The sequence below is a fragment of the Rothia koreensis genome (genome assembly GCF_004136575.1).
GTDB classification, from domain to species: Bacteria; Actinomycetota; Actinomycetes; order Actinomycetales; family Micrococcaceae; genus Rothia; species Rothia koreensis.
This window is the reverse complement of record NZ_NOIQ01000002.1, coordinates 171,038-214,255: the sequence shown is the minus strand read 5'-3', so window position 1 is coordinate 214,255 and position 43,218 is coordinate 171,038. Positions and strand designations below refer to the sequence as shown.

Here is a 43,218-nt window from a genome sequence, read left to right as displayed (position 1 = left end):
CCCCAACTTGGGGGCCGCGGAAACACGCTCTGGTCCATCTGCACCTCGCCCACTCCATGGAACGACGGGCACCGAGGCCGCCGACGTGCCATAAACTGGGGACCGGTTTCACGTTCCTCAATGACAAGGAGTCCACCATGGCCAGCGAGTCCTCGTTCGACGTCGTCAGCAAGGTCGACAAGCAAGAAGTGTCCAATGCCCTCAACCAGGCCGCCAAGGAGATCTCGCAGCGCTATGACTTCCGAGGGGTGGGAGCCTCGATCGACTTTTCGGGCGAGAAGATCCTCGTCAAGGCCAACTCGGAAGAGCGAGCCAAGGCTGCCTTGGACGTCTTCGAGTCCAAGCTCGTCAAAAGAGGCATCTCCCTCAAGTCCTTGGACGCCGGCGAACCGTACGCCTCCGGCAAGGAATACAGGATCGAGTCCTCCATCAAGGAGGGCATTGCTCAGGACCAGGCCAAGAAGATCACGAAGCTGATTCGTGACGAGGGCCCGAAAGGCGTCAAAGCAACCATCCAGGGCGACGAATTGCGCGTCTCGTCGAAGTCCAGGGACGACCTCCAGGACGTCATCACCCTGCTCAAGGGATCTGACCTGGACGTCGATCTGCAGTTCGTGAACTACCGCTGACTTCCTCCGATCCGCGCCGCGGACCCGGCGAAAGTCCCGGCCGAATGAACGAGTCCCCGTGTTCCGCGGAACACGGGGACTCGTTCATTCGGCCGATCAATCGCCCTGGTCGGCTGTGGCGTCAGTTGTACCGCGGCGAGTTGCCGCCGTAGCCGGCCATGTTCTCCAAGCGGGCGATCCTCTTGTCCATCGGCGGATGCGTGGAGAACAGATTCTGCATCTGGGCCATGCGGAACGGGTTGGCGATCATCATGTGGGCCGTGTTGACGGTCCGCTGATTCTCGGGATCCATCGGGGCCTGCTGAGTCCCCTGCTGCAGCTTGCGAAGGGCCGACGCCAGCGCCAACGGATCATCGGTCAGGCGGGCTCCGTCCTCGTCGGCGTCGTATTCCCGCGTACGGCTCACGGCCAACTGAATCACGGTCGCGGCCAGGGGTGCGAGCAGCGCCATCAGGATCGCGGCGATGGGATTGCCACCACGCTCCCGGCCCCCGAGCGCACCGCCGAAGAACACCATGATCTGCGCGACCGAGGTGATGACGCCCGCGATCGCGGAAGAGATCGACGAGGTGAGGATGTCTCGGTTGTACACGTGCATCAGTTCGTGCCCCAGAACGCCTCGCAGTTCCCTCTCGTTGAGCAACTGAAGAATCCCCTCGGTGCAGCAGACGGCCGCATGCTGAGGATTGCGCCCCGTGGCGAAGGCATTGGGCGACATGGTCGGAGCGATGAAGAGACGTGGCATGGGCTGGTTGGCCTTGGACGAGAGCTCCTCGACGATCCGGTACATACCGGGCGCCTCATCACGGGACACCGGCCGCGCCTGCATCGAGGCGATGGCGATCTTGTCGCTGTTCCAGTAGCTGACGGCCGTTGCGACAAGCCCGCCGATCGCGAAGACCCAGATGAAGATGCTGCGGCCGCTGCCTGCAGAGAGAACGGCGCCGACCGCGAGCAGGATGCCGAACATCCCGCCCATGAGCAGGACCGTCTTCAGTCCGTTGAAATGATTGTGCATTGTTCCGCGCATCTCCTTGCGTGGCCGTGGGTTCTGGCGCGCTGAGTCCCGGGCAACGATCGCCGCTCGGGACTCGAGATGGTTCAACTGTAAAGCACTTCTCGCCCCGAAACGACCGCGCCCCGGAGCGCCGGCCGTACTATTCTGACAACCGCCGCTTGACCAGTCCTGACGTAGCCCTGGGAGTTTCCACAGGTTCGTCTTATTGTGAGCGACTCAGAATAACGGTACAGTGGTGTGCATGACATCAGTTCATCAGCACCCCGGCCACGCCCTCGAGGGACCGTCCCTCGATGATCTGCGTGCCCAATGGTCCGATGAACTGCGCTCTCGCGGACGGAGGGTGACCAAGCAGCGTATCGCGGTCCTGACTGCCGTGCATCGGCACCAGCATTCGCCGGCCGAAAATATCGTCACCTACGTACGGGACGAACTGCCGAATATAACAGTCCAGTCCGTCTACGTGGTCCTTGCGGACCTGACCGACATCGAGTTGCTCCGCAAGTTCCAGCCGCCGAACACACCCGCCCTCTACGAGACGCGCGCATCGGACAATCATCACCACGCCTTGTGCGTCGTCTGCGGTCGTATCGAAGACGTCGATTGTGCCATCGGTGAAGCACCCTGTCTCACCCCTTCGGAGACCCACGGCATGTCGATCATTGCCGCGGACGTCGTCTACCGGGGAATCTGCCAGTCGTGCCGCTCCTCCGAGGAGGGCACGGGTTCACCGGATCCCCACGCCGCACACGCGGCCCCCACATCGTCCGGGCTCACGGCTCACTGAGTCCGGCCATCACACCATCAACACACACAAGAAGAAGGAGATCATCGATGACTGAGTTCGTCTCGAACCAGAGCACCACTGATCCTACGAAGCCCTCGACCACCGAGTCGGGCGCACCCAGGGAGTCGGACGCCAATTCCCTGTCCGTCGGCCCCAACGGCCCGCTGATGCTGCACGACGTCGCCCTGGTCGAGAAGCTCGCACGCTTCGACCGGGAGCGCGTCCCCGAGCGCAGCCCGCACGCCAAGGGCTCGGGCGCGTTCGGCGAGTTCGAGGTCACCGAGGATGTCAGCAAGTACACCAAGGCCAAGTTCCTCCAGAAGGGCACCAAGACCCCGATGCTGGCTCGCTTCTCGACCGTTGCCGGTGAGCTCGGTTCGCCGGATACGTGGCGGGACGTCCGCGGCTTCGCCCTGAAGTTCTACACCGAGGACGGCAACTTCGACATGGTGGGCAACAACACCCCCGTGTTCTTCGTGCGCGATCCCATGAAGTTCCCGGACTTCATCCACTCCCAGAAGCGGACCCCCGATTCCGGTCTGCGCGATGCCAACATGCAGTGGGATTTCTGGAGCCTGTCGCCCGAGTCTGCCCACCAGGTCGCGTACCTCATGGGCGACCGCGGCCTGCCGCGCAATTGGCGCCACATGAACGGCTACTCCTCCCACACCTACATGTGGGTCAACGAGGATGGCGAGCGGTTCTGGGTCAAGTACCACTTCCTCACCGAGCAGGGCGTGGAGAACATGACCAACGAGGAAGCCGAGCAGCTGGCCGGTTCCGATGGTGACTACCACCGCCGCGACCTGTTCGAGGCGATCGACCGGGGCGACTTCCCGTCATGGCGCCTCGAGGTCCAGGTCATGCCGTACGAGGATGCGAAGACCTACCGCTTCAATCCCTTCGACCTGACCAAGATCTGGTCGCAGAAGGACTACCCGCGCATCCCGGTGGGCCGGTTCACCCTGACCCGGAATCCGCGCAACCACTTCGCGGAGATCGAGCAGGCTGCGTTCAGCCCCTCGAACACGGTTCCGGGAACGGGCGTATCCCCCGACAAGATGCTGCTCGGCCGCGTGTTCTCCTACCCGGACGCCCAGCGCAACCGTATCGGCACGAACTTCAACCAGTTGCCGGTCAACGCTCCCCTGGTCCGCACCAACTCCTACGACAAGGAAGGCCAGATGGAGTACCACCACAGCGGTGATGCTCCGGTCTACGCGCCGAACTCGTACGGACGCGCCTACCAGGACGAACAGGGCCCGGTGGAGAATGGTTGGGAGGCCGACGGCGAACTGGTCCGCGCCGCGTACACCCTGCACTCGGAGGATGATGACTTCGGTCAGGCTCATACCCTGGTCCGTGAGGTCTACGACGAGGGTGCCCGCGAGCGCTTGATCGAAACCGTTGCCGGCATGCTCGGCGACTGCGTCGAGCCGGTGCTCTCCAACGCGATCCAGTACTGGAAGAACATCGACCAGGAAGTCGGCGAGCGCATCGAGAAGACCGTCCAGCAGAACGCTGGCGACGACGTCCCCGGCGCCTGATGTTGTGAGTCCTTCCGCGGCCCCAGGCTGCGGGACCACACGGAGAGGGGCTTCCCACCAACGGTGGGAAGCCCCTCTCCGTGTGTCGGGTCGTCTGTCCGGCCCGTTCAGCAGCCTGATTCTGCGAAGTCAGGAGGCCCTGGTCCGGACCTTCTCCTGGAGCGCCGCGATCTCGAGGATCTCTCTGACCTGGTCCATCGGGAGGAGTGCACTCGGGCCCAGGGCGTTGATCTTGACGTGAGTCGCCCCGGACTCCACCGCGAGACGCATCGCATCCAGTGCGGGGACGGAACGCACCTGCAACTGCGGGTCCAGGGCCGCAACCTCGGGAGCCGACGTGAAGAGAAGGAACGTCTGTGGCTCCCCGTCGCCCTCGGGCTGGGCGAAGACGGGCCTCAACCCCTGTTCGCTCTCCCTCATGCCGAGCAGCAACACCGACCCCGGTCCCATGAAGGAACCGATCAGGCGCTGCATGCTCTTGGCGAGGAGAGCGTTCTTCGCCGCGTCGTTCCTGGGCGTGTTCATGGCCCACTCGGCCTGCGGCCCTTCGATGCGGCAGGAATCGGGCGAGTTCGGTTCGACGATGATGTCCGACAGGGTTTCGTCCGCCACGAAGTTCTGGAGGACGGAGACTCCCGACTCGCGGTTGAGCATCAGCTCCTGGGCAGAGCGACCGGAGGCGGAGACGACATTGCGAGCGGTTTCCTCACGCAGGTACACGGCCAGTGACCGCCGGCCGTCGTTTCCGAGGACAGCCTGGACCCTGACCTGTGAGCCCGGCCCCACACGTTCCCCGCGTGGACCGGGGACCAACGTGGAACCGGTGATGTCCAACAGGACCTCGCCGCCCATGAGACATCTCAGCACGTTCGCGATCGTCTGCTCCGTGGGCTTGTGGGCGAAGTGGGACAGCGCTTGTTCCACCTGTGGGTTCAGGGATTCCGGTGTGGTGTCGGAGTCCTCGTACGCGTCGTCGAACTGGGACGGGGCGATGGGGTGTGCGTGCCGTTCTTCGTCGGGAGACGGCGTGACCTGCTTCTCGGGTTGGTAACCCTGGGTTCGCTCGAGCATCCACTCCGGCAGGTGGATCCGGTCGCGGGGGAATGTCTCCCACTCCCCGACCAGGTCCTCCGCAGCCAGAGGGGACTCTTGCCCCCAGGACTCTGGCTCGTCGTCGTGATTGGTGTCGATACCGACCTGGTACTCGGGAACCGGCCACCCCTCGGCCTGAATGATGAGGCTGATCGACAGCCATGCTCCGTGAGCCCGGGTGTAAGTGGCCCGGCGATGTTCCCGCAGGAGCGGAAGGGCGCTCGAATCGTCGTCGATCAGGCCCGTGGACCCCGTCACTTCTCGCTCTCCGCGAAGTTCGGTGATTCGGGCCAGGAATGAGCCCGGTTCGCGCCGCGAAGGCTTGATGTCTGCGATGAGCTGGTCCCAACCCGGGTCCGTGGTGGTCGACGAGAGCAACCAGTGCCCCAAGCGGTTGACCGCCTCTCCGGCACGCTGTTGCCGCTCCTCCTCGGGCAGTTCCTCCGTCGGGTTGCTGGGAGCCGTACTTGGCATGGGATGTTCCTTCGGCTGATCACGTGCAACGTCGCCGCTGGATCGGCGACCTTTCCTGCCTCGAGCCTACACAGTCGGTGACAACTGAGGAGTCCTCTGCACGGGCGTTTACTTGCTAGCCTGTTTTCATGACGAAAACTCTGCAGGACTTGATTGACGAATCGATCTTCATCTCCACCGAATACCAGGCTCGTCTCGCCGAGATCAGCGGCGATTCCGAGTGGACGGTGGACTTCTCTGCACCGTCTTTCACGCTGGATTCCGATCCCTCGGTGTCGCTCGATCCCTATCTGCTCGGCACCGAATCGGACCAGCGCGGCTCGTGGATCTGGTCCTGGCAGGAGCTGGGGCATTTCCCCGACGTCGTCGTGACGGCAGCAGTGCAGGCGCGCGAGGCCGGCGAGCACCTGGGTGTCCAGGAGCTGACCACCGACGAGCTGGTGCTCTCGGAAGGGCTGGCACGAAGGCTCACGCTGGCGTCCAAGGCCGTCACGGGCGTATTCGCGCATTATCCCGCCGCGGCCGGCGGAGGAGTGCGTGCGTGGCTCCTGGTCGACGGCCCCCAGTTGGAGCTCCCGGAGCCCACGGTCAACCGCATGGGCAGGATCATGGCCCAGGCGCTGCAGACCAACACCGCGGTCCATCATCAGCGAGCCGTGGATTCCTACGCCCGTTTGCGCGGCGCCCACATTTCCTGGGACACGGAAGCCTGTGCGGTGATCACCGCGGCAGACGGCGCACTGCGACTGTGGTTCGACGACCACAGCATCTCCGGCATCGAACAGGCCGAGCCTGTGGTCAGCAAGCGTGAGTTGGCGCAGGCGGCCAAGGACGCAGACAAGCACCGTCAGGCGCTCCGGGAAGAGGCACGCAGGTCGCTGGCCATCGCGCAGCGCGAATCCGAACAGCAGCGTCTCTCCCGCGAAGAGGCCGAAGCCCAGCGGGTCGCCGCGACCGAGGCGGCGCTGGCGTCCGAGGACGAGCAGCAGGCGGCACCCGCGCTCGAGGACACCGAGGGAGTCGAGTGGACCCAGCCGACGGCCGAAGGCCAGCCCTTCGACCAGGAACCGCGCCAGGATGCCGAACCCGGGTTGGTCTCGACGCACATGGTCGAGGACGACGAGGCCGCGACCTCCGAACAGGCGGCCCCGGCCGCGGCTGCTGCGGCACCGGCCTCGCCCCCGGCCTCCGACGACGCGGTGACGGATGCGCACCCGGTGATCGAGGAGCCGGACTCCACCCGCACCCGCGAGCAGGAAGCAGAGGACGAGGACCGCCGGTCCGCCCTGGAGCGGCTCCGGGCCGAACAGGCCGAGAACGACGCGGCCCGCGCGGGAGAGTCCGCCGAGTCCGCCCCGGCGAGCGCCGCATCGGGTTCGACCGCCTCCACGGAGGCGGCCGACGAACGCGCTGAGCAGGCCGAACCCGCTCGGGCGGAGACCCCTGAGCGCGAGGCCGAGACTCAGAAGGGCGAGGAGACCAAGAAGAAAGGCTTCTTCAGCCGCTTCTTCGGACTGTAGAACCAGATCGGGTCCGGGCCCCGAGGGTCCGGACCCGCGGTTTCCCGCGCAGATCCGCGCCCCGCGAGTACGAAAGAATCCCGGCGACACCGATTCGAATCGGTGTCGCCGGGATTCTTTCCGTTGTCAGCCCGGGCCCCGTCAGGAGTCCCGGTGCACCACGGCTTCCGCGAACGATTTGAGGGCCTGTTTGACGGTTGTTTCCGGCAACGGTTCGAGGGTCTTGATGGCGTCGTCGGCCCACCGGTAGGCGATGTCCCACGCCGTGTTCGTGGCGGGGTGAGCGCCCAGTGCCTCGACTGCACGGGCCAGCGCCTCGTCCGAGCTGAGATCCGCCTCGATGAGGTCCACGATGCGGCGGGCCTCCTCGTCGCCGTCCTCGGCGGCCTTCCGCACCAGAATCGACGGCAACGTGGGCACTCCTTCGCGCAGGTCCGTCCCGGGAGTCTTGCCCGAGGTCTGGCGCGATCCGGTGACGTCGATGACGTCGTCGGCCAATTGGAAGGCGACACCCACCAGCTCTCCGTATCGGATCAGCGTCTGGACGGTCTGCTCCTCGGCACCGGCCAGGTGCGAGCCGTACTCGCACGCGGCCGCGATCAAGGAGCCTGTCTTGCCTTCGATAACCTTGATGTAATGGGCCAGTTGGTCCTCGTCCGGGTTGGCACCGGCCGTTTCGTACAGCTGGCCGAGCACGAGTCGTTCGAAGGTCTTGGCCTGCACGGCCAGGGCACGTGCCCCCAGGTCGGAGACCATGAGGGACGCTCGGGAGAAAATCAGGTCTCCCGTGAGAATCGCGACCGAGTTGCCCCAGATCGTGTGGGCTGCATCCGCCCCGCGGCGCTTGGAGGCGTCGTCCATCACGTCATCGTGGTAGAGCGTGGCCAGGTGCGTCAGCTCCGTGACGACCGCTGCCTCGATCGTGTCGTCGTTGATGCCGCCCGAAATCTCGGCGGCCAGGAGCGTCAGGAGAGGCCGGACCCTCTTGCCGCCGGCCTCGAGCAGGTGTCGGGCGGCGACGTCGGCCAGGGCGTCCGTGTAGTGCACGGCGCGGTCCAGGCGTTCCTCAACCTCACCGAGACTGCGGAGGATCTTCGGACCGAGCTCTTCGTCACGGGCGATGAGCTCGAATCCGGACGGCAGGTGCGTGTCCTCGGAACCCGCGAGAGCCTGGGCGAAAGCGCTCTCCGGCTGGTCGTCATGCTGTCCGGGGTGTGTATCAGTCACAGGCTTAACACTAACCGTTTCTCTCGGGGCCATAGGCCGTTGGCTTCGGATGGTGGTCACCGGGTGGAGGTCGCGGGCGTCAGGGATTCGATGATGTGCACCGCCTTGTCGATCGCGTTCCGAGGCTCCTGCGGCACCTGGTCGGCCATGACATCCACGATGACCTTCATCATCGCAGGGACCCTCATTCCGAGGGACACGGATGCCCTCATGAGCGCCGGGTGTCCGATCAGTTGCGCGCACGCGCGACCCAGGGTGAAGTGGGATCCCCACGTCGCTCTAATGATGTCCGGGTAGCGGTCGAGAACGAGTTCTCTCTGGGCCGGCCCGTTGGCCCGTGCGGCGTCGTCGACGACATCGGCTGCGACGCGCGCCGAGTGCATGGCATTGGCGATGCCTTCACCGTTGAACGGAGAGACCATGCCTCCGGCATCACCCAGCAGCATCAGACCGGGAACATAGTGCGGGGTCCGGTTGAATGCCATGGGCAGGGCCGCGCCGAGAACTCTGCCCCGGCGATGCTCCGCATCGAGGTTCCATTCCGGGGGCATACCCGCGGTCCATTCGGAGAGGACGCGTCGGTAATCGAGCTTTCCGAATTGCTCCGACGTGTTGAGGATTCCGAGGCCGACGTTGGCCGTGCCGTCCCCCACGCCGAAGATCCACCCGTATCCCGGCAACAGCTCGGGCCGGTCGCCGGATTCGGGGCGGTCCCCTTCGAGCTCGAGCCAGCCCTCCATCCAGTCCAGATCACCGAGGGACGATTCGTAATAGGCCCGGACGGCCACGCCCATGGGGCGGTCGTCCCGCTTGGCAAGGCCGGCCGAGACCGCGGTTCGGGTTGAATTACCGTCTGCCGCCAGAACGAGATCAGCATGGAAATCACGGGTTTCACCGGTGCGGCGCCCCCGCTCATCGTGCAGTTGCGCGCGGATTCCGACGATGCGTTCCGGATCCCCGGCCAGGTTTCGGGACAGGCCGGAAGGCCACGACGTGAGATCGCCCGCACGGATGACTTCCTGGGCCGCATGGCCTTCCAGTACCACTGCGCCGGCCGACCGGGCGTGGTCGGCGAGCTCCTCGTCGAATCCGTACCGGGTACGCACCAGCCCATAGCCGGGGACATCACCCTGGGATTCGAACGGAACCTCGAGGCTCCTGCCCGCCGCCCGCAAGCGGAGACCCTTCTGCCGGTGGTAACCCTGCTCGACGCCGTGAGGCAGACCCATGAGGTCCATCTCCCGCACAGCCTGGGGGGTCAGACCGTCCCCGCACACTTTTTCCCGCGGGAAGCGTGTCTTCTCGAGGACGGTGACCTCGTGCCCACCGCGCCCGAGCCAGTACGCGGCGGTGGCCCCGGCTGGGCCCGCGCCGACAACGATGATCTTCATACGACTAGGCCTTGGACCCCCGATGAAGGGCCACGATGCCTCCGGTCAGATTGCGGTACTGGACGTGCTCCCACCCGGCCTCGGCGATCACTCGAGCGAGCGGTTCCTGGTCAGGCCATGCGCTGATGGTCTCCGCGAGGTACGTGTAGGACTCGGGATTCGACGAGAACAGGCCTGCCACAAGGGGCAGCGCACGCATGAGGTATTCCTGGTAGACCAAGCGGAACGGCGTCCACGTGGGAGTCGAGAACTCGCAGATCACCAGCGTTCCGCCGGATTTCGTGACGCGGTGCAGTTCACGCAACGCCTTCGGATAATCGGCCACGTTGCGGAGCCCGAAGGACATCGTGACGGTATCGAATTCGGCGTCCTCGAAGGGGAGATCCGTGACGTCCGCCCGGACGAAATCGATCTCGGGATGCCTCCGCTTTCCTTCGACGAGCATGCCCTCCGAGAGGTCGGCCGCGACGACGTCGAGCCCCTCCTTCAGATAGGGCGCAGAGGAGGCTCCGGTGCCCGCGGCCACGTCCAGAATCCTTTGGCCGGCCTGTGGCTCGGCGGCCGCGACGGTCGCCTTGCGCCATCCGCGGTCCTGCCCCAGGGACAGCAACGAATTCATGAGGTCGTACTTCGGTGCGACCCCGTCAAACATTGCGGAGACTTCCTCGGACTTCTTGTCAAGATCAGCTCGGTTCACGCTGTCCATTCTGTCAGACCGGGAGCCGGCCCAGAACCTGGACTGTGGAAATGAGCCGCAATACATATCCACGCTCAATTTGATTGCACTCAGTGCATCTTCTCGAATAAGCTCAGTCACATGCCTTCCACCCCGCAGCGAGACGCGTCGTCGCACGATGATGTCCGCCCCCACGACCGCAGGAGCTTGGTGCGCGCTCAGAATCGCGACGCGATCGCGTCCGCCGCGGCCGGTCTCGTGCTCCGGGTAGGACCGAGCCGCCTGACCGTGGATGAGCTCGCGGACAGGGCCGGGGTCTCCCGGAGGACCGTGTTCAACCACTTCTCCTCGATCGAGGAAGCGGCATTCGCCCGAGTCAACGACAATTTCGATCGGCTCGTGGAGGATTTCGCCCCGGATTCCGCGGGCACGCCGGAAACGATGAGCACCAGCGTGTCCCAGGCCCTGACGGAGTTCGTGCTGCGGGCGGATGTGCTCGAGGTCATCCGCGACAGCGTCGCCACCGCGGGCCGGATGGTCGACCGACAGGGGATGGACACCTGGGGACAGGCCTCGATCGAACGGATGATCCACCGCTTGGTCGCAATCGTCGAATCCCTCTATCCGCAGGCCCCCGCCATGCACATCCATATCCTGTGCCGGGTGCTCGTTCAGACCATCTGCGTCGCACTCCACGAGGCTCTGGGCGACGACGGCCGGGGTTCGAGCCTCGCGGAAGCGCGCGACAAAGTGCGCGAAGCCCTCGAATATTTGACCACCATTTCCTTCTCCTCCGCCCTGAAAGGGATTTGACCATGGCATCCTTGCTCTACAGCATCGGCCGCGCGTGCGCTCGCAAAGCATGGCTCGTACTCGTGGTGTGGCTGGTGGCTCTCGCGGCCGCCGGCGGCAGCTTCGCCGCCTTCAGCGGCCAGTTGAGCAACGCGTTCACCCTGCCCGGGTCGGAGACCGAACGGTTGCAGAACGTCCTCAAGGACAAGGTCCCCGAGGCGAGCCACGGCACGGGCCAGGTCGTGATCTCGACCGACGACGACAAGCCGTTAACCGGCAAGCAGAAGTCGCAGATCGCTGACGCCCTCTCGGGCGCGGAGAAGGTCGACGGCGTCGCTTCGACCACCAATCCGTTCCAGACCAAGAGCTCCATCGAGGAGTCGAAGTCCCAGCTCGACGACGCCGCCCGTCAGCTCGAAGGCGCTTGGGGACAATTGGGCAGCGGACAGCAACAGCTCGAGGACGGGCGACAGAAAGTCGACCAGGCCCAGAAGCAGCTCGACGAGACCAAGCAGAAGGCCGCCGCCTCCCCCGACGCGGACCAGGCAAAGGGCCAACTCGACGAGCAGCAGAAGCAGATCGACAAGCAACGCAGCGAGCTCGACGGCAAGCAGGACGAGTTCGAGAAGAACCGCGATCAGCTCAAGGAGCGCCAGCAGGAGTACGACCAGAAGCTCAAGCTCTTCGACCTGTCCAAGTCCGCGGCCCTCGTGTCGCAGGACGGGACCACGGCCGTCGCCTCGATCTCCTTCGACAAGAGCGAGCAGAACATCAGTCAGGACACCAAGGACTCGCTGGTCAAGACGATCGACGACGCCGGGATCGAGGGAGTCTCGATCGACTACAGCCAGTCCATCGCCCAGGACCTCGGTGCCCTGGCCGGCCCTGCCGAGATCATCGGCGTCGTCGTGGCGCTCGTGGTTCTGCTCATCATGCTGGGAACCATCGTTGCCGCCGGTTTGCCGATCCTGACGGCACTGATCGGCGTCGGGATCGGCGTGCTGATCACGATGTCGCTCTCGGCCGTGATCGACATCCAGCAGATCACCCCCATGCTGGGACTGATGCTGGGGCTCGCGGTGGGAATCGACTACTCGCTGTTCATCCTGAACCGACACAGAGTCAACCTGCGCGAGGGACACCGCCTCACCGATTCCATCGCCCTGGCCAATGGGACGAGCGGAAATGCCGTGGTCTTCGCGGGAACGACCGTCATCATCGCACTCTTGGCGCTGAACGTCGTCGGGATCCCGTTCCTCGGCATCATGGGGACGACCGCGGCGATGTGTGTCCTCATCGCGGTCCTCATCTCCGTGACACTGACCCCGGCCCTGCTCGGACTGATCGGCCTGCGCGTCCTGAACAAGAACGAGCGAGCCGCCTACCACGGGCACGCGGGCAAGCACCTGAAGACCAAGACGCTCCGGGAGGCCCACGGATGGTCCTCGGTGGTCACCCGCCATCCCGTTCTCGTGATCATCGGCGCGGTGGTCGCACTCGGAATCATCGCGATCCCCACGGCGTCGATGCGACTCGGCCTGCCCGATTCCTCGACGGAATCCGTGGATTCGACCGACTACAAGGCGTACAAGACCATCGAGGACAAATTCGGGGCGGGCGCGAACGGAACCATCCTGGCAGTGGCCGAGCTCCCCTCCGACACCGACGAATCCACGGCCAATGATCTCCAGCTGAAGATCGCGGAGAAGATCAAGCAGCAGGACGACGTCAAGAACGTGGTTCCGGGCCCGATCTCCAAGGACCATTCGGTCGAGGTCTTCCAGGTGACCCCCGAGGAGGGACCGGCCGCCGAGTCCACCGAGAACCTCGTCAACGACCTGCGGAACCTCTCGTCGGAGACGCAGAAGGACGACGACGTGACCCTCGGCGTCACGGGACAGACCGGGGGCAACATCGACATCTCCCAGATCCTGTCGCAAGCTCTGCCGGGATACATCGGCATCGTTCTCGGCCTGTCCTTCGTGATCATGGTGCTCGTCTTCAGGTCGATCCTGGTGCCCCTGATTGCGACGCTGGGCTTCTTGTTCTCGCTGCTGGCATCCTTCGGCGGCGTCGTCGCGATCTACCAGTGGGGCTGGCTCGGGCAGATCTTCCAGGTCCACGACGCAACCATCGTGCTCTCGTTCCTCCCGACCCTGGCCGTCGGGATCCTGTTCGGCTTGGCGATGGACTATCAGATGTTCCTGGTCTCCGGAATGCGCGAAGCGCACACCCACGGGGCCAATGCCCGAACCGCGGTCGTGATGGGCTACAACCAGTCGGCCCGCGTGGTCGTGGCGGCCGCGATCATCATGTTCAGCGTGTTCGGCGGATTCGTGTTCTCGGAGCTGACCATGATCCGGTCCATCGGTTTCGGACTCGCCTTCGGCGTACTGCTCGATGCTTTCGTGATCCGAATGAGCCTGATTCCGGCGGCCATGCACCTTCTCGGCGAATCTGCGTGGTGGTTGCCTCGGTGGCTCGACAAGATCCTGCCGAACGTCGACGTCGAAGGCGCCTCCCTGGAACGGCACAACGACGAAGAGACCCCAGACCGACAGTAGAAGGTGGTGAACCGCACACGGGAAGGGCGTTGCTCGCTCAAACAATTTGCAATTACTGTAAATACATGAGTACTTCGACCCTTCCCGACGGCGACCGCCGACACGCTCGGCGCGAGGCCACGCGCAAGGCCATCCTTGAGGCCGCCGAATCGATCGTCCTCGAAGACGGAGTCGAAGCCCTCAAATCGAAGGCACTCGCGGACCGAGCCGGGATCTCCGAGCGGTCCCTGTTCAACCACTTCCCCAACCTGAACGAGGTCGTGCTGTCACGCATCACGTCGTATCTCACGCGGCTGCTGAGTGAACCCGAGATTCCCGCCGGACTGCCGATCTCCGAGATCCCGGACGCCCTCGACCGCAAGTTCAGGGCCAGTTTCGATCGGCCTGAGGCGGATCACCTCTTCAACAGCTTCCTGGCCCTGAGCCTGCGGCTCGACACGGAAATGGTCGACCTGCTGGGACGCCACGTGGTTCTGACCCTCGCGGACGTCTCGAACCAGATCATGGAATCGACCACCAAGAATTATCCGGATCTCGACTTCGACCAGAACATCAGGGTCCGGATGTACATCTCCAACCTCACCAACGGAATCGCCTTCGGGTTGCTCCGGGGTATCCATCGGATGGGCGTCCTCGACAGCCCCACGTGCGGTTCTCCCGAGCACGACGGCGACCTCTCCCCGAAATCCTTCCAGGGAACCGAAGCACTCGAACTACTCAACCTGGAATTCCTGCGAGAAGACATCGATTGGGCCTTCGAGCAGGTGGCCATTGGCCGTCCTCGCATCTGACACCGAACCATCAACTACCGAGAGAAGTCATGGCACAACTCCTGTATCGCATCGGCGGTTTCGCCGCCCGCAAGGCATGGGTGATCATCAGTCTGTGGATTGTGGTCCTCCTGGCCCTGGGCGGTTCGTACGCCGCATTCAAGGGGGATCTGAGTTCCAGCGTCACGATCCCCGGCACCAAGTCGCAGCAGCTCCAGGACGAGCTGAGCGACAAATTCGACATGAACGCGAACGCCGGCACCGGACAGGCGGTCGTCAAAACCTCTGATGGGAAGGCCATCTCTTCCGACCAGAAGCAGGCCCTGGCCAGTGCCCTGCAGAAGGTCGACAAGGTCGACGGCGTCGAATCCACGACCAATCCCTTCGATCAGCAGAAGCAGGTCGAACAGGGCAAGGCCCAGCTCAAGCAGGCGCAGCCTCAGATCGAAGACGGTCAGAAGAAGCTGGAGGACGGCCAGAAACAGATCGACGACGCACGGTCCAAACTCGATTCCTCCAACGCGCCGGCCGATGCCTACCAGGAGATCGACGGCAAACAGAAGGAACTGGACACCCAGAAGCAGCAGTTCGAGCAGAAGAAGTCGGAGTACGACCAGAACAAGGAGAAGCTGGACATGTCCAGCAAGTACTCCTCGGTCTCCGACAACGGTTCGACCGCACTGGCGAGCATCAGCTTCAAGGACGAGATCAATTCGGTATCCCCCGACACCCTGTCGGAGGTGCGTTCTGACCTCGCCGACGCCGATCTCAAGGGTCTCGACGTCGAATTCGACCAGAACCTCGAGGGCCAGCCCGAGATGAAACCGACCGCCGAGATCATCGGCGTGATCGTGGCCTTCATCGTGCTGCTCGTCATGATGGGAACGTTCATCGCCGCGGGTCTGCCGATCCTCATGGCTTTGGTCGGCGTGGGAGCGGCCATGCTCGGAACGTTCTCGCTGTCCGGCGTCGTCGAAATGAATTCCACGACACCGGCTCTCGGGTCGATGCTGGGTCTCGCAGTCGGCATCGACTACTCGCTCTTCATCATCAACAGACACCGGAACAACCTCGTCCGCGGCATGAGCATGAAGGACTCGGTCGCTCTTGCCACCGGGACGAGCGGCAATGCCGTCGTCTTTGCGGGCGCGACCGTCATCATTGCCCTGCTGGCGCTCAACGTCGTCGGGATTCCGTTCCTGTCCGTGATGGGCAACGTCGCCGCGGGCTCGGTCTTCCTGGCCGTCCTGGTCGCGGTGACGTTGACACCCGCGATGCTCGGCCTGACCGGTCGGCGCATCATCACGAAGAAGCGGTGGAAGACGATTCAGCGCCGCGCCGAGCTGCGGGACAAGGCACAGACGGAGAATCTCGTCGAGGAGGGCGAGCTCCAGGACCGCGCCCACAAGGCCCACCTGGAGCACGAGTCGGCCCCGCACGGTTGGCTCAAGGTCGTGACCAAACGACCCCTGATCACCGCCATCGTCTCCGCGCTGGTCCTGATCGTCGTCGCACTGCCGATGACCCAAATGCGCCTGGGGCTGCCCGACGCGACGAGCTCGAGCCCCGACACCGGAGCGTACAAGAGCTTCAAGACGATCGAGGAGCAGTTCGGCGAGGGCCGCAACTCCACGATGATCGCGGCGGCGGACTTGCCCGATGGGACCACCGAGGATCAGGCGAAGCAGCTCCAGATCGATGTGGCCAAGGACCTGGAGAAGCAGAAGGACGTCGATACCGTGGTTCCTGCCGCGATCTCCAAGGACAACAGCATGCTGATGTACCAGATCGTTCCGGAGGAGGGGCCCAGCGCGTCCTCGACGAACGACCTGGTCAACGAATTGCGTGACCACACGGTCCACACCGACGACGGCGACGTGACCTTCGGCGTCGCAGGCCAGACAGCAATGAACATCGACATCTCGGAGAAGCTCCTCAAGGTGCTTCCGGTGTACCTGGCCATCGTTCTCGGCCTGTCGCTGCTCGTCCTGATCCTGGTGTTCCGCTCAGTCCTGGTGCCGCTCACCGCGACCCTGGGTTACCTCTTCTCGCTCCTGGCGGCCTTCGGCGCGACCGTCGCCGTATTCCAGTGGGGATGGCTCGGATTCCTCTTCGGGGTCACGGACCCCGGCCCGATCCTGAGCTTCCTGCCGATTCTGGCGGCCGGCGTGCTGTTCGGCCTCGCCATGGACTACCAGGTGTTCCTGGTGTCATCGATGCGCGAGGCGTACAGCCACGGACGTGGCGGCAAGAAGTCGGTGATCATCGGCTTCAATCACAGCGCGAAGGTCGTTCTGGCCGCGGCCCTGATCATGGCCGGCGTGTTCCTCGGGTTCGTGTTCAGCGGGGAGGCGATGATCGCGTCCATCGGATTCGTTCTGGCCGCCGGCGTCCTGTTCGACGCGTTCGTGGTCCGCATGACGCTGATCCCGGCGCTCATGTACCTCCTGGGGTCCAAGGCGTGGTGGTTGCCGCGTTGGGCCGACAAGATCCTCCCGAACGTGGACGTCGAAGGGGCCTCCTTGGAGCGCAAGGAGTAGCCTCTCCGCTCCCGGGCCCCGGGCCCGGTGCCCCGGGCCGGGCATAGGCCGGGAGCGCCAGGAGACGACGAGCCGGCCGCCCCACCAGGGGCGGCCGGCTTTTCGTGTGCGGGCCCGTCGCGGCGCGAGGTGGCAGCGGCGTGCGCCCCTCCGGCGCGAGGTGGCAGTGGCGTGCGCATTTGACCGCAAAAACTGCACAAGACTGCCACTTCGCCACGTGGCGGGGGCCTCAGGTGCACGGAATTGCCGCCTCGAGGGGAGTCGCAGGGTGCGAACGACGTCGTTCGCGGTCCCGGGGTGCCGCGCTGTGGGCTTTACCGGATTGCGGGGCGGTTACCGACGATTATCGACGACGTCGGCGAGCGATCGCGGTCAGATCAGGAGGCGGTTACTCGATCGGGAGGCGGTTGTCCTCCTGATGTGGCGCTTTAGCCCCCTCCTGACGGAGGTCCGCACCACCGAAACAGGCAACCGCCACCCAACGCCGGAGATGTAACGCCGTTCAGAACCGGGACCCACCACCCAACGCGGGGGGGTGAGGGCGGGAGATGAAGCGCCCCTCAACACCTGAACCCGCCACCCAACGCGGCCGCGGCCCGTACCCCTCCGGGCCTAATGGCTGCCCGGGTGGGAATCGCGGGCGACGATGTTCTTCCACTCGGCCCGTTCCTCGGCCAGCCCTTCTCGCGTACCACGGACCTCGATCACGCTGATCCCCCGAATCGGGGTGGCCAGGGCCGCGCGCAGCGCGTCCTCGTCGTCGGCCTGCATGTAGCGATGGCCGTGGGCCGTGACCAGACGTTCGACGTCGGCGTCGTGCGGGGTGCCGAAGAACCGTTCGACGGCACCGGCCCACCCGTCTGCCTTGGCGATGTTGCCGTGTTCGAGCGTCGAGAAGATGCCACCGCCGGAGTCGTTGAAAACGATGATCTGCAGGTCCGGGACCGTCTCGCCCGGTCCGAAGAGCAAGGAGCCGGCGTCGTGCAACAGGGTGAGGTCGCCCAGCAGGAGACGCAGGGGCTCCCGACGCGCGAGAGCGATCCCCGAAGCGGTTGCCACGGTCCCGTCGATGCCGGCCAGCCCACGGTTGGACCACACCATCGGGTCGTAAGCGGTCTGCGGGTCGATCGGCACGAGGTCTAGATCGCGAATCAGGTTGGAGGATCCGCAGACGAGCGCGAGGCCGTCGTCGGCCATGGCCTCTCGAACTGCTCGGGCAACCAGAGGACCGTTGAGACGGCCGTTACGATCCCGCGCCGCGGTCAGCGCCCGCTGCAGGTCGCTGTCCGCGCGCGCGTCCTCGGCATGCCACCGTTCGAGCCACGAGCTCGGAGGGCGCCCGGCGAACCGCCGCGCCTCGACGAGCGTTTCCACGGGGGTCTCGGGTCGCCGGTCCGGGAGGGCCCACGCCACGGGACGGGGCAGGTAAATCACTGATTCGACGTCGTCCCGATGGAGCAGGTGGTCCACGGAGCGGGAGAGCGTCGGGCGGCCGAACAGGACGACGCGTTCAATCTGGTCCCCCATCTCCCCCTCGAGAAGCAACTGATATGCACCCACCGCATTGGGTCCGCTTCTGGCACCCGACGAGGGCTCGGCCAAAAGGGGCAGATCGGCTGCCTCCGCGAACATGCGGGCCAGAGGACCGGCCCCGTCCCCGGCGACGACGACGGTCCTGACCGCCTCGGCGCCAGGCGCCACCGACGCCGCGGCCGAGCCCGCTACAGCGGCAGCCGCCGTCTCCTCATGCTCCGAATCGTCCAGGGCCTCGGTCACCGTGCGATCCGCCCTACGGGGCGCGACCGGCGCACTCAGATCCGTCACGGAGTCGGCCCAGGCACGCAGTGTGTCGCGCATTCGCGGTTCGGGAGTCAGGGGCACGTCGAAAGCGACGTTGATCTGCACTGGCCCCAGCGGGCGATTCGACGGCCGATCCCAAGCGGCAGGATCCCGGCCCGTCAGCGCCGCGAGACACTCGGTGAAAGCCACCGTCTGGTCCCCCGGCTCCGGTTCGGGATAGGACACAAGATCCGCGGACGCCCGCACGTGGACCCCGTAGAGCCCCTGCTGCCAGGTGGTCTGGTTGGCTCCCGTTCCCCGGAGGCGTGGGGGCCGGTCCGCGGAAAGGATCGCGAGGGGAACTTCGGAGTGATTGGCTTCCATGACCGCCGGCATCAGCTCACCGACGGCCGTGCCCGACGTCGTGACCACTCCGACCGGTCGCCCCGATGCCTTGGCCATGCCCAGGGCCGTGAATCCGGCGGTCCGTTCGTCGATGCGGACATGGACTTCGACGACGCCGGCCTCCGAAGCCGCCGCGAGCGCGTAGGCCAATGGGGCCGAACGGGACCCGGGGGCCAGGACCACCTCGCGCATTCCGGATCGGATGAGGGAATCCAGCACGGATACCGCGGTGAGGAACGCGTCGAGCTGGGAGTCTGAAGAAGTCACCCTGACCATTTTACGCCGCGGCGGCAATCCGAGTTTTCCCCTCTCGACGACCGTCCCAGTCGTCCCGCCACGTCGCACCTGGATTTTTTATTGAGAATGATTATCATTATTAACCTATGACCCATTCATCTCTGCGCACGAACCACCGCTGTCGCGTGCTGCTGGCCTGCGGACTGGGCGCGTTCCTCGTGCTCTCCCTGCTGCTGGCCATTTCCTGGGGTGCGGCGTCGATCCCTCTCGGCCGGACCGCAACCTACCTCTGGTCGGCAGTCACGGGAGGAGCTATCAGCTCTTCCGACGTGACCGAATACACCGTCGTCGCGGAGATCAGGACCCCGAGGGCGGTCATGGCTGCCGTGGTCGGGGCCGGACTCAGCGCCCTGGGGATCGCCGCCCAAGCCATGGTCAGGAATCCACTCGCCGATCCGTTCATCCTCGGCATCTCCTCGGGCGCCTCGGTGGGTGCAAGCGCCGTCGTATCCTGGGGGATCCTGTCTTCCTTCGGCGTGTACGCGTTGTCGGCGGCCGCATTCGTCGGGGCCCTCATCGCCTCGGTGCTGGTATACGCCCTGTCGCGCTCCTCGGGCGGAATCGCCCCGGTACGGCTGATCCTGACAGGCGTGGTCCTCTCCTTCGGATTCCAGGCGCTCATGTCCGCGATCGTTTTCTTCGATGCGAAGGGCGACGCCGCCCGGACCGTGATGTTCTGGATGCTCGGTTCCCTGGGCGGAGCGTCATGGGCACAACTTCCATTGGCGGGGGCGGTCACGCTCGGCGTCATCGCGTACCTGTGGTATCGAGCTCCTGACCTGGACGTCCTCTCGATGGGTGACGGGTCCTCGGCGAGCCTCGGCGTCGATCCCGAGGCCTTGAGACGCCGCCTCTTCCTGCTCACCGTGATCGGAACGGCCACGCTCGTCTCGGTCGCGGGCACCATCGGATTCGTTGGCCTGGTGATCCCCCACCTGACGCGCATCGTTCTCGGCCCCGCGCACAGGCCTGCCACGGTTCTGGCCCCACTGTTCGGCGCCGTGTTCATGGTCTGGGTCGATCTGCTGAGTCGGTTCGCGGTCCCGCCCAGGGAACTTCCCCTCGGCGTGATGACCGCGCTGATCGGCGTTCCCGTCTTCGTGCTGCTCATTCGACGGCGGGGATATGTCTTCGGAGGTGCGCGATGAAGGTGAACGACGCACTCGTCCTGGACGAGGTCTCGATCCCGGTGGCCGGCCGCGACGTCGTCAGGGAAGTCTCCCTCACGATCAGCCCCGGCGACGTCGTGGGTCTGGTCGGCCCCAATGGCTGCGGCAAATCAACGATGCTCAAGGCTCTGTACCGTGCGCTCCGGCCGAGCAGCGGCGCCGTTCTGATCGACGGTTCCCGCATGGACCGGCTGTCCTTCCGGGAGTCGGCGTCGCTCCTCGCAGCGCTGCCCCAGGAGGAACGGGGAGACCTCGATTTCACGGTGGCCGAGGTCGTCGCGCTCGGGGCCGCGGCTCACCCGACGCCGGCTTGCCGGACGGAGCAGGTCGTTGCCACGGCCATGGCCCGGACCGGGGTCCAGTGCCTGGCCGACCGGAGTTTTCTGGGACTCTCGGGCGGCGAACGCCAGCGGACCCTCCTTGCCCGGGCACTGGCGCAACGGACCCCTTACCTTCTGCTCGACGAACCCACCAACCACCTTGATCTGAGGTACCAGGTCGAGCTCGTCGGACTCCTGCGGAAACTGGCCCACCAGACGACGGCCCCAGGAGGACCGAACCCGAGTGACGACGAATCCCCTACCGGCACGTCGACGCGTCCACCAGGCATCATCATGGCCCTGCACGACCTGAACCTCGCCGCGAGCGCGTGCAACCGGGTCGTTGTCATGGACCGAGGCCGCATCGTCGCCGACGGCCCACCCACCGCGCGCCTCGACGCAGACCTGATCGAAAAGGTCTATGCGGTCCGCCCCCTCGTGACGACCCGCCCGGACAACGGCGCCCCGCACTTCCTGTTCCCGTGGTGAATCGACCCGACGAACGACGACGCCCCCGCCCGCTCCGGGCATGTCCCGTCCACCTCACCCCCCAATGAAGGAGATCCATGGTCCCCCATTCCAGACCCGCACACGTCACCGACAGGGCCCGACGTCGCCGAGCCATGTGGTGCTCGGCCGGAATCGTGAGTGCGCTGCTCCTGTCCGGATGCGGCGCCTCCGTCGAGGAAGACGGCTCGGGCGCCCCCAAGAAGTCCGTGACCAATTGCGGTCAGACGACGTCCTATCCGTCCCCGGGCAAGGCGGTGGCCTACGACGTCTCCGCGATCGAGAAGATGTTCTCCCTGGGCCTGGCCGATCGGATGCGCGGGATCGTGTTGCCCAAAACCGTCAGCAGCGTGATCGACAAATCCCCGTACCGGGATGACTACCAGAAGGTCGAGACGATTTCGGACTCCGTGCTCAGCCAGGAGTCCCTGGTCAGCGCCTCGGCCGACTGGGTCTTCGCCGGCTGGCAGGCGGGCTTCAGCGAAGAACGAGGGGTCACGCCTGATTCCCTGGCCAAGGTCGGCATCAACGCATACATGCAGAACGAGACCTGCTACAACTACAAATCCGACACCTCCGACCCGGAGCCCATCGATGCGACGATCCAGGATCTGAAAGACCTCGGCACCATCTTCGACGTCCAGGACCGGGCCGACGCTCTGGTCTCCGATCTGGAGCAGCGCAGGAAGAAACTCGCTGAGGACCCACGCCCGGAGGACCAGAGCCGTGTGTTCGTGTACGACTCCGGGACCAGTGAGCCGTACACGGCGGGGAAGAGGACGGCCACGAATTCGGTGGTCGAGCTGGCCGGCGCACGGTCGGTGACCTCGGATGTCGATGCGCGGTGGGACACCGTCGGCTGGGAGTCGGTGGTCACCGCCGATCCCCAGGCCATCGTCGTCGTGGACTACAACAAGCAGCCGGTCGAGGACAAAATCGACTACCTCAAGAACGAGTCGCCCATCAAGGACTCCCCCGCGGTCCGAGAGGACAACATCTACGTCATGGACTATGGCGAAGCGGTGGCCGGTCCCCGCAACATCGAGGCCGCCGAAAAGCTCTCCGAGTACCTCAGGGAGAGGGGGCTGCGGTGAACCCGGTCATGGACCAGGACATTGATTCGGTGGACGACCTCCGCCACCACGTGCTGCTTCACGAGCGCTCCGCTTCGGAGCCCCTGATCGCCCGCAGCGTCTTCTACGTCCAGCACGGAACGAGGCTTGCCGCAGGAGACCAGCTCTATCGGAACCAGTACGTCCTTGTCAGAGTCGAAAACGCTTTCGGCGCCTGCGCCGTCGAGGCCGGAGAACTGGGACCGGACGTCTCCGACCTGTCCGGTCGCCCGGTCGGTGACCTGTTGCAGGATTCCCGGTCTCCGATCCGGTTGGCGGCCCTGGACGGATGGCTGGCGGCGCGCCGCCCTCACCGGGACGATGACCGGGCACAGTCAGTCCGCCTTCCTCCCGGGACTCCCGACCAGCGTGCCGAAGCGCGCGACGACGCCGTGGCGCGTCTCCTGGACATCGGTTCCGGAGACCGGGTGGCCCTCATCGGGGTGGTCAATCCGCTGGTCGCGGCGATCCGGGAACGCGGAGGAGAGCCCCTGCCGTGTGACTTCGGTATGCAGTTCACGCAGTGGGGAGATCCCGTCACGAACGATATGGACGAGGTTCTCGACGAAGCGGATGCGGTCATCGCGACCGGCATGACACTCGGAAACGGAAGCTTCGACCGAATACGACATCGCTGTATCGACCGCTCCCTGCCTCTCGCGCTGTACGCCCAATCGGGGTCGGCCGTCGCTCGTGAGTTCCTGGGACGCGGGGTGTCTGCCCTGAGCGCCGAGCACTTCCCTTTTTCCCAGTTCAGCGCGGACGAGACCCTTCTGCACATCTACCGAGTGCCATGACCGGTCGGACACGAACCCCCAAGCAAGGACGACCCATGAACCAAGCATCGACAACGGATGCCTCTCTGAACGACGCGGCCATCGCGACCAGGATCTGGCCCCTCCTCGGGGCTTGCGCCCTCGGCCTGGTGCCATTCACGATCTACTCCAATTTCCTGGTCGATATCACGAGGAACAGTGGCCACGACGCCACGCTGATGGGCAGCCTTCGGGGCGTCGGTGGCGTTGCTGCGCTCCTGGTCGGGTTGACCTGTGCCCCCTTGCTGGACCGTGTGCCCCGCCGGTCAGCGGTGATCTGGTCGTTGCTGCTCCTGGCCGCCGCGTGCGTCGTCGGGCTGGTCGGGCCCGTCTGGGCATGGGCCCTGTTCTGCCTCCTCGTCGGGGCGGCAACCTCGGTGCTCAACCCGGCCGCTTCGGCCATGGCCGCGGACAGGTTCGACGACGAGTCGACGTCGGGCCGGGCAGCCACCCAAGTCTCGGCGGTAATGACCCTGACGGCTGTTCTCTCCGCCCCACTCCTGGCCGGACCCGCAGTCTGGTGGGGGTGGCGGGGTGATCTGATCGCGACGGCCGTCCTCTGCTCCGCTCTCGCCATGGCCTTGTTCCTGGCTCGGCCGGCCTCGGCTGAGCATTCGACGGCCGACCGCAATGGTCCCGGCACCGGATACCTGCGATCGTTCCGGATCGCCTCGACCCTGGCCTCGGTCCCGATGCTTCTCGCGGCCTCGGCCCTGCGCACCGCCGCATTCATGGGCCAACTCGCGTACCTCGCGGTCCTCTATGACGAGCGCTTCCACCTGGGCGCAGGAGTGTTTTCACTGGTGTGGACCCTGTCGGGGCTCTCCTTCTTCCTGGGCAACTGGTTCGGCGGCTTCGCGATCCGCCGGGCGGACAATCCGGTGGTCACAGCGATCGCGGGGGCCGTCGCCGCGATGGTGGGTGCCGTCGCGGTCCTCGTTCTGTTCCTCACCGACCATCTGCCCGCGGCACTCCTCGCGACCGCCGCCCTGGGTGTCTCGCACGCCGTCCTGGCGGCCGCGATGACGACCTTGTTGGTCAGGCAGTCGGGCGGCCATCGGGGAACGGTTCTCGGACTCAACGGCGCCGGACAGAGCCTCGGCGTATGCCTTGGCGCGTCCGTCGCGGGTCTCGGCGCCATGGCGTGGGGATGGCATGGGGCCGGATTCGTCCTGGCCGGCCTCACGGCCGGCGCCTGTTTTGCGTCCCTGGCGGCGGCACGTCGGCTGAATGTCGAATATCGGAGGGAACGATCATGATCGGCCCCGGATCGGATCGCCCAACCGTCGGAGGAATGCGTGGGGCTCGCGCAACCGTCCTCCGATCGGGTCCAGGCGTCGGCTCGGGCGAGTTTCAACCGGGGCGAGGCTTCTGCAGGGGCCACCACGGTGAACTCCTCCAGGGAGTCGCCTGGAGCCCACGCCGGTCCGAGGTCGTACCCGCCCTCGTGACGATTCCCTTGCCGCGGCATGGAGCCTCCGCCGTATTCCGACCCCATCGCACGCACCGCGGAGTACACGCGGACGGTACCCGCGGCAAATCCGTGAGGGCCGCGGAGATCGTGCTTCGAACCTGCGACGACCTTGGTCTTCCTCGGCCGCCGGGCGGCACCCTGCAGCTGCGCAGCGACCTTCCGCGAGGTTGTGGGATGGGCTCCTCGACCGCCGACGTCGTCGCGACCATTCGAGCGGTCTGCGACTGTTGCGGACTGCCCCTGGACGACCTGCACGTCAGCGCGATCGCGGTCCAGGCGGAGACGGCCTCGGACCCGTTGGCCTTCGACACCACGCCCGTTCTCTTCGCCCAGCGCCACGCGGAGGTGCTGCGCCGGTGGGACCGTCCCCTGCCGCCCGTTCGGCTGGTGGGGTGCCGACTGCCAGGTCAGCCCGTGGACACGCTGGGGGTGAGTCCGCCCGCCTATACGTCCGACGAGCATGCCGAATTCGCTCGTTTGACGAGCGCAATGGAGACGGCCGTGCGCACGGGCAATACGAGGATTCTGGGCGGAGTCGCGACCGACTCCGCGTTGATCAATCAGCGGTACCTGCCCAAACCCGACCTTCCCCGTGTGCTCGAGATCTGCGAACGCACCGGCGGGGTGGGGGTTCAGGTCGCGCACAGCGGAACCGTCTGCTCGGTCATGTACGACCCGGCCGATGCGGCGGTTGACCAGCGAATCCTCCGGGCTCGGCGGGCGTTGGACGCCGCCGGTTTCGACTCGACCGCGCACTTTCTTGGGGAGGACCCTTGAGCAACGAAATCACCGCCTCCGATCTTCCGCAGGCCATAGCTCCGCACGCCGGCGTGGCACTGGGGGCCCCGGATGTCATCGAGCTGTCCCCCGATCTCTTCGCCCTCCGGTTCGAGGTCATGAAAGCACGGTCCGCCCGGGGTGCACTGCTCGAGCTCATGCGTCGCGGCACCATCCGGCGAGGCGGCACGGTCATCGATTCGTCGAGCGGGATCTACGCCTGCGCTTTGGCCATGGCCTGTCACGAATTGGGGCTCCGCTGCTGCATCATCGGCTCGACGACGATCGACCAGACCCTCCGCGTGCAATTGGACCTGCTGGGCGTCGAACTCGAACAGATGCCGCCCAGCACCTCCCTCCGGGCCGATCAGGACCGACGCGTCGCGCGGGTTCGCGAGCTGATCGAGGCGCATCCGGACTGGCACTGGATGCGTCAGTACCACGACGCCGTCCACTACGCGGGCTATCAGCCCATTGCGACTCGGTGCGGCGACCTGTTGCGGGGCCGTGGGTACCGTTCCGTGGACCTCGTGGCTCCAGTGGGATCCGGGGTTTCCAGCGGGGCGCTCGGTCTCGGGCTGGCTGCCTCGGGGCTGACGGTGCGTCTCGTGGGGGTCCAGCCCTTCGGGTCGGTGACCTTCGGCTCGGAGGACGTGGAGGACCCGGACATGCTGATCGCGGGCATTGGCAGCTCGATTCCCTTCGACAACGTCCGGCACGAGCTCTACGACTCCGTCCACTGGGTCTCATACGAGGTAGGACGCGCGGGCACCCTCGCTCTGTGCAGGAGGCATGCGCTCTTTGCCGGGCTCAGCTCCGGGGCGGCCTACGCGGTGGCCGACTACCTGGGCCGAGATCGAGCTTCCTCAGCACACTGCACCCTCATGACGTGCCCGGACACGGGTCATCGGTACCTCGAAGACGTCTACGAGGACGCCGATGACGTGCCGGACGTGTCCGTCTTCGAACCCCAGGTGCTGGGCTCCCCGCGCGAATCACCGCGGTTGCCCTGGTCTGCCGTTCACTGGGGAGGGTCGGTCACTCGCGAGGCAGAACCATTCCCATCGAGTGGGGCATCGCGTCCCTGAAGCCCACGCTGCGATACAGGGGACGGCCGGGTTCGTCGGCCATCAGCGTGATGTAGGGGTCGTCCGGGGCGTGCTCCCGGATCCTGTCGATCAGGGAGGTGATGACGGCCCGCCCGATACCTCTCCCCTGGTGGGCGGGGAGGGTCGCCATGTCGGCGATGTGGAAGTACCAGCCGCCGTCGCCGAGGACCCGCCCCATGCCCACCACCTCACCGGTGGAGCGGTGTTCGACGTGCGCCCAGGCCCAGGACCCGGTCAGCGCCGGTGCCGCCTGTGCTTCCGTCTTCGGTGAGAGTCCGGCTTCGGCCCGTAGCCGCACGTAGTCCGCGACCGGCGGTGCCACCATGATCAACCGGTAGTCCTGGTGCATGCGTTGCTCCTCACTCGTGGCCCGCGTCGCCCGATCGCTCGCCACGGGCCAGTAGCCGCTGATAACTGTCGCTCAATCTTTTCATCCACCAGTCACGGCGCCCACCGTCCGCCCGGAACTCGTCGAGTCGCCCCGGGTCGGGACTGACCCGGCGCACCGGAAGGCAGCCGTCCTCGGGGATCAACGGATCGGCGGTCAGGTCCCCCGCCAGGAGCGAGGCGGTACCCAACCCGCAACCGTGCTCCAGCCGCGGCAGGGCCGCCGCCAGCGCGAGGCCGCTGTACATTCCCACGGACGTCTCCAACGCCGAGCTGACGACGGCCGGGAGCCCCGCGTTCTCGATGATGTCCAGGGCGTTCCGCGGTCCGCCCAGGGGCGCAGCCTTGACCACGATCAGGTCCGCGGCCCCGAGGCGAGCGACTCTCAACGGGTCGGATTCCTTGCGCACGGACTCATCGGCCGCGACAGGCACTCGCAGCCCTTCCTTGTCGGCCGCCTCGCGCAGACGAGCCAGCCCTTCGATATCGGCAACCGGCTGTTCCACGTAGGCGGGTTCGAATTCGGCCAGAGCGCGGAGCGCCTCGAGGGCTTCCCGATGGTCCCAGCCTCCGTTCGCATCCATCTTCAGCACGGCATCGGGTGCGGCCCTCCGGACCGCACGCACGCGGGCGACGTCGTCGGCGAGGCTCTGCCCCTTCTCGGCGACCTTGATCTTGACCTCACGCACCGACCCGCGGGAGCGCCCCAGAACCTCCGGGACCCTCTCGGGGCCCACGGCGGGCATGGTCGCGTTGACCGGAATACGGTCGCGACGAGCTTCCGGGGCAGGTTCCCACGCGGTCTCGATCGCGCAGGCCAACCACCGGGCCGATTCGTCGGGACCGTACTCGAGGAACGGGCAGAATTCTCCCCACCCCTGGGGGCCTCGGACCAAGAGCGCTTCCCGGTGCTCGACCCCTCGGAACCGCACATTGAGCGGCACGGAGACCACGACCGCGGTGTCTTCAAGCTGTTCCAGGAGGGGCAGTTCTCGCAAGCTCATGGATCCACTGTGCACCTTCTCCAGGACCGAGGCCATTCGAGGATCCACCGCCCAGGAAATGCTCAGGAAAATTCCGACGAACGGGCAGGTCGCACTGGCATGCTGAACTGCAATGGGTGGATTGACACAACGTACAGGGGGTCCTGGGCCAATGAGTACCGAGCCAACGCGAGATCAGGGCGAGACGCCTGTACGCGATTGGCCTTCCACGAGGCGCGGAACCTTCCACCCGCCGACGGTCGGGGTCGTCATCAAGCACCTGGTCGTGATCGGCATCATGCTCTTCGGCCTGTGGGGCACGGTATGGGCATTCCTCTACAGCTATTCCGGCCAATGGATCGACCAGACCGCAACCTCCGAGGTGAGCAACAACCTCCGCCGGTACAGCAGGGACTCGGATCACCTGCTCAACGCTCTCCCTGCCATAGCCGGTGTCCTGGCGGTCATCGGGATCCTTTTCGTCCTCGTTCGCAGGCACCGGTTCCTGCCCGCCGTGATCGGGCTGGCCATGGCCGCGGGGGCCAACGGGACGACCCAGGCGCTCAAGTACCTGATCCTGGCCAAGCCGAACTACGGCGTCCAGGAAGCGACCATGAATTCCCTGCCGTCGGGCCACACGACGTTCGCCGCGGCGGCCGGAGCGGCACTGTTCATCGCGGCGCCCAAGAAATGGCGCCCGTTCATGTCACTGGTCATGCTGATGTTCGGGACTCTCGCGGGGGTTGCCACCGTGATCAACGAATGGCACCGGCCGGCCGACGTCGTCGCCGCGCTGTTCGTGGTCGCTGCCTGGACGGCCTTGGCCTTGCTCGTGCTTCGGTTCGTTCCGGCCGAGGACCAGGACACCGCGAGCACCCGTCACACCGGGATGCTCCTGATTCCGCTGATGGTCATCACCGGGCTCTTCCTGGCCTTCTGCGCGGTGGCCACGTACATGATCGCGGCCCAGCAGCACTTCGCGGGGGCCGCTCTACTGGGCAGCCTGTGCCTGATCTTTGCCGTCGGACTCCTGTCCACGGCCCTGCTCGTCTGGCTCCTGAGGCGCAAGCAACCGACCGAAGAACGGCCCTACACGAAGGTGTGGTCGTACTGACCCGCCTGGGCGGGCCGTCTAAGCGTGCTCGCCCGTGGTGATGGGGCCGGTCACGCCGGTCGGGGTGTCCTCCACGGACAGGTCCTCGCCCATCATTCCCTTTTCCTCGAGGTAGGCCAGGCGGTCCAGCAGAATACGGGTCACCCCGGCGTCGTAGGGAAGTTTGTACATCGCCGCGGTCGTGGGTCCGGCCTCCGGATTCGAGGTCGACGCCGCGATCCTGTCGATCGCTTCCCTCATGGTTTCGGACTGGCGCTGCACGAAGGTGCGCTCCACAGGGGTTCCGTGTCCCGGGACGAAGACGTGGTAACGGTCCAGGCCGGCGACCGTGGCCAGGGTCTGGACCCAGACCTCCGGGAAGGAATCGTCGAAAGCGGGGTCGGCACCCTGTTCCACGATGTCTCCCGTGAACAGGACTTCGTCGACACCCGCGAGGACGTCATTGTCGGTGTGTCCGAGTCCCAGATAGAACAGCGTCACGGCCCGGTCTCCCAGGTCGACGCGGGTGAATGAGGCGCGTCCGCCATCACCCGGAAGGAGGCGGGTCGGCGGGATGATGTCGGTGTTCGGCCCCTGGTGATGAGCCATTTCCGGTTCCAAGGTCTCCACGTAGCCGCGCTGGCGGTCGGCGTAGCGCTCCATCGCACGCTCGGCGTTGGGGTGGGCCCAGAAATCGGTGGTGCCGTCCGCCGCGAAGACGGCATTGCCGAAGAAGTGGTCGTAGTGCGCGTGGGTATTCACGACCACGAACGGAAGGTCCGTGATCTTGCGAGCGGCACGGAAGATTTCGGCGCCCTGGCGGGGGCCGGCACCCGTGTCGATGACCATGGCCTTGTCCGCGCCAAGGATCAATCCGGTGTTCAAACGGTAGTCATCGGTCGCGATGACGTAGATCCCGTCGGCAATTTCTTGTGTTCGAGCCATATGCCTACGGTACTTGATCCGAATGGATCACAGGGCGACCGTATCCGAAAACCCTCGTTCGCCCGATGCGATCGGGCCTTGCCCGCCTCGTTACGATGGGACCATGCTCTCCCCCTCCGATGTGTCTGCCTCCCCCTCTGGTGCGGGCCGTTACGCCCCGTCGCCGTCGGGAGACCTTCACCTCGGAAACCTGCGCACCGCTCTCTACGCGTGGCTGTTCGCTCGGTCCACGGGGCGCGCCTTCCGTCTCAGGATCGAAGACCTCGACCGCGTCAGAGAAGGCTCCGCCCAGCGCCAAATGGACGACCTCGAGGCACTCGGCATCGATTGGGACGGCGAACCGTTGATCCAGTCGGCGCGCACGGTCGCGTACGAGGACGCCGTCGCCCGTCTCCGCGAACGCGGAATGGTCTACGAGTGTTTCTGCACCCGGAGAGAGATCCAGGAGGCCTCCTCCGCCCCGCACGGTGCCCCCGGCGCCTACCCCGGCACGTGCCGCACTCTGACCGCCGACGAACGGACCGAACGCGCACGGTCACGTCCGGCGGCTCTCCGGCTGCGCAGCGAAACCCGCGAATGGACGGTCCTTGACCGCTACGCCGGCCAGTACACGGGGATGGTGGACGACATGGTTCTGGTCCGCAATGACGGACGCGCGGCCTACAACCTGGCCGTGGTCGTCGACGACCATTTTCAAGGCATCGACCAGGTGGTGCGCGGCGATGATCTGCTCTCCTCCGCCCCAAGGCAGTCCTGTCTTGCCTCCCTGTTGGGGCTCGGCCGCGTGGACTACGTCCATGTTCCGCTCGCCCTGAATCGGGAGGGCAAGCGGCTGGCCAAGCGCGACGGGGCCGTCACCGTGGCCGAGCTCCGGGACAACGGGGTGGCTCCCGCCGAGATCGTGCGCATGATCGCCTCCTCGATGCCGCTCCGGAGCCTGCGGACCGACGACGCCGGGGCCCTTCCCGAGTCGGCCTCGCAGATGCTGGAGGTCTTCGACCCGGAAACGATCTCGCTGGACCCCTGGACTGTCCTCGATCCCGCGGCGGAGGTGCCCCGTGTCTCTGACTGAACGCATTCCGCGGCGCCATCGGGGAACCACCGCTCTGATCGCCGTGCTCATCGGCTCGACCGGCATCCAGACCACGTCCGCGGTGGCCACGACCCTTTTCGAGAAGTTCAGCCCCGTCTCGGTGTCCGGCCTGCGGATGACGACGGCCGCCGTCGTCCTGCTGCTCATCGCTCGGCCGAAATTCTGGCGGTTCACCCGAAGGGACTGGCTCTCCGTGGTCTCCTACGGCGTCGTCTCCTCTCTGATGAACGTGTTCTTCTACCTCGCGGTGGATCGCATACCCCTGGGCGTGGCCGTGACGATCGAGTACCTCGGAGCCTTCGCCGTGGCCATGTTCGGCGTGCGCAAGTTCAAGGACGGCCTGTTTGCGGTAGGGGCCCTGGCGGGCGTTGTTCTGATCGCCGGGCCGACCTTCGGGAGCACGGATCTTCTGGGATATGTCTTCGCCGTCATGGCCGCCGCGTCCATGACGGGTTACACGCTGCTGTCCGGCAAGATCGGCAGCGGGACAGAAGCGACCGCCGGCATCCGCGGACTCTCCGTGTCGATCGCGATCGGTGCCATCATGTGGTCCCCGGCGACGGCGCTGGCCCTCCCCCACATGACCGTGGGCGACTGGGGCATCGCCGTGTTCATCGGTGCCGTGGGTCTCGCTCTGGCCTTTTCCTGCGACGCGTTCGCGGCGACCATGACCAACCCTGCGGTCGTCGGGGTCTTCTTCTCCCTGGATCCCGTGGTCTCGTCCTTGGTCGGGCTCGCCCTCCTCGGTGAGTTGCTCTCGGCCTCGGCCTATATCGGCATCGCGTTGATCGTCCTGTCCGGCGCGGCCGTCACATGGCGAGCCAATCGTTCGGCGGCCGTCATCACCACGCACACCGAGGCGTTGCAGGTCATCCGTACGGCCCAGATGCCGCAGACGCCACGGGAATGACTCCTGCGCATTCCTTCAGATTCTCCCCATCCTTCGCGTGATCTGGCATACTCGGGTGCTGAACTCGTGGCTCCCGTCACGCCCGAGGACTGCACTCGTCAATCGACGCACCGGAGAATACGACAATGTCCGACCAGACATTCCAGTACATCGCCCTGGGGATCTATTTCCTGGGGATGATCGCCATCGGCCTGTGGGCCAGCACCAAGAACACTGACAACGAGGACTACATGCTCGGAGGCAGATCCCTCCGACCCGGAGTCGCGGCGCTGTCCGCGGGCGCTTCCGACATGTCCGGCTGGCTCGTCATGGGCCTGCCCGGTGCCATCTACGTCTCCGGGCTCCTCGACGCCTGGATCGCCATCGGCCTGACCATCGGCGCGTGGGTCAACTGGAAAGTGGTGGCCCCGCGCCTGCGCGCCTATTCCGAAGTCTCGGGGAATGCGATCACGATCCCCTCGTTCTTCGACAACCGCCTCAAAGCCGATGGCCTCTCGAGTCGGGTCCTGCGCGTGACCTGCGGGCTCATCATCTTGATCTTCTTCATCTTCTACGTTTCCTCGGGCATGGTCGCCGGCGGCAAGTTCTACCAGACCACCTTCGACGGCAATTACCACGTGGGCATGATCGTGATCGCCGCGATCACGGTGCTCTACACGTTCTTCGGCGGCTTCCTGGGCGCGACCTTCACGGACGTGGCGCAAGGGCTCCTGATGCTCGTCGCACTGGTCATGGTTCCCGTCGTTGCCGTCATCCAGTTCGGCGGTCCCGGTCATGTCCTGAACGCCGTCTCCGAGGCCAATCCGGACGCTCTCTCACTGGTCAGCGGGGCCACCGCGATCGGAGTGATCTCCTCGCTGGCGTGGGGGCTCGGATACTTCGGCCAACCGCACATCGTGGTGCGCTTCATGGCCCTTCGCTCTCCCAAGGACGCGCCGACCGGACGCCGCATTGGCATCTCCTGGATGGTCCTGTCCGTGGTCGGCACGATTGCCACGGCACTGACCGGCATCGCCTATTTCTCGACCCATCCTGAAGCCAGCCTGACCGACTCGAAATCCGCGGAGACAGTCTTCCTGGACCTCTCCCAGATCCTGTTCCACCCGCTCGCCGCCGGTTTCGTGCTGGCCGCCGTGCTCGCGGCGATTATGTCCACGGTGTCCTCACAGCTCGTGGTTTCCTCCTCCGCCGCGGTCGAAGACTTGGCCATGCTGCTCATCAAGCGGCGGCCCACCCCCAAGGTCCAGCTGTGGATGTCGCGCGGCGCGGTCCTGACCGTGTCCGTGATCGCGGCCCTGATCGCCCTCGACTCGGACTCCGCGGTCCTCGAGCTCGTCGCCTTTGCATGGGCCGGTTTCGGCGCGGCCTTCGGTCCGTTGATGCTGCTGTCGTTGTTCTGGAGGAAACTCACGGCCTCGGGAGGACTCTGCTCGATGATCGTCGGCGCCGTGGTCACGATCGTGTGGCGGTACGCGATCCAGGATCCGGAGTCGACGGGGATCCTCGCGCTCTACGAGATTGTCCCCGGGTTCGCCGCCGCGCTCGTGGTCGGCGTCGTCGTCTCGCTGATGACGCACCGCCCGTCGGAGCGCGTGGAACGCGAGTTCGCCGAGGCCAAGGAGCTGGCCTCGGCCCGCTGACCCGATGTCCTCTTCTCGCGCGGCCTGCCCGCTCGGGTGCACCCGAGCGGGCAGGTTTTTTCCGTGCCGGCTAGAATCGCACTGATGACTACGACCGAGAACTCCGCGCTGCCCGAATCCGTGTCCGACGTCTTCGACCCCCACCGCTGGAGAACGGTCGAAGGCTTCGAGGACCTCGAGGACATCACTTACCACCGTCAGGTCGAAAGGGACGCGACGGGACGCATCGTGAGAGACCTTCCGTGCGTCCGGGTCGCCTTCGACCGCCCCGAAGTGCGCAATGCCTTTCGTCCGGGAACCGTGGACGAGTTGTACCGGGTCCTGGACCACGCCCGGATGACCAGCGACGTCGGTACCGTGCTGCTGACCGGCAACGGGCCCTCCCCGAAAGACGGCGGGTGGGCTTTCTGCTCCGGTGGGGACCAGCGGATTCGTGGACGGGACGGCTACCGGTACGCCGAGTCCGAGACCGCTGACTCGATCGACCCGGCCCGGGCCGGCCGCCTGCACATTCTCGAGGTGCAACGTCTGATTCGCACCATGCCGAAGGTGGTCATTGCCGTCGTCTCCGGCTGGGCCGCCGGCGGCGGACATTCCCTCCACGTCGTCTGCGACCTGACGATCGCATCGCGCGAATTCGGCAAGTTCAAGCAGACCGACGCCACCGTGGGGTCCTTCGACGCCGGGTACGGATCGGCCCTTCTGGCGCGTCAGGTCGGCCAGAAGGCCGCCCGCGAGATCTTCTTCCTGGCCAGGGAGTACGACGCCCAGCGCATGCACGAGATGGGTGCCGTGAATCAGGTTGTACCCCATGCCGAGCTCGAGAGCACCGCCCTGGAGTGCGCCGCCGACATCGCACGCCAGTCCCCGCAGGCCATCCGCATGCTGAAATTCGCCTTCAACCTTCCCGACGACGGCATGGTCGGGCAACAGGTCTTCGCCGGTGAGGCCACGCGCATGGGTTACATGACGGACGAGGCCGTCGAAGGGCGCGATGCCTTCCTGCAGAAGCGGGATCCCGATTGGAGTGCGTTCCCCTACTACTTCTGACGAATCCCGGCCGCGGTCGAGCGACCAGGGACCACGACTAGGCTGGAGACGCCATGGATTTTTCTCAGCTCTCCCCCGTTTCTGCTGTTCCCGAGGCCTCCGAGGTTGCGGTCTTCCTCGACGGGCCGGGGTCCGTCGACGTCGAGCGCCTCCGCGACTCCCTCTCCCGGACGATCACGCGCGAGACCAGAATCGGCGAAGACGTGGCGGCGCTCGTGGTGAGCACCTCGGGTTCCACGGGGCGCCCGAAGCAGACGGTCCTGTCCGCGGGAGCGCTCAGGGCCTCGGGGCTGGCTACCGAGAAGGCAACGGGCACCGACGGCGGCGCCCACTGGTTGCTCGCGCTGCCCGTGCACTACGTCGCCGGGGCACAAGTCGTGGCCCGCTCGGTTCTCGCCGCGACCCGGCCCGCGGCGACCGCATCCGTTCGGGACGGCAGCCGCTTCACCGCGCGCGATTTTCTCGACGCCGCACACCGCCTGCCCTCTGGGCACAGGATGACCTCACTCGTCCCGACGCAGCTCCACACCTTGGTGGAGGAAGCGGAGACCGACGCCGCCCTCGAGAGCGAAATACTCGAGGCGCTGAGAAGTTTCGACGCGATTCTGCTGGGCGGAGCGCCGGCCTCGACGGCACTCCTGCGCGATTGCGGTCAGCTGGGCATCCCCCTGGTCGAGACCTACGGCAGCGCGGAGACGGCGGGAGGGTGCGTGTATGACAGACATCCCTTGCCAGGGACTCACGTTGCCGTGGAGCCCGCCACCGATCCTTCGGCCCCGGGACGCATCTGGTTGGGCGGGCCGACCGTCGCCTCGGGCTATCTCGGCGATCCCGAGCGGACGGCCAGCTCCTTCCGCCGCAGTCCGGACGGCACCTGGTGGTACCGGACCGATGATCTCGGCACGTTCTCCGACCGTGAAGGGCTTTCCGTCGCCGGGCGGGCGGACGACGTCATCCTCACCGGCGGGGTCAAGGTTTCGGCCCGTGCCGTGGCCGCCGTCCTGGAACAGGACCCGTCCGTGCGGGAGGCCGTCGTCGTCGGCGTCGAGAGTCCACGATGGGGCCAGGAAATTCGGGCGGCCGTCTCGCGCAGACCGAACCGGGAGCCCGACGTGACCAGCCTGGCCGATCGTGTCCGCCAAGACCTCGGCCGGGCCGCGGCGCCCAAGACCATCCGGGTCCTGGACCGCCTGCCGCAGACCAGCACGGGGAAGCCGGACCGGACGGAAGTGCACCGACTGCTGGCCCCGGACGCCATGGAGTGAACGCGTCCGACTGGCGCGATTCCGCCGAAGTGAGACAATGAATTGTCATCCCAAGCTTTCCGCCCGGCGCGAGCGTGCCCGGCACACCGAGAGGAGCGCACGTGGCAACCGTTGCACAGTGGGTCGAGGGAGCACGCCTGCGTACGTTGCCCATGGCCGTCGCTCCCGTCATCGCCGGCACAGGCGCGGCCGTCCACCTGTGGCAGTTCCGACCGGTCTGCGCCGTTCTTGCGCTGCTGGTGGCCCTGTTCCTCCAGATCGGCGTGAACTACGCCAACGACTACTCGGACGGGATCAAGGGCACGGACGATTCCCGTGTCGGCCCGATGCGCCTGACCGGTTCTGGCGCCGCTCCCGCGCGGCACGTGAAGCTCGCGGCTTTCGCTTGTTTCGGTCTCGCCATGGTCTCGGGGCTCGCGCTGGTGGTCATCACCGGACAATGGTGGTTCCTGCTCATCGGACTCTCAGCGGTTTTCGCCGCGTGGGGCTACACCGGAGGACGACGCCCCTACGGCTACATGGGTTTGGGCGACCTTTTCGTGTTTCTCTACTTCGGTCTCGTCGCGACGATGGGCACGACCTTCACCCAGGCCTCGCAGTTGTCGCTCACCGCCGTGGTGTCCTCGGTTTCGCTGGGTCTCATCGCCTGCGCACTCCTGATGGCGAACAACCTGCGTGACATTCCCACGGACACGGAAGCGGGAAAGCTCACGCTCGCGGTCCGGCTGGGTGGTTCCCGCGCTCGCCTGGCCTACGCGGCAGAGGTAGGTCTCGCTTTCGCGCTGATGCTGTTCACGGTCCCGGAGAATCCGTGGAACCTTCTGGTCCTCCTGGCGCTGCCGCTGGCCTGGCCCGCCGTCCGGACCGTTCTGTCCGCCACGGACATGAGAAGGCTCATTCCCGTCCTCAAACAGACCGGTTTGCTGAGTTTGCTGTTCGCTCTCCTGCTTCTGGTCGCGTCAATCATTGGAGCATGACCCGGTGACCGACACTCCCGAGAATTCCCCATCGGACCGTCCGCGGAACCCTGACCTTCCCGCTTCCGACGGCCCCGCGACCCCCTCAGGTGCCCGCCAGGTCACGGCCGCGTGGTGCATCGTTGTCCTGCTCATCGCTTCCTGTCTCAGGCCGGCGCTGACCACGGTCGGACCCGCTCTCCACCTGATCGGCGACGACACGGGCCTGGGATCCGGTGGACTCGGGCTGGTCGGGGCCTTGCCGCTCCTGGCCTTCGCAATCCTCTCCCCCATCGTGGCCATTCCCGCCCAACGCATCGGGATCGAACGGGTGGTCCTGGTGGCTCTCGCGGTCCTCGGTCTGGGCATACTTCTGAGATCGACCCCCGGCATCGGCTGGCTCTGGGTCGGAACGCTCCTGATCGGCGTCGGAATCGCTACAGGGAACGTCCTTGTTCCGGTCATCGTCAAACGTGATTTCTCGAAGCACGTGTCCCTCATGACCGGCCTCTACACGGCCGTGCTCTCGGTCGGTGCCGCGACCGCCTCAGGCATTACGGCGCCTTTGTCGCACACCCTGCCGGGGTCGTGGCGCTCGGCCCTGGCGATCTGGGCCGCCGTGCCGCTCGTGTGCGCCGTGTGGTGGTTCTTCCTGACACGTGCGACCCGGCGCCGCGAGTACGAGCGTTCGGGGTCACTCGCCAAGGCCATGACCGGTTCCATGCCTGCGATCCCATCGCCCGCCGAACCGAACGCATCGCGCAAGGTCTCGTTGCTCAAGTCCCCGCTGGCCTGGCAGGTCACGATATTCATGGGACTCCAGTCGCTGATCTTCTACACGGCCGCCAACTGGCTGCCGACGGTGGAGGCCAGCGTGGGAATGGATCCCGCGACCGGAGGATTCCACCTGTTCCTGATGCAGTTGCTCGGCATCCTCGGGAACCTGAGCGTGAGTTTCCTTGCCGAACGGAGGGCCTCGCAGAGTTGGCTCGCCATGATCATGGCGGGTTTCCTGATCGTCGCCCTGGGTGGGGCTCTCGTTCTGCCTCAGGCCGCGGCCCTGTGGGCCTCGTTCATCGGCATCGGTTGCGGTGGCAGCTTCTCGCTCTCCCTCGCCATGATCGGTCTCAGGACGATGAGCTCGGCCCAGACGATGAAGCTCTCCGGCATGTCCCAATGCCTCGGCTACCTGATGGCAGCCCTGGGTCCGTTGCTCGCCGGATGGTTCGCCGACGTTCTCGGTGGTTGGGTCATGGTCATCGTGATCCTGCTGGCCCTCATGGTGGTCCATTTGATCGCAGGTGCTCTTGCCGGTCGCAACCGCAAGATCGGCGCGACGGCCTAGACCCGAACCAATCCCTCTCGGTGGGGTCGTGACGGAATCGGAGCCGTCAGGTTGCGCGTCGGTCAGACGTCGCGGCCTTCACGACGAAGCTGTTCGTCGACGTACTGGTCCTCGACCTCGATGTTCTCGTCCTCCACGGTCCTCTTGGTCTTCTTGCCGCGCAGCTTGCGCCAGAACCGTCCGAAGTCCCTGCTGGCTTGCTCGTGGAGCCTCGGAAAGCCCAGGTATGCGACGGCGAATGCGATGAGGATGGCGAACACCCCGGCCAGGATCGCGCCCGTTCCCAGGTAGACGCAGGCTACGAAGACAACGGCCATCAGGCCGAAGCGGAGCAGGGTGTAGTACAAGAATTTCACGGTCACCGAGTCTACTCTCCGGACCTGGTGATCCGCTCAGTGACCTGGCCCGCACGCCACCGGTAAGCTGACATGTATGCGAGCAGTACTGATCATCGTCGCGGCGGCCGTCGTCGTCGGCATGACCATCTATGCCCTTCTCGACATCGCCCGCACGGAAAAGCGCCATATCGTGGCTCTGCCCAAAGCGTTGTGGTTCATCATCGCGCTGATATTCCCCGTGCTCGGACCGGTGCTGTGGTTGGTCTTCGGTTTCCGACGGTACAGGGCAGGGCGCCGCTCAGACGCCGGCAATCACGGCCTGCCGCCGGAGGGCGCTCCGGACGACGACGAGGCCTACCTCAAATTCCTGGACCAGCAGGCCGAACGCAGGAAGCGAGACGAAGAGCGACGCCGTCGGGAAGAGGGCCGCGACGATACGGACCCCGACGTGTCCTGACCGGCACGTCCGGGGACGGTCCGCGCGGCCGAAGGCCGGCTCCTACAGGCCGGAGTAGGAATGCAGCCCGTTGAAGACCACGTTCACTGCGGTGAAGTTGAAGATGATGCAGCCGTAGCCGATGATCGACAACCATGCGGAACGGGGCCCGGTCCAACCGCGTGTGGCCCGAGCGTGCAGGTACGCCGCGTAGACGACCCAGATCACGAAGGTCCACACTTCCTTGGTGTCCCAGCCCCAGTAACGCCCCCAGGCCTTGTTGGCCCAGATTGCGCCCATGGCCAGGGTGAAGGTCCACATCACGAAGCCCACCGTGTTGAGACGGAAGGCGAAGTTCTCGAGCGCCTGGGATGACGGGACCAGGCGCATGAAGCCCAGTCCGGCCTTTTCCCCTTCGATCAGCTTCCGTTCCCGCCGGGACTGGATCAGTTGGAGCACGGCCATCGCGAACGTAATGGTGAAGACGCCGGAGGCCATGACGGCCACCGATACGTGGATCACGAGCCAGTAGGACTGCAGAGCGGGCTTGAGGTGGCCCACGGGCGTGGGGAAGCCGATCGTGGCGGCGACCATCATGATCAGGGACAGCCCGGTGACCAGTGCCCCGACAAAACGCAGGTCACGGAAGATCAGCGCGACGAGGAATACCACGGAGACCACGAGTGCGCCCGTGGTGCAGAACTCGTACATGTTGCCCCAGGGAACACGGCCGGCGGCCAGTCCGCGGGTCACGACGCCGATCACGTGGATCGCGCACGCAATGATCATGACGGCGACGGCGACGCGTGCGGCCACCCGCCGTTCCCCCGTATAGGTCATCGAATCGTCGGCGACGTAGTTGTTCAGCTTGGCCCTGGTCCGGGCGTTGTAGGCGCGACCGCGGCTGCCACCTCCCCCGCCTTCCAGGACGGCCGCCGAGACGCCCGAGCCTGATTTCTCGCTGTTCCGTGCGACCGGGCTCGCCCCGACCGTGGCCGGTACGCCGGTTTCATCGGCAGAGCCGGCAGCCGCCTCCGCCTTGCGCGTGGCGCGGGAATGGGACGCCAGGTCCCAGGTGAAGGCGACGAAGGACACCAGGTAGGTCACCGCGGCCAGCAGCATGAAGGTTTCGCTCCACTGGCCCAGGTTCTCGTTGATGGTCATGCTTCCCTTTCTGGAACGACGAGGCGAGGGAGACTCGGATGGGGGCACTCCCGCGACCAGTCGGTCCGATGCGAGGAAATTATCCCTCGCTGAATTCTAGTCCCCATTCCTGGGCGAAGATTTCGGTCAATTTGTCGGCCTCTGCGGCAAGCCTCGGGTCCTCCCCGCGCGCCAGCAACCCGTATTCCACGACGACGGCCTTGGTTCCCCCGTCGAGCGTCGTCTCGCGGGCCTTGACCCACAACCGACGACGGGCCACGAAGAGTGAAATGATCAGGCCACCGAAGGCGAGCAGGAAGGAGACCAGGACCACGGGCTTGCCCGGGTCGTAATGAATATCCAGGCCCGCGTACCGTTTGACCCCTTCGAACTCGATGCTTCCCTTGTTGTCGGGAAGATCGAGCTTGTTGTTCTCCTCGGTCAGCACGATTCCGCCGTTCTCCGACTTCATCGAGTTGAGCTCGTTGAGCTTGTCGGTGTCGAGCACGTACACGTTCTGCGGCTTGCCGTCGTCGAGACCGAGGTCCCCGGAGTACGAGGACAGGACCAGGGCCGGATTCGCCGGAGCCGCGTCTGCCGAGTACGGCATCTGGCCGGGTTGGATCACCGCGGTCGGGAGGAACATCCCGACGAAACCGAGCTGGTCCGGCCCGGCGTCGGGAACCTTGAGGACCATGGACGAGGTGAAGACCTTGTCCGTCGGCAAGGAGACGACCGGGCCCTCGTAGGCGACCTTCCCGTCGCCGCCGGTGACCTTCACGATCGGGGCATAGCCGTTGCCCTGGAGGTAAACATTGTTGCCATCGATGTTCAGCGGCTCGTTGACCTTGAGGGATTCCTTCTTTGCCTTCGCCCCGGGGCTGTCCTTGACCGTCATCTGGGCGTCGTAGCTGAGGTCCTGGCCGTACGTCGAGGACGTCTTGTCACGGTCGTAGGTGACATTCAGTTTGTCCAGGGTGACCGAGAAGTTGCGCAGCCAATCCGGGTTGTAATTGGTCCCGGGTTTGAAGGAGTCGTAGCTGATGAGGGTGTTCACATGGGATTCTCCCTCGGCCACGATCTTCTGCCCGCTGTAGCCGAACTGACCGCCAATCGCCACGCCGACCAGCACGCCGATCATGGACGCGTGGAACAACAGGTTGCCGATTTCCCGAATGTAGCCGCGTTCCGCACCGACGCTCGGGGCCGTGGAATCCTCACGGACTTCGGTCCGGTAATGACGCTTGCGCAAGATCTTGTTGGCGGTGCGCACCGCCCCGTTGGCCGTGAGTCCTCCCTCGACCGAGTCGACGGGGATGGTCAGAACGCGATGCTGCGGCAAGCGTGTGAGGTTGCGCGGTGTTCGCGGGGGCTTGGCCCTGAAGGCCTTGGCGTGCTTGATAGTCCGCGGGACGACGCACCCGATGAGAGAGATGAACAGCAGAATGTAAATGGCCGAGAACCAGGCCGAGGAGAACACGTCGAAGAGCTGCAGCTTGTCGGCGATCGGGCCCCACGTGGTGTGGGAGTCCTTGTACTCCTGGACTTTCTGGGGGTCCTGAATGTTCTGGGGGAACATTGATCCCGGGACCGCGGCGACCGCGAGCAGCAGCAAGAGGAACAGCGCGGTGTTCATCTTGGTCAGTTGGGTCCAGGCCCACCTGAGCATGCCAATGAGCCCCAGGACCGGAGCGTCTTTCTTGGCTGCCTTCTTCTTGTTACTCATGCCATCCATCTTCGGTAGCGGATTTCTGCCGTGGTGGTTCGGGAACCTGCCTGGTCTCGATCACACCGGTAGCTCGTACCCCGGGCTCGATGCCTGGAGCCAGGACATCATTGCCGCCCAGAGGCCGGTCGCCATCAGCACGCCGACGACGACGAGCGCGATGCCCCCGACGATCTGCAGGGCCCGACGGTGCTTCTTGAGAAAGTCGAACATTTCTGCCGATTTCCTGAACCCGAGGGCGATCAGGAGAAACGGAATACCCAGACCGAGGCAGTAGGCCAGTGTCAGGCCGATGGCCTTGAGACTGTTGGGGCCCTCGATGAAGACCAGCGCCTGCACCGCCGCGAAGGTCGGTCCGATGCAGGGCGCCCAACCCAGCCCGAAAGTGATGCCCAGGACCGGCGCGCCCCACAACCCGGCGGGCGGCTTGGAGTGGATTTTTCTGTCCTTCTGGAACCACGACAGGCCGCCCATGAAGACGACGCCGAGCAGGATCACCACGAGTCCCAGAACCACTTGGATCCAGGTCTGCCCGCGCACCCAGGGTGCGGCCCCGATCTGGGCGAGCACCACGGACATCAGGACGAACACGACCGAAAAACCGAGGATGAACAGGGCCGTTCCGGCGAACATGCGTCCGCGACGCTTTCGCTGGAGGTCGTTGCCGGTCAGTCCCGTGACATAGGCCAGGTACCCCGGCACGAGGGGAAGAACGCAAGGCGACGCGAAGGAGATGAGTCCAGCCAGCGCCGCCAGTGGAATGGAGGCCCAGAGCGAGCCTTCCAGCACGACGGAACCGAAGGAAGAATCTGCGGCTAGATCCAAGGCTCAACCTACGAATTCTTCGACGAGGAATCTTTGCCCTCGACCTGGTCCTGCAGAAGCGTACGAACCACGGACTCATCGATCTGCCCGAGGACGCGCGCGGCCACACGCCCCTGGGAGTCCAGGACGAGAGTGGTCGGTACGGCCTGGGCCGGGACGTATTCGGAGAGGTCCATCAGCACTCCCCCGGCGCGGTCTTCCACGGAGGGGTACTGGATCCCGAAATTGCGTTCGAAGGCTTCCGCCGTTCCCTGCTCGTCCCGGAGATTGATCCCGTAGAAGTTCGCGGCTT

At 65.6% G+C, this 43,218-nt stretch carries 38 protein-coding genes (1 of these 38 running past the window's edge); 24 read left to right on the top strand and 14 right to left on the bottom strand.

Annotated features, from left to right (window positions below):
• The first annotated feature begins 137 nt into the window (after positions 1–137).
• Entirely contained in the window at positions 138–629 is a 492-nt protein-coding gene (locus EWU68_RS04625) for a YajQ family cyclic di-GMP-binding protein (protein ID WP_129314799.1), read from the top strand.
• A gap of 121 nt (positions 630–750) precedes the next feature.
• Here EWU68_RS04625 and htpX read toward each other — a convergent pair whose 3' ends face one another.
• On the bottom strand, positions 751–1,647 hold the full coding sequence (gene htpX / locus EWU68_RS04620) for a zinc metalloprotease HtpX (RefSeq protein WP_129314797.1): 897 nt from the start codon (positions 1,645–1,647) through the stop codon (positions 751–753).
• A gap of 241 nt (positions 1,648–1,888) precedes the next feature.
• Here htpX and EWU68_RS04615 point away from each other — a divergent pair, with 241 nt between their 5' ends.
• Positions 1,889–2,434, top strand: a complete 546-nt coding sequence (locus EWU68_RS04615) for a Fur family transcriptional regulator (protein WP_129314794.1) — start codon at positions 1,889–1,891, stop codon at positions 2,432–2,434.
• 47 nt (positions 2,435–2,481) lie between these two features.
• Positions 2,482–3,981, top strand: coding sequence for a catalase (locus tag EWU68_RS04610; RefSeq protein ID WP_129314791.1), 1,500 nt, complete (start codon positions 2,482–2,484; stop codon positions 3,979–3,981).
• 129 nt (positions 3,982–4,110) lie between these two features.
• Here EWU68_RS04610 and EWU68_RS04605 read toward each other — a convergent pair whose 3' ends face one another.
• Positions 4,111–5,547 (bottom strand): SseB family protein, encoded by a 1,437-nt coding sequence (locus EWU68_RS04605; protein ID WP_129314789.1) that lies wholly within the window; start codon positions 5,545–5,547, stop codon positions 4,111–4,113.
• Between the two features lie 128 nt (positions 5,548–5,675).
• On the opposite strand from EWU68_RS04605, the gene EWU68_RS04600 reads away from it, so the two are divergent.
• Positions 5,676–7,067: a DUF6882 domain-containing protein gene (locus EWU68_RS04600; protein ID WP_129314787.1), complete on the top strand. Its 1,392-nt coding sequence runs from the start codon at positions 5,676–5,678 to the stop codon at positions 7,065–7,067.
• Between the two features lie 141 nt (positions 7,068–7,208).
• On the opposite strand, the gene EWU68_RS04595 is transcribed toward EWU68_RS04600, so the two are convergent.
• The 3 genes from EWU68_RS04595 to EWU68_RS04585 are packed head-to-tail and all read right to left on the bottom strand — an operon-like array spanning position 7,209 to position 10,391.
• Positions 7,209–8,327 carry a polyprenyl synthetase family protein gene (locus EWU68_RS04595; protein WP_129314784.1) on the bottom strand — a complete coding sequence of 373 codons (1,119 nt, stop codon included), beginning with the start codon at positions 8,325–8,327 and terminating at the stop codon, positions 7,209–7,211.
• Positions 8,328–8,350: 23 nt separating this feature from the next.
• Positions 8,351–9,685: a geranylgeranyl reductase family protein gene (locus tag EWU68_RS04590; protein WP_129314782.1), complete on the bottom strand. Its 1,335-nt coding sequence runs from the start codon at positions 9,683–9,685 to the stop codon at positions 8,351–8,353.
• 4 nt (positions 9,686–9,689) lie between these two features.
• Positions 9,690–10,391, bottom strand: a complete 702-nt coding sequence (locus EWU68_RS04585; protein WP_129314780.1) for a demethylmenaquinone methyltransferase — start codon at positions 10,389–10,391, stop codon at positions 9,690–9,692.
• Between the two features lie 111 nt (positions 10,392–10,502).
• On the opposite strand from EWU68_RS04585, the gene EWU68_RS04580 reads away from it, so the two are divergent.
• From EWU68_RS04580 to EWU68_RS04565, 4 genes are all read left to right on the top strand, one after another.
• Positions 10,503–11,174: a TetR/AcrR family transcriptional regulator gene (locus EWU68_RS04580; RefSeq protein WP_129314777.1), complete on the top strand. Its 672-nt coding sequence runs from the start codon at positions 10,503–10,505 to the stop codon at positions 11,172–11,174.
• A gap of 2 nt (positions 11,175–11,176) precedes the next feature.
• Positions 11,177–13,717, top strand: coding sequence for an MMPL family transporter (locus EWU68_RS04575; RefSeq protein WP_129314775.1), 2,541 nt, complete (start codon positions 11,177–11,179; stop codon positions 13,715–13,717).
• 65 nt (positions 13,718–13,782) lie between these two features.
• A complete protein-coding gene (locus tag EWU68_RS04570; protein ID WP_129314773.1) occupies positions 13,783–14,508 on the top strand; it encodes a TetR/AcrR family transcriptional regulator in 726 nt (241 codons plus the stop codon).
• 29 nt (positions 14,509–14,537) lie between these two features.
• On the top strand, positions 14,538–17,027 hold the full coding sequence (locus tag EWU68_RS04565) for an MMPL family transporter (RefSeq protein WP_129314771.1): 2,490 nt from the start codon (positions 14,538–14,540) through the stop codon (positions 17,025–17,027).
• 612 nt (positions 17,028–17,639) lie between these two features.
• Here the strand turns inward: EWU68_RS04565 and menD are convergent.
• Positions 17,640–19,487, bottom strand: coding sequence for a 2-succinyl-5-enolpyruvyl-6-hydroxy-3-cyclohexene-1-carboxylic-acid synthase (gene menD, locus EWU68_RS04560; RefSeq protein ID WP_129314768.1), 1,848 nt, complete (start codon positions 19,485–19,487; stop codon positions 17,640–17,642).
• A gap of 107 nt (positions 19,488–19,594) precedes the next feature.
• Here menD and EWU68_RS04555 point away from each other — a divergent pair, with 107 nt between their 5' ends.
• From EWU68_RS04555 to EWU68_RS04525, 7 genes are all read left to right on the top strand, one after another.
• Positions 19,595–20,656 (top strand): FecCD family ABC transporter permease, encoded by a 1,062-nt coding sequence (locus tag EWU68_RS04555; protein WP_129314766.1) that lies wholly within the window; start codon positions 19,595–19,597, stop codon positions 20,654–20,656.
• Positions 20,653–21,486, top strand: coding sequence for an ABC transporter ATP-binding protein (locus EWU68_RS04550; protein ID WP_129314764.1), 834 nt, complete (start codon positions 20,653–20,655; stop codon positions 21,484–21,486). Before EWU68_RS04555 ends, EWU68_RS04550 begins: the two co-directional genes overlap by 4 nt.
• A gap of 77 nt (positions 21,487–21,563) precedes the next feature.
• Positions 21,564–22,598: an ABC transporter substrate-binding protein gene (locus tag EWU68_RS04545; protein ID WP_129314762.1), complete on the top strand. Its 1,035-nt coding sequence runs from the start codon at positions 21,564–21,566 to the stop codon at positions 22,596–22,598.
• Positions 22,595–23,413, top strand: a complete 819-nt coding sequence (locus EWU68_RS04540) for a Rossmann-like domain-containing protein (RefSeq protein WP_238692318.1) — start codon at positions 22,595–22,597, stop codon at positions 23,411–23,413. Before EWU68_RS04545 ends, EWU68_RS04540 begins: the two co-directional genes overlap by 4 nt.
• A gap of 35 nt (positions 23,414–23,448) precedes the next feature.
• Positions 23,449–24,690: an MFS transporter gene (locus EWU68_RS04535; protein WP_162421315.1), complete on the top strand. Its 1,242-nt coding sequence runs from the start codon at positions 23,449–23,451 to the stop codon at positions 24,688–24,690.
• Positions 24,582–25,682, top strand: coding sequence for a GHMP family kinase ATP-binding protein (locus EWU68_RS13400; RefSeq protein WP_338049672.1), 1,101 nt, complete (start codon positions 24,582–24,584; stop codon positions 25,680–25,682). The genes EWU68_RS04535 and EWU68_RS13400 overlap by 109 nt, the downstream gene beginning before the upstream one ends.
• Complete coding sequence (locus EWU68_RS04525; RefSeq protein WP_238692317.1) at positions 25,679–26,770, top strand: pyridoxal-phosphate dependent enzyme; 1,092 nt, start codon at positions 25,679–25,681, stop codon at positions 26,768–26,770. The genes EWU68_RS13400 and EWU68_RS04525 overlap by 4 nt, the downstream gene beginning before the upstream one ends.
• Here the strand turns inward: EWU68_RS04525 and EWU68_RS04520 are convergent.
• A complete protein-coding gene (locus tag EWU68_RS04520; protein ID WP_129314755.1) occupies positions 26,721–27,140 on the bottom strand; it encodes a GNAT family N-acetyltransferase in 420 nt (139 codons plus the stop codon). The genes EWU68_RS04525 and EWU68_RS04520 overlap by 50 nt on opposite strands.
• Positions 27,141–27,150: 10 nt before the next feature.
• A complete protein-coding gene (locus EWU68_RS04515) occupies positions 27,151–28,182 on the bottom strand; it encodes an o-succinylbenzoate synthase (protein WP_193554032.1) in 1,032 nt (343 codons plus the stop codon).
• Between the two features lie 151 nt (positions 28,183–28,333).
• Between EWU68_RS04515 and EWU68_RS04510 the strand changes: the two genes are divergently transcribed.
• Positions 28,334–29,275, top strand: a complete 942-nt coding sequence (locus EWU68_RS04510; protein ID WP_162421311.1) for a phosphatase PAP2 family protein — start codon at positions 28,334–28,336, stop codon at positions 29,273–29,275.
• An 18-nt stretch (positions 29,276–29,293) separates the two neighbouring features.
• On the opposite strand, the gene EWU68_RS04505 is transcribed toward EWU68_RS04510, so the two are convergent.
• On the bottom strand, positions 29,294–30,199 hold the full coding sequence (locus EWU68_RS04505; RefSeq protein ID WP_129314751.1) for an MBL fold metallo-hydrolase: 906 nt from the start codon (positions 30,197–30,199) through the stop codon (positions 29,294–29,296).
• A 103-nt stretch (positions 30,200–30,302) separates the two neighbouring features.
• Here EWU68_RS04505 and gluQRS point away from each other — a divergent pair, with 103 nt between their 5' ends.
• The 7 genes from gluQRS to EWU68_RS04470 all read left to right on the top strand — a co-directional run bounded on the left by gluQRS (position 30,303) and on the right by EWU68_RS04470 (position 38,458).
• Positions 30,303–31,271, top strand: a complete 969-nt coding sequence (gluQRS, locus tag EWU68_RS04500) for a tRNA glutamyl-Q(34) synthetase GluQRS (protein WP_129314749.1) — start codon at positions 30,303–30,305, stop codon at positions 31,269–31,271.
• On the top strand, positions 31,258–32,202 hold the full coding sequence (locus tag EWU68_RS04495; protein WP_129314747.1) for an EamA family transporter: 945 nt from the start codon (positions 31,258–31,260) through the stop codon (positions 32,200–32,202). The genes gluQRS and EWU68_RS04495 overlap by 14 nt, the downstream gene beginning before the upstream one ends.
• Positions 32,203–32,327: 125 nt before the next feature.
• Positions 32,328–33,842 carry a sodium/proline symporter PutP gene (gene putP / locus EWU68_RS04490; protein WP_129314746.1) on the top strand — a complete coding sequence of 505 codons (1,515 nt, stop codon included), beginning with the start codon at positions 32,328–32,330 and terminating at the stop codon, positions 33,840–33,842.
• A gap of 84 nt (positions 33,843–33,926) precedes the next feature.
• Complete coding sequence (locus tag EWU68_RS04485; protein ID WP_129314743.1) at positions 33,927–34,892, top strand: 1,4-dihydroxy-2-naphthoyl-CoA synthase; 966 nt, start codon at positions 33,927–33,929, stop codon at positions 34,890–34,892.
• Positions 34,893–34,945: 53 nt separating this feature from the next.
• On the top strand, positions 34,946–36,157 hold the full coding sequence (locus tag EWU68_RS04480; protein WP_129314741.1) for an AMP-binding protein: 1,212 nt from the start codon (positions 34,946–34,948) through the stop codon (positions 36,155–36,157).
• Between the two features lie 101 nt (positions 36,158–36,258).
• Complete coding sequence (locus tag EWU68_RS04475) at positions 36,259–37,134, top strand: 1,4-dihydroxy-2-naphthoate polyprenyltransferase (RefSeq protein ID WP_129314738.1); 876 nt, start codon at positions 36,259–36,261, stop codon at positions 37,132–37,134.
• Positions 37,135–37,138: 4 nt separating this feature from the next.
• Entirely contained in the window at positions 37,139–38,458 is a 1,320-nt protein-coding gene (locus EWU68_RS04470; protein ID WP_162421309.1) for a CynX/NimT family MFS transporter, read from the top strand.
• Between the two features lie 62 nt (positions 38,459–38,520).
• Here EWU68_RS04470 and EWU68_RS04465 read toward each other — a convergent pair whose 3' ends face one another.
• Positions 38,521–38,814: a DUF4229 domain-containing protein gene (locus tag EWU68_RS04465; protein ID WP_129314732.1), complete on the bottom strand. Its 294-nt coding sequence runs from the start codon at positions 38,812–38,814 to the stop codon at positions 38,521–38,523.
• 76 nt (positions 38,815–38,890) lie between these two features.
• Here EWU68_RS04465 and EWU68_RS04460 point away from each other — a divergent pair, with 76 nt between their 5' ends.
• Positions 38,891–39,253, top strand: a complete 363-nt coding sequence (locus EWU68_RS04460) for a PLD nuclease N-terminal domain-containing protein (protein WP_129314729.1) — start codon at positions 38,891–38,893, stop codon at positions 39,251–39,253.
• 42 nt (positions 39,254–39,295) lie between these two features.
• On the opposite strand, the gene ccsB is transcribed toward EWU68_RS04460, so the two are convergent.
• The 4 genes from ccsB to EWU68_RS04440 all read right to left on the bottom strand — a co-directional run.
• Complete coding sequence (gene ccsB / locus EWU68_RS04455; RefSeq protein WP_129314726.1) at positions 39,296–40,396, bottom strand: c-type cytochrome biogenesis protein CcsB; 1,101 nt, start codon at positions 40,394–40,396, stop codon at positions 39,296–39,298.
• Positions 40,397–40,475: 79 nt separating this feature from the next.
• Positions 40,476–42,101 carry a cytochrome c biogenesis protein ResB gene (gene resB / locus EWU68_RS04450; RefSeq protein ID WP_238692316.1) on the bottom strand — a complete coding sequence of 542 codons (1,626 nt, stop codon included), beginning with the start codon at positions 42,099–42,101 and terminating at the stop codon, positions 40,476–40,478.
• Positions 42,102–42,161: 60 nt separating this feature from the next.
• A complete protein-coding gene (locus tag EWU68_RS04445) occupies positions 42,162–42,926 on the bottom strand; it encodes a cytochrome c biogenesis CcdA family protein (protein ID WP_129314721.1) in 765 nt (254 codons plus the stop codon).
• Between the two features lie 8 nt (positions 42,927–42,934).
• On the bottom strand, positions 42,935–43,218 hold the 3' end of the coding sequence (locus tag EWU68_RS04440; protein WP_193554031.1) for a TlpA family protein disulfide reductase. The gene runs 352 nt beyond the window's last position; only the last 284 of its 636 coding nucleotides appear in the window; its start codon lies off the right edge, out of view — the gene reads right to left on this strand; its stop codon occupies positions 42,935–42,937.

What these genes read in the sequence shown, in the direction of transcription:
- htpX (WP_129314797.1), bottom strand. Translation starts at nt 1,647, where the DNA reads ATGCACAATCATTTCAACGGACTGAAGACGGTCCTGCTCATGGGCGGG.
- EWU68_RS04585 (WP_129314780.1), bottom strand. Translation starts at nt 10,391, where the DNA reads ATGGACAGCGTGAACCGAGCTGATCTTGACAAGAAGTCCGAGGAAGTC.
- menD (WP_129314768.1), bottom strand. Translation starts at nt 19,487, where the DNA reads ATGGTCAGGGTGACTTCTTCAGACTCCCAGCTCGACGCGTTCCTCACC.
- EWU68_RS04595 (WP_129314784.1), bottom strand. Translation starts at nt 8,327, where the DNA reads ATGGCCCCGAGAGAAACGGTTAGTGTTAAGCCTGTGACTGATACACAC.
- resB (WP_238692316.1), bottom strand. Translation starts at nt 42,101, where the DNA reads ATGAGTAACAAGAAGAAGGCAGCCAAGAAAGACGCTCCGGTCCTGGGG.
- EWU68_RS04605 (WP_129314789.1), bottom strand. Translation starts at nt 5,547, where the DNA reads ATGCCAAGTACGGCTCCCAGCAACCCGACGGAGGAACTGCCCGAGGAG.
- EWU68_RS04510 (WP_162421311.1), top strand. Translation starts at nt 28,334, where the DNA reads ATGAGTACCGAGCCAACGCGAGATCAGGGCGAGACGCCTGTACGCGAT.
- EWU68_RS04515 (WP_193554032.1), bottom strand. Translation starts at nt 28,182, where the DNA reads ATGAGCTTGCGAGAACTGCCCCTCCTGGAACAGCTTGAAGACACCGCG.
- EWU68_RS04600 (WP_129314787.1), top strand. Translation starts at nt 5,676, where the DNA reads ATGACGAAAACTCTGCAGGACTTGATTGACGAATCGATCTTCATCTCC.
- gluQRS (WP_129314749.1), top strand. Translation starts at nt 30,303, where the DNA reads ATGCTCTCCCCCTCCGATGTGTCTGCCTCCCCCTCTGGTGCGGGCCGT.
- EWU68_RS04545 (WP_129314762.1), top strand. Translation starts at nt 21,564, where the DNA reads ATGGTCCCCCATTCCAGACCCGCACACGTCACCGACAGGGCCCGACGT.
- EWU68_RS04555 (WP_129314766.1), top strand. Translation starts at nt 19,595, where the DNA reads ATGACCCATTCATCTCTGCGCACGAACCACCGCTGTCGCGTGCTGCTG.
- EWU68_RS04565 (WP_129314771.1), top strand. Translation starts at nt 14,538, where the DNA reads ATGGCACAACTCCTGTATCGCATCGGCGGTTTCGCCGCCCGCAAGGCA.
- putP (WP_129314746.1), top strand. Translation starts at nt 32,328, where the DNA reads ATGTCCGACCAGACATTCCAGTACATCGCCCTGGGGATCTATTTCCTG.
- EWU68_RS04550 (WP_129314764.1), top strand. Translation starts at nt 20,653, where the DNA reads ATGAAGGTGAACGACGCACTCGTCCTGGACGAGGTCTCGATCCCGGTG.
- EWU68_RS04590 (WP_129314782.1), bottom strand. Translation starts at nt 9,685, where the DNA reads ATGAAGATCATCGTTGTCGGCGCGGGCCCAGCCGGGGCCACCGCCGCG.
- EWU68_RS04580 (WP_129314777.1), top strand. Translation starts at nt 10,503, where the DNA reads ATGCCTTCCACCCCGCAGCGAGACGCGTCGTCGCACGATGATGTCCGC.
- ccsB (WP_129314726.1), bottom strand. Translation starts at nt 40,396, where the DNA reads ATGACCATCAACGAGAACCTGGGCCAGTGGAGCGAAACCTTCATGCTG.
- EWU68_RS04520 (WP_129314755.1), bottom strand. Translation starts at nt 27,140, where the DNA reads ATGCACCAGGACTACCGGTTGATCATGGTGGCACCGCCGGTCGCGGAC.
- EWU68_RS04535 (WP_162421315.1), top strand. Translation starts at nt 23,449, where the DNA reads ATGAACCAAGCATCGACAACGGATGCCTCTCTGAACGACGCGGCCATC.
- EWU68_RS04615 (WP_129314794.1), top strand. Translation starts at nt 1,889, where the DNA reads ATGACATCAGTTCATCAGCACCCCGGCCACGCCCTCGAGGGACCGTCC.
- EWU68_RS04485 (WP_129314743.1), top strand. Translation starts at nt 33,927, where the DNA reads ATGACTACGACCGAGAACTCCGCGCTGCCCGAATCCGTGTCCGACGTC.
- EWU68_RS04480 (WP_129314741.1), top strand. Translation starts at nt 34,946, where the DNA reads ATGGATTTTTCTCAGCTCTCCCCCGTTTCTGCTGTTCCCGAGGCCTCC.
- EWU68_RS04570 (WP_129314773.1), top strand. Translation starts at nt 13,783, where the DNA reads ATGAGTACTTCGACCCTTCCCGACGGCGACCGCCGACACGCTCGGCGC.
- EWU68_RS04575 (WP_129314775.1), top strand. Translation starts at nt 11,177, where the DNA reads ATGGCATCCTTGCTCTACAGCATCGGCCGCGCGTGCGCTCGCAAAGCA.
- EWU68_RS04625 (WP_129314799.1), top strand. Translation starts at nt 138, where the DNA reads ATGGCCAGCGAGTCCTCGTTCGACGTCGTCAGCAAGGTCGACAAGCAA.
- EWU68_RS04460 (WP_129314729.1), top strand. Translation starts at nt 38,891, where the DNA reads ATGCGAGCAGTACTGATCATCGTCGCGGCGGCCGTCGTCGTCGGCATG.
- EWU68_RS13400 (WP_338049672.1), top strand. Translation starts at nt 24,582, where the DNA reads ATGGCATGGGGCCGGATTCGTCCTGGCCGGCCTCACGGCCGGCGCCTG.
- EWU68_RS04505 (WP_129314751.1), bottom strand. Translation starts at nt 30,199, where the DNA reads ATGGCTCGAACACAAGAAATTGCCGACGGGATCTACGTCATCGCGACC.
- EWU68_RS04610 (WP_129314791.1), top strand. Translation starts at nt 2,482, where the DNA reads ATGACTGAGTTCGTCTCGAACCAGAGCACCACTGATCCTACGAAGCCC.